Here is a 55,062-nt window from a genome sequence, read left to right on the forward strand (position 1 = left end):
AGGCTATCATTACTTTGGACCAAAAATAAAAATTATTGCTCCATGGAGAATTTGGAAATTAAAATCAAGAACTGATTTAATTAACTATGCGAAAAAACATGGGATACCAATACCAAAAGATAAAAAAGGTGCTCCACCTTTTTCAGTAGATGACAATTTATTTCATACATCAACTGAAGGGAAAGTATTGGAAAATCCAAAAAATTCTGCACCAGAATTTATTTACCAAAGAACAGTTTCTCCTGAGAGAGCTCCAAGCAAGCCTTCATTTATTACAATCAATTTTAAAAATGGTGATCCTTTTGCAATTAATGGAAAAAAAATGTCTCCTTCTAAACTATTAGAAAAGCTTAACAATGTTGCTGGAAAAAATGGAATAGGAAGAGTCGATTTAGTTGAAAATAGATTTATTGGAATAAAGTCTCGAGGTGTATACGAAACACCAGGCGGAACTTTATTAATTCATGCACATAGAGCAATCGAATCCGTAACATTAGATAAAGAAACAATGCATAAAAAAGATCAGATTATGCCAAGATATGCTGAACTTATCTATAATGGTTACTGGTATTCAAAAGAAAGATTTAAACTTCAAAAAATTGTTGATCTGAAAAAAAACAAAGTTAACGGCTCAGTAAAACTTAAGCTTTATAAAGGAAATATAATAATCGAATCTCGAAATACAAACAGTTCAGCCTACTCTATGAAAAAAGTTTCCTTTGAAGAAAATAAAACATTTAATAAATCTAATGTTGAAAGATTTATCAACTTTCATAAGAAAAAACTACGTACTTAATTAAATTTAGGTCAATTTAACATTTGTTAAAACTTCTTAAAACTGTATCGTTAAGTTATGGACTCATTAAAAAATTGGATGAAAGATGCCGCAAATATTTTATTTGATGATAGTAAAAATGATCTTCGAGCTCTTCCAAAAACAGTAAGATTACAAATTCTTTTAGTTCTAAGTTTTATATGGACTACAGTTTTTAGTTTATATGTATTTTCATATACTACTTTTGCTTTTGGTTGGGCTGGTCTTTATGTGGCTCATATTGGATTAATATTTGCAGTCTACATGACATTTAAACAATTCCATAAAGCAGAAGAAAGATCCAGCAGTGTATTTGAAACTAAGAATTTTGACCCATTTAAAATTATGGTAATTGTTTTTGTAATAGTATTTATTTTTGTTTTCTCAAAAGGTATTGAAGTTTTAACAAGTCCAAATCCAAGTTCTTATTCAATTCCGTATGATGGTCCATCAAAATCAGTATTTGAAAAATGGTTACCATTCAGTAAAGATAAATAATGGATAAGATAGCAAAAAACTTACAACTAGCTTTGATGGTTATTATCTTAATCAGTACAGTTATTGCTGTTGGAATTGAGATGAAAAACATGTTCTTAAATCAATCTGTAACATTAGCTGATCTACTATTAATGTTTCTTTATTTAGAGGTCTTGGCGATGGTTAGAGTTTTTTGGAACCAACAATCAATTAGTATCACCCTTCCACTACTTATTGCAATTACTGCTCTTGCGCGATTTATTATTTTACAAGGAAAAGAGATGGATCCAACAGCACTTGTTTATGAAGCGGTCGCAATTTTATTAATAGCTGGAGCTATTGTTGTCTTGAGATTAAGACATAGTGACAAATTGGGTCTCAAGAAAAAAAAAACAAAATAATATAAAATGATGTTTGAAACCTCGAGGGCCAAGGCCTTAAATCAATTAAATAATTTTATCAATAATGGTCTTTCAGAATACTCTAAATTAAGAAATTTTGATTTTGGTTCTGAAAAAAGAACTAATGTATCTTGCCTATCACCATACATAACTCATGGAATTATTAATGAAAAAGAAGTCATCCAGAAAGCTCTAAGCAAATTTTCTTTTTCAAAAAATGAAAAATTTATTCAAGAAGTTTTATGGAGAACTTATTGGAAAGGTTGGCTAGAACTAAGACCAAATGTTTGGACAGACTATCTTATTGAATTAAATCAAATAAAAAAAGAATTTCAAAATAATAAAAATTACCTCTCGGCAATTGAAGGGGAAACAGATATTGAATGCTTCAATGAGTGGGTTAGCGAGCTAAAAGAAAACAATTACTTGCACAATCATACAAGAATGTGGTTTGCTAGCATTTGGATTTTTACCTTAGAACTACCTTGGCAATTAGGTGCGGAATTTTTCATGCAAAATCTTTTTGATGGAGACGCTGCATCAAATACTCTAGGATGGCGATGGGTTGCAGGTGTTCAAACTCAAGGTAAACACTATCTTGCTAGTGAATGGAATATTAAAAAATTCACAAACAATAGATTTCAAAACATAAAATTAAATGAAAATGCCCCTCCTAAGAACTCAGAAAAATCTTATCAAATAATAAAACAAGATTTTACTAATCCACAAAATTTTGAAGAAAAAAATCTTTTAATGTTTGATAATAATCTCTCATTTGAAATCACAGACTTTAAAGAAAAAAACTTTAAGAAAATTTACTTAGTTTCTAACAAAAATGAAAATAGATCTATAAAACTCAGTGAAAAATTAGTGAAATTTAAATCTCAGTTAATAGAAGACCAAGGACAAAGATTAAAAAGTCAATCTATTGATTTTCAGTTAATTGATATAAGTGAAGTGACAGACATTGAAAATTGTTATGGTTTGTATCCTACAGTCGGTGAAAATTTAGACTACTTAAATTTAAATAATATAAATGTAAGTTTTTTATACAGAAGCCTTGATCAGTTAGCTTGGCAATATTGTAATAAAGGTTTTTTTAATTTTAAAAATTATATTCCCAAAATAGTTTCAACCTTGGGCTAAAACCATCGAACCATACCTATAATTCCAGCAGTAGCATAAAAAAATTGCAGTAAGAGAATTCCTTTGTGTCCACCTCTATAAGCCCAAATTCCAATTAAAATAGCTGACAAAAGCAACAAACAAAATCCAAAAAATTCTATTCCTATGTTTAAAGCCACAAATAAAGAATATAATATTGCTGTAATAACCCCTGCCCATTCAAAAATTTTATTATTCATAATTTTTATATATCTCTTTACGCTCACTTTTGTTCATACCCTTTGTTTTTTCTAAAAATTCATTTCTTAACTCTCTTGTTTTAAAAATGTAAAAACAAACTGTATCTTTGCTGTGGTAGATTGCTTTAAGTTCATCATCTATATCGTTGAGCTCATTAGGTATTTCGGTCTTTATGCAAATCATAGGAGTTTTTTAAAATTATTATATAGAATTGTAGAATAATTGTTCATGTCTTTCATATTATCTTTTGCTGATTGATCAAATTTTTCTAAAGCGTCACCACCAAGCTGATCCTCTAAAGCTTTCTTGTACTCAGGAACACATCCCCATTCATTGACAGTTGTATCTTTTATTTCTATATGAAATTGAATTCCGTAAGCGTGGTTTTGATATTTAAATATTTGATATTTAGTAATCGGTGAGGAAGCCAATAAAGTTATATCATTATTATTTTCCATTCCTTGAACCTCATAAGAATGCCATTGTAAACTTTTTATCTTATCAGGAAATTTTGAAAACAAATTATCGTTTTCTTTTTCTTTAGAAAAATCAATATCCATAATACCAATTTCTGCAGGATTTGATTTAACAACTTTACCACCCACTATCTCTCCTAATAATTGGCAACCCAAGCAAAAACCTAAATATGGTTTTTTCAAATCTACAACAAATTCTTTGATTTTTTTCTTTTCTTCAACTAACCATGGATAATCCTTTTCCATATAGGTATCCATTGGTCCTCCCATACAAAACATTCCATCAAATTTAGTAAGATCCTCTGGTATTTTTTCTCCTTCGTCTAACTCTATTGTGGTTAAATTAAATCCATCAGATAGCATTAAATCTTTAATGTAGCCTGGATCCTCTATTTTAATATGTTGTAGTACAATTATATTCACTATGGCTAATTTAGCTTAGAACACTTCTTGGAACAATATTTTACTCTATCCCAATTAAGTTTCCATTTTTTTCGCCAAGTAAATGGTCTTTTACATACAGGGCATATTTTTGTGGGTAAGTTTTGTTTTTTCAATTTAATATTCTTTAAAATTTTTATTCCAAAGATCTAAAGCTTCATCCCAATTTGGAATATGATCGCTTTCATAACCATATGTAGAGCCTGTTGCAATTGCTCTAAAGTTTCTCATTGCTTTTGAGTGCTCAGTTCCATTTAAATATTTAACCATCAGCTTTCTATCTTTCCAAGCTGTTAAAGTATGCTGGTATCCGTTAAATGGCTTCGTTTCACAAAATATGTTTCCCTCAGCTTTTTGTGCTGCCTTAAAAGATGGGATTGCTAACAACCAGAATCTTAATTTTGAAAAAAAATTTTTTGGCTTTAAACCAGTAATGGCAATATACATAAAGTTTAGTTTGTATTTTGTTTAATAAATTTATCAGCTTCTGATAAAATCATTTTTTTTCTCTCATCTTTCATTTTATCAAAAATTCTTACCATCATAGATAATCTTGGATTTTTTAAAAAAAATTTTCTATTTCTGTCAATAAATCTCCAATAAAGACCATCCATGGTGTTACACCAATCACCTTTCTTAAAGTCCATCATTTTCAAAAAATATGCAGATCCACAAATATATGGTTTAGTCGCGAAAATCCCTCCATCACTAAACAATCCCATTCCATATACATTGGGAACCATTACCCAATCTGATGAGTCTACAAACATCTCCATAAACCACTTATAAACAATTGTAGGCTTTATCTCACAAAGGTTCATAATATTGGATAAGATCATTAATCTTTCAATGTGATGTGACCAAGCATGATTAACTGCATTTTTAATCGCATAATCTAAAGGTGGAAGACCAGTAGTACCCTCATACCAAGAATTTTTCATTTTTCTATTTTGTTTGAAAAAATTTCCAGTTTCCATTTCTTGAGAATATGATTGATAAATTCCACGCATAAATTCTCGCCAACCAATCACCTGGCGAATGTAACCCTCTAAAGAATTCATTCTAATTTTATTTTTCTTATGAAAGTCTAAAACTTTTTGGACAACAAATTCAGGAGTTATTAAACCTAAATTTATGTAGGGACTTAATGCACTATGGAACAGGATATTATCTTTTTGATCAACCGCATCCTCATAATCACCAAAAAGATTAGATTTTTCTTTTATAAAAAAATTCAATAGTTTAACTACATCTTCGTATTCCGTTGCAAACCAAAAATTATTTGTACTACCTGGGTGATTTTTAAATTCTTTTTCAATAATAGGCTTTAATTTTTTTGTATGAATGGTTTCATTTATTTTTGGAAAATTAGGAATTGAAATATTTTTAGGTAATTTATTTCTATTATCTTCATCAAAGCTCCATTTACCTCCAACTGGATTACCATCAGAACCCATCAATATTCCAGATTTTTTTCTAACATCCTTGTAGAAAGTTGCCATAAAAGGTTTTTTAGATTTTGATAAATAATTTTTAAATTCATCTCTCGAATTTAAAAACATAGGGGTTTGAATAACATTCCAGTGAATTTTTTCTTTTTTAAAAAATTGTGAAATTTTTTTCTCAAAAAATTTATCCTCTACTTCAAAACTTGAAATTTCTTTTACTTTTTTTTGTGTGATTATTTTTTTTAATTTTTTTAAATAATCTTCATTAAATTCTTTATCCTCGATTTTATAATAATCTAATTTAAATTTATTTTTTCTTAATCCATCTGCATAAGAACGCATAGAAGATAAAAATAATAAAATTTTTTGTTTATGATGCTTTTCATATGTACATAAACCCTTATCTTCAGCCATAAAGAATAGGTGGTCTTTTTTGAAGCGGTCTAGGTATTTTGTTGGAAATAATTGATTACCAAGTATAAAAAATAACTTCATAGTTAAATATAACTAATAAAATTTTTTATGTCAGAAAAATATGTAATTTTTGGTGCGACAGGTTCTATTGGATCAAGTTTAGCGGAACAACTAAAAAACTCTGGAAACGATATTCATTTAGTTGGGAGAAATGAAAGTGAACTTAGTTCTATCTCTGAAAAACTTGGATGCTCACATACCGTTGCAGATGTTTTGGAGGAAGGATTTATTGAAAAAGTTAAATCAGATATTTCTGAAATTAAAGGCCTAGCTTATTGCGTCGGTTCAATTGATTTAAAACCATTAAGAATGGTTAATGAACAAGATTTTCAAAAATGCATGAAACTTAATCTTTATTCTGCTGTAGAAGCTATTAAAGGATATCAGGAAAGTTTAAAAAAAAATAAAGGTTCAATAGTTTTATTTTCAACTGTTGCTGCTCAAAGAGGTTTTACAAATCATGCAATCATAGCTTCAGCAAAAGCAGCTATTGAAGGATTGACGGTTTCTCTTGCAGCAGAATTTGCTCCAAACATACGAGTAAATTGTGTGGCACCAAGTTTAACAAAATCTAAAATAGCAGAACCAATGCTAAAAAATAATGCTATAGCTGAAGGTATTGCAAAAGCACATCCTCTTAAAAGATTGGGTGAAGGTAAAGACTCCGCTGCTCTTGCAAAATTTTTACTAACAGAAGAAAGTTCTTGGGTAACAGGCCAAATAATTGCGGTTGATGGTGGTAGGTCTAAACTTTCATAAAGTGATCAAATATTTTTTATCTATATTTTTCTTTTTTTTATTTTCATCAAAAAGTTTTTCTGAAAATTTTACTTTTAAAAAATTGGTAGATTTAAGCGACCCATGGGGATCGTCTTTTATAAGTGATAAAGAGCTTATTATCACTGAAAAAACTGGAAAAATAAAAATAGCAAATATTATTTCTGAAGAAGTTTATGAAGTTGAACATAACTTAAATTATTTTGTACACGGACAGGGAGGTTTATTAGATATTATTTACCAAAATAATCACTTATGGATTTCTTATTCAGAAAATCGCGGGGATTGGAAAACAAGTACCTCGATTGCAAAAGCTGAACTAAATAAAAAAAATTTAGATTTTAAAAATATATTTCAAGCTGAACCACCAATAGAATCTGGTTATCATTTCGGTTCAAGATTAGCTATAAAAGATAATTATCTTTTTGCATCTGCTGGAGAAAGAGGTGGAGGTATGATTGCTCAAGACCCAACAAACCATCCTGGAAGTATTATCAGAATTCATTTAGATGGTAGTATTCCAAAAGATAACCCTAAGTTTGAAGGAAAATCAAACTGGTTACCAGAAATTTATCAAATTGGTGTTCGTAATCCTCAAGGTCTAACCTATTCCTCTTTTGATGGAAAAATTTATGCAAGCAACCATGGTGCAAAAGGTGGTGATTGGTTTGGTGAAATAAAAAAAGGTGAAAATTATGGTTGGAAAATTTTAGGTTGGGGTGGAACAAATTATTCAGGCTCAAAGATTGGACCTAAATGGAAACTAGGTTTTACTAAGGCAATCCAATACTGGGTACCTTCAATAGCAGCAAGTGCTATAACTATTTATAAGGGAAAAGAATTTAGTGAATGGAATGGCGAAGCGTTAATTACTTCTTTAAAAGATAAATCAATGAGAAAATTAAACTTTCAAAATTTGTCTAATATTGAAGAAACAATTATTTTTAAAGATAAAATTGGAAGAATAAGAGACATACAAGTTCACCCTGTTAATGGAAAAATATATTTTCTTGCAGGAAACAGTTTATGGTTAATGGAGAAAAAAAAATAATATGAAAGAAAGACCTTATCATCATTTACCTGATGGTACTTTCAGGAATCCAAAAGGATCTCCAGTAATAATATCCAGATCAGGAAAATTTTCTTATAGAACTTTCAGTAAATTAAGAAAAAAAGTTGATTTATCTTATCCAAAAGAACATGTGATTGAAAAAGAAAAAGTGTTAGCTGATTTAGAAAAATATAAAGATAATGATTATATTGCTTGGATAGGTCACGCGACATACCTCATAAAATTAGGTAAAACCACTATTATAACAGACCCTGTATTTTCAAAAAATGCTGGACCACTTATCTTTGGTCCAAAAAGATTTACTAATCCCGCAATAAAATTAAATGAGATACCCCAAACAGATATATTTTTACTCACTCATAATCATTACGATCATCAGGACATGTCAACAATTAGAAATTTTCCTTTCAAGAGTGCAAAAGTATTAACACCTCTAAATCTTGGTAAATATTTTAAAGGATATAAAGATGTAAATGAAATGGATTGGTATGATCAAATAATTATAAATGAGGATTTGAAAATTTCTTTACTTCCTGCAGTTCATTGGTCAAAGAGAAGTTTAACAGACACTAATAAAACTTTGTGGGGCAATTTTTTAATAGAACATAAAAATAAAAAAATTTTATTTGCATGTGACACCGGATATGGGGAAATCTACAAAGAACTAGGTGAAAAATATGGTCCTATAGATCTGACAATGATTAATATTGGGGCTTATAATTTCAAACCAATGTTTGATAAAACTATTTATCATACTACACCTGAAGAAGCCTTGAATGTTGCACAGGACCTAAAAAGTAAAAAAGTATTAGGAATGCATTGGGGAACATTTGTTTTATCATTAGAGCCGATTATGGAACCCCCAATTAGATTTAAAGATAGTGCTGAAAAATATGGTTTTAGTAAAGAAGATGCTATTATTTTTAAAATTGGAGAAGTTAGTCCTCTAGATAAATTGTTATAGAGTTAAATACTTAATTGCAAAAAATATAGTCCCTATAGAAGCAATAGTAGAAACAAAAATTGCTTTTATTATATTTTCAGGACTTACATTGTAAGCAGCACATAAAACTATAGAAGTAACTCCACAAGGTGCAACACTCACAAAGAAAGCACCTGGTATTTCAGCTGGCAATCCTGCATTAAAAAACACTAATCCAATTAACAATAAAATTATTGGGGAAATAACTAATTTTAAAACTGAAATAGATACAGATAATTTGTTAATTACATTTTTAGTATAAAATGAAAGAATTATACCAATTGCAAACAATCCAACTGGTGAAACACATGCTGCAAGTTTAGACAAAGTATATTCAATCGGAGTTTGATCAATATTAAAATTTAATAATAAAAATAATAGACCTATAATTATTGAAAGAATAAATGGGTTTAAAAATAAATTTTTAATAAAATTAAATAAATTTATATTTTTTTTTGTAGATAGTTCGAGAAAAAAAGCAATTATAGATAATAAAATTATCCCATCCATTAATATTATACTTGCAACTTGAGTAATTACATTTTGTTGAAAATAAATTTCTGTTATTGGTAAGAGCAAAGTTACATGGTTTGATAATGCAACTGTTAAAGCCCAAATTATAGACTCTGGAATAGATCTTTTAAAATATTTTGAAGTTATTATGTAAGCGATAATTCCACATATCGATTGCATAATTAAATAAGAAAAAATTTGTTTGAAATCTACTTGTCCGATTTCATTTTGGGCTATTAGCTTAATTATCAATGCCGGGACTGCAATATAGAACAAGAAAAGATTTAAAATTTTAGCATGACTAAGGTCTAAGACTTTCAACTTACCAAACACAAATCCTAAAAAAGTAATAAATATAAATGGAGTTAGTCCTAAAAAAATTGCGAACATTTATTATTTAATGGTAATTCTATGCATTATTCTATTTCCTTTGAATGATGTTGCCTGATGAAGCATAGATCTATTATCCCATATAGCCAATTGATTTTTTTCCCAAGGCAATGAAAACTGAAACTTCTTCTTAATTTGATGATTAAATAAAAATTTTTTTAACTTTTCTTGATTTTTTATTTTTGAACTAAAACCAACAAAGTGCCCTGGGCTGCAATAAATGGAATAATTTGTACTGATTTTTCTAATTATTTTATGTGAAGATTTAAGTTCTTTTATATTTTTTCCTTTTTCTTTTACTCTTTCTTTGGTTGTAACCGAAATTGGACCCTCAGATGAATATTTGGCCTTAATGTTTTTAAATTTTCTTTTTATTGAATTTGGTAATTCTTTATAAGCAAGATATTGAGAACAAAATTCTGTATTAGCCTTTCCTTTTTTTGGTACAAGTTTTGAAAACAACATTGTAAATCTTGGTGGCTTTTTTGTATAAATTGAGTCGGTATGAAATTGTTCACCGAAACTTGGACCTTTATCTGTTGATTTTCTTTGCACTACTGTAATTTGAGGAAATTTCTTATTTAAACCTTTCAATCTTGGATAGTTGGCTAATTTTCCAAAATTTTTTGCAAACTTTATATAAAGTTTAGAAGTTAATTTTTGTTTTTTAAAATATAACATCCCATATTGGTTAAGTGCTTTTTTAATTTTAAAAATATCTTTATTTGTAATTTCTTTTAAATTTACAGTTATTTCCGCACCAATATTTTTTTTATTTGGTTTAATTTCCAACATTTTTTAAAAAAAAATTCTTTAGATGATTTATGGTTTGTTTAGGATTTTCCTCTGGAATGAAATGATCTGAATTAATTTCTGCTCCATAAACTTTTTTGTTTGTGTATTTTTGCCAAATCTTAACTGATTTAAATTGCGTTCCAACAACTCCCTTTTTTCCCCACAAAACTTGTATAGGAATGTTTAGTTTTTTTTTCCTATCCTTTTTATCATGCTCTAAATCTATAGTAGCTGCAGCCCTATAATCTTCACAGGTTGCATGAATTCTTTTTTTTTGTTTAAAGACTCTTAAATACTCACCCTCAACTCTTCCAACCGCGAGTTTAGATGATCTGTTAAAACGACTTTTTAACCATTTCTGAGGATCTGCCATGATCATTTTCTCCGGTAAAGGTGCTGGCTGTATTAAATAAAACCAATGAAAATATCCAGTTGCGAATTTCATATCTGTGTGCTCATACATGTCCAGAGTTGGACAAATATCTAAAACGCTCAAAGCTAAAATTTTATCTCTAAAATCTCTTGCCATTCTGTGTGCAACTCTTCCACCTCTATCATGACCTGCTACAAAAAATTTTCTGAAATTCAGTTTACTCATTAACTGAACCATATCTTTGGCCATTTCTCTTTTAGAATAATTTTTATGATTAATTCCACCAGGTAAAACAAAGCTATCTCCATATCCTCTAAGGTCTGCAACTATCACAGTAAAATATTTACTAAGCTCTGGAGCAGTTTTGTGCCACATCGCATGAGTTTGAGGGTATCCATGAAGTAGCAATAAGGGGGGACCGTTCCCTTTAAATCTGCAAAAAATTTTTCCTTTATTTACTTTTATGAATTGTTTTTTAAATCCACTAAACATGATTAAACTATTAATTGTTCAATAGTTTACTTTTTGCCTTTTCAAATTCTTCTTGAGTTAAAACTCCACTTTTATGCAGTTCATTTAATTTGCTAATTTCATTACTTAAGTCATTAGAATTTGTTTGGGAAACTTGAGTTTCGCTTTCGTCTTTTTCCTCTGATTTAACAGGTCTGTTATCAACTTTGGCCTTAAAACCTTTCATAATTGCAGAACCGCCTAGGTAAAAAACAAATCCTAGAATTGGAACTGCTAAAGCAAAAAAAATAATTTTTTCCATTAATTAATCCTCATCCTCATCTCTCCAACCTTTTTCATACATTAAATATCCAGCCAAGATAACAGAAAAAACTCCAGCAATCATTCCAAAATCAAATCCAACTTGTTTATTATATAAATACCAACCTAATTGGGTAGCCCCAATTGGAACTGCAGTTAATAAAATCATTATTATTGCAATTCTGTATTCGTATTTAGGTTTTTTCATTAAAATCAGCTTATCAAATACAACAGTAATTAAATCAGTTTAAATATCCTTGAGACAATTAAACTTAGATAAAAAGTCTTTATTTTTGTGATCTTTTAAAACACTCGATTGTGTTTTTTAATAAACAAGCGATAGTCATTGGTCCCACACCGCCTGGAACTGGCGTTAAGGCTTTTGCATTTTTTGAAACGTCTTCAAAATCAACATCTCCAACAATACCTTTGTCAGTTTTATTGATACCAACATCGATTACTATTGCATCTTTCTTTACCCAGTCTCCTTTTACAAGCTCGGGTATTCCAACTGCTGCAACAATTATATCAGCTTCTAAACATTCAGCTTTTAGATCTTTGGTTTTTGAATGAGTAATTGTTACAGTACAATTCTCTTTCAAAAGTAATTGCGTCATTGGTTTTCCATTTAAATTTGATCTACCAACTACTACAGCTTTTTTTCCACTTAAATTTGGTTCAATTTTTTTTATTAACAAGTAACAGCCAAGAGGTGTACAAGGTACTGAGCTTTCATAACCTGATGAAAGATTTCCTACATTCATTGGATGAAAACCATCTACATCTTTAGAAGGATCAATAGCCTCAATAACTTTTTGCTTATCTATATGTTTTGGTAATGGTAATTGAACTAAAATTCCTGAAACTGTTTCATCTTTATTTAGTTCTTCAATTTTTTCTAAAACAGTTTTTTCTTCAACACTATCAGGATATTTAATTACTTCTGATTTTAACCCTACTTCGTTTGCTGATTTTTCTTTATTACGAACATAAATTTGACTTGGAGTAAGATCTCCAATTAATATCACAGTTAAACCAGGAACTTTATTATGTTTAGATTTAAGTCCTGATACTTCTTGTTTTAATTCTTCTCTTAATTCAGCTGCAGCTTTTTTTCCGTCAATTAAAATCATTTTACTTTCTAAAATATAATTGGTGCAATGTAGAGTTTCATACACATTTCAATAAACCAAATCAATAGAAGAAGAATGATTGGTGAAATATCTAGTGATCCTAAATTAGGCAAAAAACGTCTAATTTTATTAAGAATTGGCTCAGTTAATTTGTAAGTAAGCTCCAAAATTGAGTAAACAAATCTGTTTTGAGTATTTAAAACATTAAATGCTATCAACCAGCTTATAACTACATTTGCTATTACAACATAAGAATACAGTTTTAAAATCTGTAAAACTAAATAAAAAATTGCTATCATTTTTTCTCAACATAAATTGACTGACTTGGGAAAGCAAAAGAGGCCTTATTTTTTTCTACAATCTGCTTAATTTCAATTGCCAATCTCTCTTTAACTTCTAGTGAATTACTCCAACTATTTGAATTCGTAAAACATCTTACCAATAAATCTATTGAACTATCAGAAAACTTCTCAATTCTAACTGCAACCCCAGTTGATTGATTAAAGTCTTCACTGTTGTTTATATAACTTTCAATTTCCTCTCTTATTTTTTTTAATTGATCAATCGTAGAATCGTACTGCAATGTAATTATCCATCTAATTCTCCAATTAGATGTTTCGCTAACATTAACCACAGCATTTTCTGCAAATTGAAAATTAGGAATAATCGCTAGAGATTTATCAAACTTTCTTATTGTTGTTGATCTAAAACCAATTTTTTCAACTGTGCCTTCAATAATCCCATCTACTGCAATCCAATCTCCAATTTTAAATCTTTTTTCAACTAATACCAAAATTCCAGAAATTAAATTTTTAAATAAATCTTGCGCTCCAAGCGCAACAGCAACCCCAAACAAACCAAGACCAGCAATAATTGGTCCTATCTTAATACCCCATAATTCTAGTACTGCAGCTAATCCTAAAATAAATATTAAAATCTTAAGTGATTTAATTATCCAACCAATAAGTTCTCTAGTTAAAAGTTTATCTAGTCCACTTAAGATATATGAAATAGGTTCTATAATTTGGTGAATAACCCAAAAAATTAATATCGTAATTAACGTTCTATTAATTGTATCAACTACTTCTCTACCCTCTGTTGAAAAAGTCATGTAGTAACTCGCAATAAAGAAACCTAAAACAATTGGTAAAAATCTAGCTGGACCAATTAATGACTGAACAAAAGTGTCATCTAATTTATTTGTTGTTCTTTTTGAGATAATTTCTAATTTTTTTATAATTAATTTACTAATTAGCCCCCTAAAGACTAAAAAAAGTAAGAATATCCCTATTCCAATTAAAATTTGAAAAATATCGACACCAAGTATTCCTTTATTCCAAACAGATAAAAATATTTCAGAAAAATTATTTATTAATTCCATACCTAAATTTTATATAACAAAAACTCTTCTTCTCCAGGATTAAAAAGAAATATCTTTTTCCATTTAATTTCATTCAATATTGACGAGGTTTTTTCACCTATACACATCAAGTTTGTATTCATCCAAAGGTTTTCTGTTTGATAGATTTTTATAAAATTTAAGAAACTAGAGGCACTGTTTTGAGAATAAACATAAACAATATCTGGCATATTCTGCTTTAATTCATTAACAAAATTTTCATCAAAAGTTTCGGTATGATTTACTTTATAATTTATAATACGTTTAACAGCATACCCTTCTTTTAATAATTGTTGGTCTAAATCAGTTGTTATGATCTCACCACTTATATAAAGAAGTGGAGTTTCTTTTAATTCATAATTTTGTAGAATTAGTTCTTTAAGATTTGAAACATTCCCTTCTGCAGAAATTGTATTTTGGAAGCCTAAATTTCTAGCTTTTTTTTCTGTAGCACTACCAACGCAAAAACAAATTAATTTTTTATTTAAATTTTCTGCATTTAAATTTTTTACAGCATTGGAACTTGTAAAAATTAAACCACCATAATCACGAGAGTTAATTACTTCATGTTGAACTTTTTGAATATTTATTAATGGTAGATGAGATACTTTATGATCTAAAGATTGAAACTTAACTATCATTTCTGAGCAATCTTCTATAGGTCTAGTTAACAAAATGTGCATTTTACTTTTTATACGAATTATTAGATTTAATTTTTAAAATGTTACCAACTTCTGTTCCAATTTCTTTAAACATATCAATATTACCAGATTTTTTTTCATAAAATATTTGAGAACCATCTAGTGAGAATAGTTCAGCTTCAACGGTAATTTTATCCCCCTCTATAATTGAATGAGCACCTATTGCAGTTTCGCAGTCACCTTCCAGTACCTTTAAAATGTTTCTTTCTATATGAGCTCTCATATAAGTATCTTTGTGATTTATTTTTTCCAAAACTTTTATAATTTCATCATCATCATCTCTACACTGTAAAGCAATAATACCTTGGCCTGCACTTGGAATAATTTGATCAGTCGAAAAAATTTCAGAAATTTCATTATCTAAATTTAAATATTTTATACCCGCATAAGACAAAACTATTGCATCATAAATACCTTCCCTTAGCTTTTTGATTCTAGTATCTACATTTCCTCTTATTAATTTACAGTTAACATCTGATCTTATTTTTTTAATTTGAAATTCCCTTCTATAAGATGAGGTTCCTACTATTGCATTTAATTTTAATTCTTTGATATTTTTCTTGTCATTAGTTATTAAAATTTCTCTTGGATCTGTCCTTTCTAAAAATGAATCTGTTCTAAGTTCTTTAGTTTCAATTGCAGGCATATCTTTCAATGCATGCACGGCTATATCAATTTTTTTTTCTTTCAGTTCTTTTTCAATCGTACTAGAAAATAAACCCTTACCACCGACCTCTGATAATCTTCGATCCTGAATTTGATCACCTTTTGTAGTTATTGTTTGAATGACAATCTGATCATCTGGTAAGTCTAAAGTTTCAATAATTTTATCTTTAGCTTTTTGCGCATAAAGCAAAGCCAATTTACTTCCTCTAGAACCTATTATAATTTTTCTATTCATTAAAAAATTTATTTCTTACTTGTATTGAGATTGTACAATTATTAAAAACTATTTGAATGAGTAAAAAACCCTTAATTCTTGGAATAGAGACTAGCTGTGATGAAACTGCAGCATCTATTATAACTGAAAATGACAAAGGAATTCCAACAGTTTTATCCAATATTGTTTCTAGTCAGGTTGATGTTCACAAAGAATTTGGGGGAGTAGTTCCTGAACTAGCTGCAAGATCACATATAGAAAAAATAGATTGGATTGTTGAAAAAGCAATTTCAGATAGTGGAAAAAAAATTGAAGAAATTGATGCTGTTGCTTCAACTGCTGGGCCAGGTTTAATTGTTTGTTTGTCGGTTGGTTTAAGTTTTGGAAAAGCTTTTGCAAGCGCAATTAATAAACCTTTTATAGCTGTTAACCATCTTGAGGGTCATGCATTAAGTCCTAAGTTAAATTCCCATTTAAATTATCCCTATCTATTATTATTAATTTCAGGAGGTCACTCACAATTTTTAAGTGTTCAAGGTCTTGGAAAATATAAAAGATTAGGAACAACTATTGATGACGCATTAGGTGAAGCATTTGATAAAACAGCTAAACTTTTAGGAATTGAATTTCCTGGTGGACCACAAATCGAAGTTTTGGCAAAAAGAGGAGATCCTGAAAAATATGATTTGCCAAAACCAATTTTTAATAAAGGTGGATGTAATTTATCTTTTGCAGGATTAAAAACTGCAATTTTAAAAATTTCAAAAACTATAAAAACAGATCAAGAAAAATTTGACTTAGCAGCCTCTTTTCAGAAAACTGTTGAAGAAATTCTTAATAAAAAAACGAAGATAGCATTTGAAGAATTTGAAAAAGAAAATAAATTTAAAGAAAAAGTTTTTGTAGTTGCTGGAGGAGTTGCTGCTAACAAAAAAATTAGATCTATGTTAATTAATTTATGTGAAGCTAATAATTATAAAAGTATATTTCCACCAATAGAACTTTGTGGAGATAATGCTGCAATGATTGCAATGGTAGGTCTAGAAAAATACAAATTAAATGAATTTAATACTTTGGATTATCCAGCTAAACCAAGATGGCCTTTAGATGAAAAAGCTGCATTTTTGAAAGGTGCAGGAGTGCAACTGTAATGAACTATTGGTTATTAAAATCTGAACCAGATGTTTGGTCAATTGATCAGCAAATTAAGGCTGGAAAAAAAGGAGCACCTTGGGATGGTGTTAGAAATTATCAAGCAGCAAACAATCTAAAAAGTATGAAGAAGGGTGATCACTGTTTTTTCTATCACTCTAATATTGGCAAAGAAGTGGTTGGGATAGTAAAAGTAATTAAAGAACACTATTTAGATAAAACTGATAAGACTGGAAGATTTGTTGCAGTAACAGTCCAATTTAAAAGTAAGTTCTCTAAACCAGTGACCCTTGAAAATATCAAAAAAAATAAGGATTTAAGGGATTTAGCGCTTATTAAACAAAGTAGACTTTCAGTAATGCCAATTGATGATAAAAGCTGGAAAATTATAAATAACATGAGTAAAATTTAAAAAAAAATAATCCATGCCAAAAAAAAAGAAAAAAGCTAAATCTAAAAAAAAAACTAAAGTAAGAAAGAAAACTGCAGTTAAGAAAAAAACTAAAGTTAAAAGAAAAAAATCAAAAAAAATTTTAAAACAAAATGAAAAACCTGCTCCTGAATTAGTTATAAAAACTAAACCTGAGTGGATCAAAAGTAGTTTGGCTAACAAAAGTAAATACGAGCAAAAATATTCTCAATCTATAAAAAATAACGACGAATTTTGGAAAAAAGAGGGAAAAAGAATTACTTGGATTAAATCTTATAAAAAAATTAAAGACGTTAAATACAGTTCTAAGGAAGTAAAAATTAAATGGTTTGAAGATGGAACACTAAATGCATCTGCAAACTGTATCGATAGACATCTAAAAGATAAAAAAGATAAAACAGCAATAATTTGGGTTGGTGATGATCCAAAAGATAGTCAAAAAATTACTTACAAACAGCTTCATCAAAAAGTTTCTAAAGCGGCAAATGGATTAAAAAAATTAGGCATTAAAAAGGGAGATCGGGTTACAATTTATCTCACAATGATACCAGAGCTTGCTATTTTAATGTTAGCATGTGTTAGAATTGGTGCAGTCCACTCAATTATTTTTGGAGGTTTTTCTGCAGACTCTATTTCTGGAAGAGTTAATGATTGTGAGTCAGAATATATAATTACAGCTGATGAAGGTGTTAGAGGTGGAAAAACTATTCCATTAAAAGAAACGACTGATGAAGCATTAGAGAGCTGTCCTAATGTAAAAAAATGTATCGTTGTTAAACGTACAGGAAATTCAATTAGTTGGAATTATGATAGAGATGTTTGGTATCATGATTTAATTAAAGATGTTCCTTCTCAGTGTGAGCCAGAAGAAATGAACGCAGAAGATCCTTTATTTATTTTATACACATCAGGTTCAACTGGAAAACCAAAAGGAGTTCTTCATACAACAGGTGGGTACATGGTGTATGCATCTATGACTCATCAATATATTTTTAATTACAAACCAAAAGATATTTATTGGTGTACTGCTGATATTGGTTGGGTAACAGGTCACAGTTATATTATCTATGGTCCCCTTTCTAACGGTGCAACAACTATAATGTTTGAAGGAATACCAAACTATCCTGATAGCTCTAGATGGTGGCAAATAGTCGATAAATACAAAGTAAATACTTTCTATACTGCACCGACTGCAATTAGAGCTTTAATGAGAGAAGGTGATAAGCCTGTCAAAAAAACATCTAGAAAATCTTTAAAGTTACTTGGAACTGTTGGTGAACCAATAAACCCGGAAGCTTGGATGTGGTATTACAAAACAGTTGGAAATTCTAAGTGCCCAATTGTAGATACATGGTGGCAGACAGAAACAGGAGGGATATTAATTGCTCCTCAAACAGGCGCTATTCCTCTAAAACCTGGCTCTGCAACAAAACCATTTTATGGAATAAAGCCTATGTTAGTTGATAAATCAGGCAAAGAGATAAAAGGACCTGGAGAAGGAAGACTTTGTATAGCACAATCATGGCCTGGACAAATGAGAACAGTATATGGGGATCATCAAAGATTTATAGATACTTATTTTTCTCAGTTTGAAGGTAAATATTTTACTGGTGACGGATGTCGAAGAGACAAGGATGGATATTATTGGATTACAGGTCGGGTAGATGATGTAATTATTGTATCAGGACACAACTTGGGTACTGCTGAAATTGAAAGTGCATTTGTGGCTCATCCAAAGGTAGCAGAGGCAGCAGTTGTAGGTTACCCACATGATATTAAAGGAAATGGTCTATATTGTTATGTAACATTAAATGCTGGTGAAAGAGAAACCGGTGAGCTCGAAAGAGATCTAAAACTTTGGGTTAGAAAACAAATTGGTCCTCTTGCTACACCTGACTTAATTCATTTCACTCCAGGACTTCCAAAAACAAGGTCTGGAAAAATTATGAGAAGAATTTTAAGAAAAATTGCTGCAAATGAACATGGTCAATTGGGAGATACAACTACATTAGCCGATCCTAGTGTTGTAGATAGTTTGGTTGAAAACAGAAAAAATATTTAGAACTGTATTCTGTCTTTAAATTCTTTTTTAATTACATCCCATTTTAAAATAACGGAATTTAAAACTATTTTTCGATCAAGAGTTTTTAATTCATCTGCTATTGGTGCCCATTTGTACATTGCTAAAGCACTTGGATTGAAAGGACGATCATTATAATACTTTTCCCAATCAATTTTAATTAGTCTTTCATCAAATTCTTTTTTCGATTCTTTGATGATATTTAAAGGCATGTTATTTGTTGTCTCATCATCTAAAATTTTTAAAAAAATTTCTTTAGCTTTGTCTAGTTCATTAAAACTAGAATGAACTTTTAAATATGAAAAAGTGAAGAAAGTTAAATCTTGAAGAGCAATAGAATAAATATTCCATTTGGCTTCATTGACAGACTTCATAAATTCATCATTATCAAAATGAAGAACATATCTTGTCCCCATTCTAGTTTTTAAATAACTATAAAGTGTAACTTGAGATACCCAGGCAGATTTTGTTTGAATAAACTCTTCTAACTCATCTAAAGTTTTAATTTTTGTTTTAGGAATAAAAGCTTTAAACAAAGAAAAAAAATAAACTTTGAAATCACTCAAAGATAAATCTTTCCAACTTAATTTTTTTTTACTCATAAAAAGTTAATTTTATTGAAAATAAATGAAAAAATTAACCTAATACGGCTAATTTTACACTTTTATTCTCTTTTATAATGGTTATGGTTTTATCAGTTATAACTAAAAAAGAGAGGTATACATGGCGAAAAACGCTCAACACTGGGAAAAGACCAGAGGTTTGCTATTTGTTACATTAGCAATCTGGGCTGTATTCTCAATGGGTATATTCCTTTTCGGAGCTGAAATGAACTCAGTTACTGGACCTTTTGGGTATCCATTAACTTATTGGTTCACATGTCAAGGTTCTCTTGCAATATTTGTAATCCTTATTTTCTGGTTTGCAGGTAGACAAGAAAAAATTGATGAAGAGTTCGGCTTCAGTGAAAAAGGAGACGACTAATGATTAAGGGTAATTTTATAGATAACTTGCCTAAAGTTTATGGAATCTACACAGGTGGATTTATAGGTTTCATAATCTTAATGGCGATTGGTGAGCAGATGGGTATGTCTGCAAAAGCAATAGGTATTTGCTTTGTAGGTTTTACCATTTTCATCTACGCAGCAATTGGTTGGCTATCTCGAACAGCCCAAGCAAGTAACTATTACGTAGCTGGAAGAACGGTTCCAACTGTGTTCAACGGAATGGCAACAGCAGCCGACTGGATGTCTGGTGCTTCATTCGTTGCGATGGCAGGTGGTATTTACTTCAAAGGTTATGGATACATGGCTTTGCTTGTAGGTTGGACAGGTGGTTATGTGTTAGTTGCAACTTTATTAGCACCATACTTAAGAAAATTTGGCTGTTACACAGTTCCAGATTTCGTAGGTACTAGATACGGTGGTAATACTGCAAGATTGATGGCAGTTATCGTTTTAACTGTTGCATCATTTACATATGTGACTGCACAAATTAACGCTACAGGTACTATTGCAGCTGTTGCTTTAGATATCCCATTCCAATACGCAGTATATGTTGGACTAGTTAGTATTTTACTATGTTCAATGCTTGGTGGTATGAGAGGGGTTACTTGGACACAGGTTGCACAATACATTGTACTAATTATAGCTTACCTACTTCCAGTATTCTGGATCAGTAATAATATTGGTGCGGGTTTCTTCCCACACTTTATGTTAGCTGATGAAGTTGCTAGAATTGGTGAGTTAGAGCAACAGTATGGGTTTGTTAAAAACTCTGCTGCTGATTTAGCTACAGTACCTAAAGGGTTAGCTGGTATTACTAAGGCTCACTCTGAAGTTAACGCAACACCTTGGGCTTTCATCTCATTAGCATTAGCAATGATGATGGGAACAGCTTCATTACCACACGTGATGATGAGGTTCTTTACTACTCCAAGTGTTAAAGCAGCTAGAAAATCAGTAGGTTGGTCAGTATTCTTTATCTTCCTACTATATTCTTCTGCACCTATGTTAGCGACACTATCTAAACTTGCTTTGATTGATCCAAACTTACCGACAGGTATTATTGGTAAATCAATTGCAGAAGTTCAAGCAATCGATTGGTATCAAAACTGGAACCAAGCAAATCTGATGTTTGTAAGCGACTTTAACGGAAATGGAACTGTTGAATTAAACGAGTTCTTCATGGGTGGTAAAGCCGTTGTATTAGCAACACCAGAAATTGCTGGATTACCATATGTAATCTCAGGTCTAGTTGCTGCTGGAGGTTTGGCAGCTGCTATGTCAACTGCAGATGGTTTGATTCTTGCAATTGCAAATGCAATCTCGCATGACGTTTACTACAAAATGGTAGACCCTAAAGCTGAGACTGCTAAGAGACTAGTTGTTGCAAGGGTATTACTTGTAGTAATTGGTTTTGCAGGAGCAACTATTGCAGCAATGGAGATCCAAGGTATCTTAGGTTCAGTAATCTGGGCTTTTGACTTTGCGATGTCTGGATTGTTCTGGCCACTTGTACTTGGTGTATGGTGGAAGAGAGCAAATAAAGAAGGTGCTATAGCTGGTATGGTCTTAGGATTAGTTTCTGGTTTCGCGTATCTAGTTTGGGTACGAAGTGGTGGAAGCGGATTCTTAGGAATTACTCAGTTAACATTTGGTATCTTCGGATCTACTGTTAGCTTAGTAGCTATGGTTGTTGTAAGTTTAATGACTTCAGCACCAAGCGCTGCAACACAAAAAATGGTTGATGATTCTAGGGTACCTTCGGGTGCATCTGTAATCGGCGGCCAAAAATAAATAATCTTTTTAAGGGGCGATTAATTTCGCCCCTTTTATTTCTTTTTAAGATCAAATATAAATTCCTTAATGTCTGCTAACTTTCATCCTTTAGTTTATATAATTGACTATATTCTTGGGATTATAATGTGGACTTTGGTTGGGAGAGTAGCAATGAATATCTTTCAAAGAGAAGATTCAAATTTTTTCTTTATGAAAGCATTTGTAAAATTTACCAATCCCTTATTAAGAATTTTTAAACCTGTTACTCCTTCTTTCATAATTCAACCATTGGTACCACTTTATGTAGCTTGGTTCTTTTTCATGATTAGATTTTATTTGATGCCTTGGATCTTGGGATATTCAGTTATGGGGATGTTGTCTTTTCCTCTTGAAAGTGAAATTTCTAGGCAGATTTATCAATTTTTTAATTCAATTAAATTTTAAAAATTGATACTAGTAAATCTAGATATCAATGAAAAATATACAAATATCACCTTCAATTTTATCAGCTGATTTTAGCCAATTAGGTAATGAAATAAAAAGACTTGAGGAAGGTGGGGCTGACATGATTCATGTAGATGTTATGGATGGACACTTTGTTCCAAACTTAACAATCGGCCCTCCAGTAATTAAAGCTCTCAGAAAACATTGTTCATTAAAATTCGATGTTCATTTAATGATTTCTCCAGTACATAAACACATAGAAGCTTATGCGGATGCGGGTGCAGATATAATTACTGTGCATCCAGAAGCAACTGATAATTTAGAAGATTCAATAAATAAAATAAAAGATCTAAAAAAAAATGTAGGAGTTTCTCTCAATCCTGAAACAAGTATAGATTTAATAAAAAATCTTTTAGATAAAATTGATTTAGTTTTAATAATGAGTGTAAATCCTGGGTTTGGTGGACAAAAATTCATGCCAGAAGTTTTAGAAAAAATTAAACAATTAAAAAAAATTAGAGAAATAGAAAAACTAAACTTTGATATTGAAATAGATGGTGGGATAAATTTCGAAAATTGCAAAATAGCAATTGAAGCTGGTGCCAATATTCTTGTATCTGGTACAACAGTTTTTAAAAGCAATGATGGAGATATTAAAAAAAATATTAATTTATTAAAAACAAAATAAGTTAATGCAATCTCAAAATTCTCTAAATCTTTCTAATGGAATATTTTTTAAATTAAAATCTTCATTTAAAAAATTATATAAAAATTCAAATTTTTACGAAAAAAGAATTTCAAAAACCTTTGATAACAATTTTGAATATAAACCAAGTCCTCATCTTTTATCTTCAATTATCAAGTATCAGAAAAAAAAATATAAAATTGAAGATTTTGCAACTGAAACTATCTGGAAAAACAATATTTCTGCTAAAGACTTTAAAAAACTTAACAATTTTTTTTGGTTTTTCAGTTTAGATTTAAAATCATCTAAAGAAACCACGCAATCAATTATTCTGAATTGGATTAATAAAAATGAAAAATTTAATGAAAATATTTGGGAATTCAATATTACTGCAAAAAGAATTATTGCTTGGCTTTCTAATCATCAGTTAACGTATGAAGATAGTAATGAAGAATATAGATTATATTTTAATCATATGGTTCAGAAACAAACCAACCATTTATTAAATGATATCAAAAATTTAGATGAAACAGAGGAAAAACTGATTGGTTGTGCTGCAATAATTTTAACAGGTTTGGCGTATAAAGATGAGAAAAATTATTTAGACAGTGGTTTAAATATATTAAAAAATTTAATCAAAAACTCTCTTGATAAAAAAGGTTTTCCCAAATCAAGAAATATTCAAAATTTAGTTTTTTATCTTAAATATCTAATCATTATTAGAGAATGGTTTAAAGAATCGCAAAATTCAATTCCAGAATATGTTGATGAAACTATATATTATTTAGGATCCAGTTATGCTTTTATATGGCAAAACATAAAACAAGATATCTTTTTTAATGGAAATTATTCATCTAATCATAATGAATTTGACCAATATCTAAAACGATTTGGATATACTTTTAAAAATCAAATTAATGAGTTAGCTGGATATATAATATTAAAAAATAAAAAATTTATCCTTGCAGCTGACGTTGGATCAAGTCCTGAAAAAATATATACCAAAAATTATCAGGCAGGCGCCTTATCTTTTGAAATTTTTTCTAACGATAAAAAATTAATTTCAAATTCTGGATATTATCCAGATCCAAAAAACAGACTGAATAAATTTTCCAAAAGCACTGCTTTACAAAGTACACTTGCAATTGAAGATTATTCTTCATCTGATTTTATTAAGGTTGATGATAATTTTTTGATACAAAAAGATTTAAAAATTGAAAATAAAAATATAGTTTTTGAGAAAAATTATTGGAAAATTTCAGCTAGTCATAATGGTTACTCCAAAAAGTTTAAATTAGATCATCATAGAGAAATAGAATTCTATCCTGAACAATTTAAATTTATTGGTCATGATAAAATAGTAAGAAAAGATCCTGATAAGCAAATTAAATTTGATATTAGATTTCATCTTCATCCCGACTCTAAAGTTATGAAAACACAAAATAATAAGTTTATATTAATACAATTAGAAGACGAAGGTTGGCAATTTAGTTGTGATAACTATGATATAAATATTGATAATGGTTTATATTTCGGTAATAAAAATTCATATCAAGAAAACCAAAATATATTTATCTCTGGCATGAGTAATGAAAGTGAACAAACAATTAAATGGGAAATAAGTAAAATATAATGAAAAAAATAAAGACAGCTCTTATTTCTGTATCAGATAAAAATAATTTAAAACCAGTTTTAGAAATTTTAAAAAAATATCAAATCAGAATAGTTAGTTCTGGTGGAACTTATAAAGAAATAAAAAAATTAAAATTTAATTGTTTAGAAGTATCTGATTTTACAGATTCTCCTGAAATTTTAGAAGGAAGAGTTAAAACCTTACACCCAAAAATACACGCAGGGATTTTAAATAAAAGAAATAATAAAAAACATTTAAATGACTTAAAGAAAAATAATTTTGAAAATATTGATCTAGTAATTGTAAATTTTTATCCTTTTGAAAAAACTTTAGAAACTACAAATAATCACAAAAAAATTATTGAAAATATAGACGTGGGAGGCCCCACTATGGTTAGGTCTGCTGCTAAAAATTATAATGATGTAACGGTGATTACTTCTGCAGATCAATATCAAGAATTAATAGATGAAATGAATAAATATAATGGAGCAACATCATTAGAATATAGAGAAAAACTATCAAGAATAGCTTTTACTGAAACTGCTTACTATGATTCTGTGATTTCAAATTATTTCAATAAAAAGGCAAATATACATTTACCAGATAGAAGAGTTTTTTCTGCAAATTTAATTGAAAAACTTAGGTATGGAGAAAATCCACATCAATTCAGTGGATATTATTCGAAAAATTTAAAAACTAATTTAAAACAACTTCAAGGAAAACAACTAAGTTATAACAATTATAACGATATATTTGCTGCCTTGACTATTTCAAAATCTTTACCAAAAAATAAAGGCACTGTAATTGTAAAACATGCAAACCCTTGTGGTGTATCAATAAATTCAAATTCTATAGATAGCTATAAATCTGCATTAGCATGTGACCCCATAAGTGCTTTTGGAGGAATTGTCTCTTGTAATTTTAAAATAAGGAAAAATCTTGCAGTTGAACTAAATAAGCTTTTTTTAGAAGTAATTATTGCTAATGGTTTTGATAGTGATGCCCTAAAAATACTTAAAACTAAAAAAAATTTACGTGTAATTGATGCAACAAATTATTCACTCAGTGAAATTACAAAATTCAATTCATCAAATGAAGCAATATTAGTTCAATCTGAAGACTTAAAAATATTCAAAAATAAAGATTTTAAAGTTGTATCTAAAAGAAAACCAAACCCTAAAATGCTTAGAAATCTAATTTTTGCATTCAATGTTTGTAGATATGTTAAATCAAACGCAATTGTTCTCGCAAAAGATGAGTCAATTGTTGGTATCGGATCAGGTCAACCAAGTAGATTAGATAGCTGTGAGATAGCAATTAATAAAATGAGAAAATTTAATTTATTTGGAGATAATTTGGTTGCAGCATCAGATGCTTTCTTTCCATTTGTGGATGGAATTGAAAAATTAGTTCAATCAGGAGTTCAAGCCGTAATTCAACCTTCTGGATCAATTAGAGATAAAGAAATAATTAAATTTGCAAACGAAACAGATATTATTCTAGTCTTTTCTAAGACAAGGCATTTCAGACATTAATAATTTTGTCTATCTTGGCAGCTAAAATAAAATCATTTTCTGAAAGGCCTTTGATGGCATGTGTGGTAATTTTAATTTCTGCATAACCCCAACCAAAACTTATATCTGGATGATGACCCTCATCCTCAGAAATTTTGCCAACTTCATTAACAAAATTTTGACTCTTTATAAAATTTTCAAATTTAAATTTTTTAAATAGAAAGAATATTTTATTTTTATCTTCTGTAATATCCCATCCATCTACTTTCTTCTGATATTTATGAATTTCAGATATATCAAAAGGAATAACTCCACCTTCACATGGTAAGCATTTTTTATTATAAAGATCTGTCATAAATATTTACTTTTGAAATTGTTTTATACGAAATTCCTTTTGATTTGTCATTTTATAATCAATATATTTTGATTGAGTAATTTGTAATTTTAGATCCTCAAAAGATTTATCTCCAATTAAACTTGCATAATATACCCACTTATCGATTATCAATAAGTCTGAAAAAGAAACACCTTTTAGTGAATTAAATAAAACAGTTTTTTTATGATGTTTATTTTTATCCTCTTCAAATTCAATTTTTTTCCATTTATCATCATATTTCATTAAATTACTCTCATTATTTGCAGTTTTAAATTTAGGAAACACACTATAAAATTCAGAACATCCTCTTCTAATTGTAGATTTATATTTCAAATGTTGATTAAGCATTGGGGAGAGATCTTTTAAAACTTTTTCAGCTTCGTCTATACTTGAACAATAAATTATCCCTTTATAAACACCTTTTATACCTGGTCTTAATTCAATTAAACACTTCCTTAAATTATTTTGGGGAAATTTAAAATTATCAAAAATTAAATATAATTTAACTAAATTCAATACATCAATTGGCTCTATTTGAACTTTGAAGCATCCAAAACAAAATTTTGGAATAATTTTTCTTTTGTTAAATATGTTATGATGTCTAAGACAATTTAAATCAGTGGTGTTTTGTCTATAAACCTGTGTTTCAATAAAATGTGATAAATTTAAATTTTTAATCTTATTTTTATGAAAGTAAGCAGATTTTAAGAAACTTGATAAATTATTTTTACTAATCAGTAATTCTTCAAAATTAATATTTTTATTTAAATTTATAAGTTCTTTGCTTATTTCTACAATTGGACTTTTAATTTTTGGTATACAAAATCTCAACGCCTGAATTAGATTGTATATTGAATTTGAATTATTTTCGTCAATATTTAGTGCAGAAATAAAATTTTCTATTGCCTCTTCATATCGACCTAGAGAAATATAAGCTGTTCCAAGGTTATTATAAGCATTAACATATTTGGGATTTATTCTTTTAAGTTTTATTAAGTATTCTATTGAATCTTTGTATTTACCCAATTTATTATAAATTAAACCTAAATTATTATAAGAATAAATAAATGATGGGTTTAAATATATTATTTTTTTATAATATTTTATTGCCTCATCATAATTTTTAGTCTCTTCATAAATAACTCCTAAATTATATTGTGCTTCTATTAAATTTGGTTCAATTCTAATTAATTTTTTGTAAAGTTTTTTTGCTTCATTAAAATTTTTTTGATTTTGATATTGGAGCGCTAAATTAAAAACCTGCTTAATATTTATTGTAAGTTTGTTTGTCATTTATGGAGCGGGCAAAGGGGGTCGAACCCTCGACCTTCTCGTTGGCAACGAGACGCTCTACCACTGAGCTATGCCCGCCTAGAAAATATTATAACTAAACACTTTTTTTAATTCAATCAATACTAATTTACATTTTCTATGTTATATTCAATTTGATTATGAAAAAAGACGATTTACCAATTAATATTCCAGTATTTCCATTAAGTAATTTTATTATTTTTCCCAAAACTACAGTTCCATTAAATATTTTTGAACCACGTTACATTGATATGGTTAACGATAGTATGAAATCAAATAAAATAATAGGAATGATACAGCCTCAATCATCTAGCTATCAAAAAGCTCAACCTGAGCTTCATAAAGTAGGTTGTATTGGTAAAATAACAAGTTTTAGAGAAACAGAAGATGGTAGATATTTAATTGAATTAAAAGGGGTAGCAAGATTTAAATCTATTAAAGAATTGGAGACTGTAACTAAATATAGAATTTTACACGTAGATTATGCTGATTATATTCAAGATTTAGATAATAAAAAAGAAGATCTTAAATTCTCTGATTTAGAGTTGATCTTCAAAGATCTGAAGTCTTTGTTTGAAAAAAAAGGTTTTATCATTAACTGGAAAGCACTAGAAAAACAAAGTTTAGATGAAACAATAAACGCCTTAGCTATGGCCTCACCCTTTTCTTTGGAAGAAAAACAAGTTTTATTGGAAGCTAAAAATTTAGATATTAGGAAAAATAAAATTTCCGAGATATTAAAAACATATACTCACGATATCTACGAAAATAACACTATTCAATAATTAATAATTCAAACCAGTATCTGCTATTTCTTTTAGGATATTATTTATAGAGTTTTTGCTTCCTAAATATTTTATAGAATTTAAAAAAAAATTATTTTTAGTCTTACTTTCTTTGTTAAAAAATTCATAAATAAAGTCAATTCCATTTGAAAAAATAAAATTTATATGTTTCATATTTTTTTGAAATTCGTGATTTATAGAACTATTTAATGGTAATCCAAGATCTATTTTATTTTTAATTAACTCTAATAATATTTTTATATCTCTAATAGTCATATTAAAGCCTTGTCCAGCTAAAGGGTGTACTTTGTGAGTTAATTCACCAAAAGCTAGAATATTTTCATGATAATAATTTCTTAAATTTGCAGACGATAATTCAAATGAAGAAATTTTTTTAATTTTTTTTATTTTATATTTTGGATTATGTAAGTTTATTAATTCAATTAAATTTTCTTTTTTAATTTTAGTAGTATTTTTTATAGAATAGACAATAGATGTTTCTTTATTAGAAATAGGTAGAAATGCCAAAGGTCCAATTTTTGTAAATACTTGCCTTGCAATTTTATTATCAATTTTATCATGTTCCAGTATTAAAGTATAAGCTAAACTTTTATATTTTTTGATAATTTTTTTACTAAAAAATTTTTTTGTAATTAAGTTTGAAAAATTTAAATTGATTAAAAGATTATATTTATTCTGAATATTTGTTAAATTTATTTTATTTTGTATCCTAAAAAGTTTATTTCTTTTTAGACTTTTTTCTAAAATATTGTAGAGATCAAAACTTCTTACCATTGAAAAAAGTTCATGATTTGTATTTTCGAACTCTAATAATTTTTCTTGATTTAATTTATCTGAAAGAATTTCAATTTTGTTTAATTTCCAGACAATTTGATCAATATTAACTATATTATTATTAAAATATTCAACGTTACTTTTTGTAATACCTATAGTCCTAGATTGATCGACTTTTTGTTTTTTTTTATCTCTTAAAATATCTACATGTATATTTTGATTAACTAAAGCTTTTGCTAAAGCTAAACTAGTTAGTCCACTTCCTATTATACAAATCCTCATAATATTTTTAATTTTAACAACAAAAATTAGATGATACAAAGTGGTATAATTGATTTGTATAAATGGACATTAAAAAAACAGCTAATTTATTGCTTAATTTTACTTTAAAGCGATTAGCAGAAATATCTGGTATAGTAATTTTCGCTGCTGGTATTTTCTTATTTATTGCACTTTTTTCATATTCGCCTGAGGACCCCAACTTTATTTTTCCCAAAGATACTAAGATTAAAAATTTATTAGGTTTTCAAGGAAGTTTTGTTTCTGATCTGTTTTTTCAATCTTTTGGATTCGTTGCTTATCTAATTTCTTTCACATACATAATTACTGGCATCAATATATTTCGATTAAAGGAGTTTTTTTTAATAATTGAAAATACTTTTATAGCAATTTTATATATTATAGTTGGAACATTATTTTTAAATCATTTTTATTCTGATGCTTTTACACTTTACATAAATGGAAATGGAGGTTTTGTTGGAGGCTATTTTGGACAAACTTTTTTAAACTCAATAATTCTTATAAATGAAACATTAACTTATTATGTTTTAATTATACTAATTGCTGCTTTATTTTTATTAAGTGTAAATTTTCACCCTATTAAATTTTATAATTCGTTAATAAAAATTATTAAGTTTTTTTCTAAAAAAGAAAATAAATCATATACAGATAAAAGTGAACTTATAAGTGAATATATTCCTCAAGAGGAAATTAAAAACTTAATACAAGAGGACTTGCCATTTATTAAAGCAGAGAATAAATCAAATGCAAAAAACAAGTTCCAATTACCAAAAATAGAATTATTAAAAGCTCCAACTAAGAAAGAACGAGAAAATTCAAATAAAAATGAAACAAATGACCCTAAATTTTTAGAAAAAATTCTAATGGACTTTGGAGTTAAAGGAGAAATTCAAAAAGTAAGTCATGGTCCAGTTGTAACACTCAATGAATTTGAACCGGCTGCTGGTGTAAAAGTTTCTAAAATTATAAATTTATCAGATGATATAGCTAGGAACACTAGTTCTGAATCTGCTAGAATTTCAACTATACCAGGTAGCAATACTGTAGGAATTGAACTACCAAATAATACAAGAGAAAACGTCTATCTCAGTGAAATTCTAAATAACCCAGATTTTAAAAAAAAAGAAACAAAATTACCAATAGCTCTTGGAAAAAATATTTCTGGTAAACCTATTGTAGGAGATCTATCTACTATGCCTCATTTACTCATTGCTGGTACTACAGGTTCAGGAAAATCTGTTTGCATTAATACAATTATTTTATCTCTTCTTTACCGACACACGCCTGAAAGATGTAAGTTTATATTAATTGATCCTAAAATGCTTGAGCTTTCAACATATGAGGGCATACCGCACTTACTTTGCCCTGTAATAACCGAAGCTAAAAAAGCTGCGTCAGTTCTTGGTTGGGTAGTAAAAGAAATGGAGAGTAGATACAGGTTAATGACAAAAGAAGGAGTTAGGAATATTGATGGTTACAATGCCAAGCATAAACTTCCTATGCCCTACATAGTAGTGGTGGTAGATGAAATGTCAGATTTAATGTTAGTGGCTGGAAAAGAGATAGAAAACTATATTCAAAAATTATCTCAAATGGCTAGAGCTGCTGGGATTCATATTATTATGGCTACACAAAGACCTAGTGTTGACGTAATAACAGGTACAATTAAAGCTAATTTTCCAACAAGAATATCTTTTCAAGTGACTTCAAAAATAGATAGTAGAACAATTCTGGGCGAACAAGGAGCAGAACAGTTATTAGGAAAGGGAGACATGCTTTATATGTCATCTGCTAACCGAATAGTAAGAATTCATGCTCCATTTGTCTCAGATAATGAAATAGAGAAAATAAACAATTTTTTAAGATCACAAGCTGAACCAGACTATATTGATGAAATCTTGAATTTTGCAGACGAGAGAGAGTTAGGATCAAATACAGATCAAGGAGATAAAGATGAATTATATCAACAAGCTGTTGAAATAATTAGATCTGAAGGAAAAGCCTCTACCTCGTTTTTACAAAGAAAACTTCAAATTGGGTACAATAGAGCTGCACGAATAATTGATATGATGGAAGCTGATGGAATTGTTAGCAAAGCAAATCATGTGGGTAAAAGAGACGTTCTTTGATGTTAAGATTGTTGCTATTGGTTTGTCTAATTAGTTTATCTAGTGAAGTAAATGCAAACAATAAAGGTCAAATAATTAATAAATTAAAAGATACTTTAAATTTAAATTTTGATTTTGAACAAAATATAAATGGAAAAATTGAATTCGGAAACTGTACAATTCAATATCCAAAAAAAATGTTTTGCGCGTATGATCAAAAAAACAAAGTTATAGTTTCAAATGGAAAATCTTTAGTTATAAAATCTACTTCTAGCTATTACAGGTATCCATTGAATAAAACATCATTAAATTTTATTTTAGATAAAAATTTTTTATTAAAAAAAATATCTGAATTAAATGAAGAAATTATTAATAATTCTCTGGTCAAGTTTACAATAAATGAAAATAATCAATCAATAGAGATTTTTTTTAATATAAATAATTATAATTTAATTGGCTGGCAAACTAAAGATATTTATCAAAATATTGCTGTCACACTTCTTTATTCGGTTAAATCAAATCAAAATGTTGACGAAAAAATATTTAAAACTCCTCTTCAAAATTAAATTTTAACAATTTCTGATTTAAATATTTTCATTCCTCTGGCTAGATAATTATTAAGTGCATTTTTATGATCCAAAGAACAAGTATGAAGCCAAACTCTCTCTACATTTTGTTGAAATGATTTTTTAATAGCATCTGATAATAAAAATGATCCCAATTTTTTATTTTGATATTCTTCTAATATTCCAAAATATGCTATTTCTACTTCTTTCTTTTCGAAATGAATAATTAATTCAAAGAAACCAACTAAATCTTTTTTATTTTTTAATACAAATGTTTTAACATTTTTATTGGATACGTATTTGATCCACTGCTCTTCTGTCCATATTAATCTATCAATCCATTTATGTTTTTTACCTATATTTTTATAAAAAAATTTATTTAACTGAAAATCAGTAGGTTCAATCAAGTTAACTTTGTAATCTTCTGAAGGTGGTTCACCATCTTTTAAATCATGCAGTGAGTTTATTTCTAGATAATTTCTTTTAACTTGTTCTGTCACTCGACCATTTTTCCAACACGTTCACCGCCAAATAAATGAAAATGCAAATGAGGGACCTCTTGACCACCATGTTCACTAATATTAGCTAGTGCCCTGTAACCTTGGCCTACTTCTGTTGAAATACCTAGCTTTTTTGCAACTATATTTATACCTTTCAAAAAACCTACCATCTCTTCTGATGATGCATTCACACTAAAATCATCAAGATCTATATATTTTCCTTTAGGAATTACTAGAGCATGAACTTTCTTTTGTGGGTTAATATCATGAAATGACAAGACATAATCATCTTCGTAAATTTTATTGCAAGGTATCTCTCCACGTAAAATTTTAGCAAAAATATTATTGTCATCGTAGTTCATTTTTTTCTTTTTTCTAATTCTTCCATTACTTCTTCAATTTTTAAATCATTAGCTTCCAAATACATTAGCAGATGATAAAAGACATCGGCTGCTTCATGAATTTTGTTTGTATTTTCTTCTATAGCTTCAATTAATTCATCAATTTCTTCCAAGACCTTAGCTTTACTCAAAGATTTGTCTGTAAGTAATTTATTTGTATAAGAACCTTCAACTGGATTAGTTTTTCTCTCTCTTGCAAGTTTTATTAAATTTTCTAATGTATTAAGCATATCAAATTCTAACAGGTATTCCTTTTGAATCCAGATATTCCTTTGCTTCTTTTACAGAGTATTTTCCATAATGAAATATTGATGCTGCTAATACTGCACTAGCATTTCCTAATTTAATTCCATCAACTAAATGATCTAAATTCCCTACTCCACCTGATGCAATTACGGGAATATTTACCTTGGATGAAATTTTAGACATAAGTTCAATATCGTAACCTACCTGGGTGCCATCTCTATCCATTGATGTTACTAATAGCTCACCTGCTCCACTACTTTCCATTTTAGATGCAAATTCTATCGCATCAATTCCGGTATTGTTTCTTCCACCGTGTGTGAAAATTTCCCATTTATCGATATTTTTTTTAGCATCAATAGCTACTACAATACATTGTGAACCAAATTTTTTTGAGCTTTCAACTACTACCTCTGGGTTTTGAACTGCTGCAGTATTAATAGAAACTTTATCTGCTCCACAATTAAGTAATTTATTTATATCATCAACACTTCTAACACCTCCCCCAACTGTTAATGGGACAAAGCATTTTTTTGAAGTTTTCTCTACGACATCATAGATTGTATCTCTATTTTCATTTGATGCAGTTATATCTAGGAAACAAATTTCATCTGCTCCTCCATCAGAGTAAATTTTAGCCTGTTCGACTGGATCACCTGCATCCTGCAGATCAACAAAGTTTATTCCTTTTACAACGCGTCCATTTTTAACATCTAAACAAGGTATTATTCTATTCTTAAGCATTTAATTCCTTAGCTAATTCATCCAATTTAATATCACCATCATAAATAGCTTTTCCAATTATAATGCCTTCAATATTTTTATTATTTAATTCCTTAGCTTTTTTAATATCATGTATTGATGAAACTCCACCTGATATGATTACTGGACAATTAGATGTATCAGCAACCTTAACTGTTTCTTCAAAATTAGGACTTTGCTTCATCCCATCTCTGTTAATATCGGTATAAATTAATCTGCTTGCGCCATAATCATTCACTTCTTTTAAGTAATCTAAAGTTAATTGATTTGAATTTTCTTTCCAACCAGATACAGATAAATAACCATCTTTAGCATCTAATCCTAAAGCAATTTTATTTGGAAATTTTTCACATGCTTCTTTTAAAAAAATTTTATCTTTTATAGCAGCGCTTCCTAAAATTACTTTTTCTACACCGGCATCAGTATATTTCTTAATACTTTCAAAATTTCTTACTCCACCTCCAATCTCAATTTTAAGATCAAATTTAGTAACTATATCTTGAATAATATCTAAATTAACTGTTTCACCAGTTAAAGCTCCATCTAAATCAACTATGTGTAAATTTTTAAAACCATGATCTTTATATTTTCTAGCCTGTTCAACTGGAGACATTTCATATTCAATTTTATTATCAAAGTCTCCTTTTACTAACCTCACACACTTTTTATCCTTGATATCTATCGCTGGGAATATTTTCATTATAAATTTATAAAATTATCAATTATTTTAAGCCCGATTTTATCACTTTTCTCAGGGTGAAACTGCGTTCCAAAAATATTTTCTTTTTCAACTGAACAAACGATATTTGAAGAATAATCTGTTGTTGCTGAAATTACATTTTTATCTTCTGGAACAAATTCATAACTATGAACAAAATACATGTGAGATTTATTTTCAATGTTTTTAAAAATTTTACTATTTTTCGTTATATTAATTTCGTTCCAGCCGATGTGCGGAAGTTTGTATTTTCCTTTTTGATTATTAATTTTTGATACCCTGCCTGAAATCCAACCAAGACCTTTTGTTTCTATTTCTTCATAACCAATGTCTGCAAACATTTGTAAACCAACACAAATTCCAAGTAATGGTTTTTTATTACTTATTGCAAATTCGTTTAATGTATCTACTAAACCATTAATATTATTAAGTGCATCAACACAACTCTTAAACGAACCCTGTCCTGGCAAAACAACTTTGTCAGAAGATTTAATCTTATTTATATCCGATGTTACTTTGATATTTACTTTATCTTTGGCAACTTCCTTAAATGAGTTTATTACCGAGCTTATATTGCCCGAATTATAATCAACAATAGTGACGTTCATTAAACTTATAATGAGCCTTTAGTTGATGGAATACTTTTTTTGCTTCTAGGATCCATCTCTAATGCCTCTCTTAATGATCTTGCTAATGCTTTATAGCAAGACTCAATGATGTGGTGACTGTTATCACCATAAATATTTTCGACGTGCATTGTAATACCTGCGGCCTGTGAAAATGCCTGGAACCATTCCTTAAACAATTCAGTGTCCATCTCACCAAGTTTCTCAACTTTTAATTTTACTTTCCAAATTAAATAAGGCCTGTTTGAAACATCTATTGCAACTCTAGTTAATGTTTCATCCATAGGAATAACTCTGTGTGCATATCTTTTGATACCTACAAATTTTTTTGCAGCTTTTTTTAAAGCTTCACCGATTGCAATTCCTGTATCTTCAGTTGTGTGGTGAAGATCAATATGAGTGTCGCCTTTTGCTTTTACTTTTAAATCTATCAAAGAATGCTTTGATAGTTGCTCAAGCATGTGATCTAAAAAACCTATTCCAGTATCAATTTGGTATTTACCTTTACCATCAATGTTTAATTCAACATTAATACTTGTTTCTTTTGTTTTTCGAGAAACTTTTCCTTTTCTAGCCATATAAATTAAATGGTATACATACTTAATCCAACTATATCAATATTAGTGTAAAGACTTGAAGTATCAAAAATAGTTACCATTTATTAGTTATGACAACAATTGTACTAGTTAGAAAAAATAATGAAGTTGTAGTTGCTGGTGACGGACAAGTAAGTATGGGAAATACTGTTGTTAAAAGCACAGCTTCAAAAGTTAGAAAAATTGAAAAAAGAGATGTAGTTGCTGGATTTGCAGGATCAACTGCTGATGCATTAACTCTATTTGAGAGATTAGAAGGAAAATTAGAAAAACATGCTGGTAATTTATCAAGGGCTGCCGTTGAATTAGCAAAAGATTGGCGAACTGATAAGTATTTAAGAAGATTAGAAGCATTAATGGCCGTAGGAGATAAAAATAATAGTTATATAATTTCTGGAACTGGAGATGTTCTGGAACCTGAAGGTGATGTAATAGGAATAGGCTCTGGTGGAAATTATGCTTTAGCTGCTGGAAAAGTTTTAATGGAAGGTAATTTGTCTGCAGAAGAAGTGGCTAAAAAAGCAATTAAAGTTGCGGCAGATATTTGTGTTTTTACAAATGAAAATGTTAAAATTGAAAAAATATAATGGATAACTCAAACGTAACACCTTTGCATCCTAAAGAAAAAACTCAAAAAGAAGAAGCATCTTTGGTAAGTGCTCTTTCACCAAGAGAGATCGTTTCAGAATTAGATCGTTTTGTTGTTGGACAAAATAAAGCAAAAAAAGCTGTTGCTGTTGCATTAAGGAATAGATGGAGAAGACAGGCTTTAAAAGGTGAAATGAAAAATGAAGTTTTGCCAAAAAATATTTTGATGATTGGGCCAACAGGAGTTGGAAAAACAGAAATTTCTAGAAGACTTTCAAAACTAGCAGAGGCTCCTTTCGTTAAAGTTGAAGCAACTAGATTTACAGAAGTCGGGTATGTTGGAAGAGATGTAGAGCAGATTGTTAGAGACTTAATTGAAATTGCAATTGCAATGGAAAAAGTAAAAAAAAGAAAAGAAGTTTATGCGCAAGCTCAAAAAGCAGCAGAAGAAAAAGTATTAGATGCTTTAGTGGGGAAAAAGGCAAGCCTTGCAACAAGAGAGAGTTTTAGAAAAAGACTAAGAAATGGTGACTTAGATGACAATGAAATAGAGATAGCTGTAAGCGATACAGGTTCTAACGGTGCATCTTTTGAAATCCCAGGAATGCCAGGTGCTAATGTTGGTATGATAAACATTGGAGAAATGATCGGTAAATCTATGGGAAACAAAGAAAAAAAGAAAAAAATGTCGGTTAAAGAATCGCATGAAATTTTAATTAATGATGAATCAGACAAACTAATTGAACAAGATAAAATTGTTAAAGCCGCTAAATTATCAACAGAAAATAATGGTATAGTGTTTTTAGATGAGATAGATAAAATTTCAGCAAGAACAGATCGTGTTGGTGGTGATGTTTCTAGAGAAGGGGTACAAAGAGATTTATTACCTCTTATCGAGGGAACAACTGTGAATACAAAACATGGTCCAATAAAAACTGATCATATTTTATTTATTGCTTCAGGTGCTTTTCAACTAGCGAAACCATCTGATCTGCTACCTGAGTTACAAGGAAGATTGCCTATAAGAGTTGAGCTAGAAGCTTTAACAAGCGAAGATTTTAAAAGAATCTTGAAAGAACCAGACTACAGTTTAATAAAACAGTATGTAGCTCTATTAAAAACAGAAAATGTAGAGCTTGAATTTTCTGATGATGGTATTGACACAATTGCAAATATTGCATCAGAAGTTAATGCAACAGTTGAGAATATTGGGGCAAGGAGGCTACATACAATTATTGAAAAAATATTGGATGATATTAGTTTCACAGCAACAGACAGAGCTGGAGAAAAAATCATTATAAATAAAGAATATATTAATAAAAACCTTGATAATTTAGTAAAAGATACTGATCTCTCTAAATTTATTTTATAAATTTATTCTTCTTTAAAAGAATATAAAATGCACCACTGCCACCGTCTTCTATTTTGGCATCTTGTATATCATTTATAACTTTCATTAAATTTTGATTATTATTAATAAATTCAGGTACAGAATATTTCAAAATACTTAGGTCTTTAGAAACATAAGGATCTTTTTCAACATCTGAATGAATACCCTTTCCAGTAACAATAATTAATTTACTTACTCCTTCTTCAAATGCTTTTAATATAAATTGTTCTATAGTATTATTTGCTTGTTCAAGTGTATATCCATGAAGATCTAAAGATCTGACTTTTAAATGATTTTTAATTTGAGGTTTAAAATCTTTGTCTACAATTTTTTCTTTACTTAAAACAAAAGTTTGCCAATCTTTTTTATCTTTGTCTGAAATATTATCGTTCAATTAAGTTAAAATATTAACCAACTGCCAATTTGGATTTACCGAAGTGGTGTCTCTAGAGAAAACCCATGTATCATAAATTTTTTTAATCTTTTCAGGATCTCCAGATACAATTTTTTTATCTTTATCTTTTATACAAGTGATTACTTCAGCTATAAAATCAACTGTTACATTTAAAATATTTCCAACCTTTTTGTGTTCTTTTATTTCTGCTTTATTTACACCAATAAATGTAATTTCTGCGAAGTGACCTCTTTTAGCTCTTTCTTTTAAAGCATCATCAAATTGATTAAATATATCTTTATTCAGCAAAGGTTTAGCGTTTGTAATTTTATTATCATTGTCACTAAAATCTGTAATTATTGTTTCATATGCAATTTTTGCACCTTTAAGAAATTCTTTTTGAGCCTCATCATCAAAATTTTCTTTTGGTTTTGCTGCTTGTTCAGCTTTAATATTTTTTAAAACCTCTTTGAATTGAGCCGGAGATTTACCTTCAAAGCCTGATCTTCGACCAAGTATACCTCTGAGTCTTAGAAATATAAATCCCGCTATCATTGCTAATAGAATTATATCTATATACTGGAAACTGTAATTCATGTAATGATAGTAATTACTCTATTGATTAATTTCAACCAGCAATTTAGACTAAAGACAAATGAACCCAATTCTTTTTTTAATTATTCTTATTCCTGCTATTGAAATTTATCTTTTTATTAAAATAGGTGGGCAAATTGGAGCATTAACAACCATTTTACTCATATTTTCTACAGCAATTCTTGGCATTTATTATGCCAAATATGAAGGATTAAATACTTTAAAATCTGGTTTTTCACAATTGAGCAGAAATGAAACACCAGCATATGAAGTTATTTCTGGTGCAGCGATTGCTTTTGCAGCCTTACTATTAATTATTCCAGGTTTTGCAACAGATTTTTTTGGGTTTTTATTGATATTTCCAATCAGCAGAAAATTTATTTTTAAGAATTTTTCAAAAAAATTTACTAAAAAAAAGTCAGAAAGAAATAATTTTATTGATGGGGATTTTGAAGATATAGAAGATGACGATGAAAACAGAAAAATATAAAATTTTGAGTAGATTTATAAAAGACTTGTCAAGTGAAACGCCAGATATTGAAACATATTTATTTGTAAAAGACAGAATAGCTAAATATCAACTGGGCATAGACATAAACTCAAAAGCAATAAAAAATAAAATGGTAGAAATAAATACTACTTTTAAGTTTGAGGATAGAGAAGAAAATAAAAAAAAATCATATTTTGAAATAATTTATACAACAATAGTCAAGATAGACGATGATGTACTAGATAAAAAAGAGTTAGAGAAAATAATTTTATGTGATGCGCAAATTGCAATTTACCCTCACATGGAAAAAGCACTGTTAGATCTTTTACACAATTCAGGTTTTCCTGGGGTAAAATTTGAAAAAAAAGTCGATTTCGAAAATTTGTATAATCAAAGATTTAATTAAAATAATTTTTTTTTAAATGTTCTTTCAAATACTTCTTGTGTTTTTCCACCTCATCAGCCGAAGGTAAAACTACTTTCTTAAAATATTCAGTTTTTGAATTACTATTTTCTTCTGCATCTAAATTTTGTTTAAAATTTAAAGTTGGTTCTTTTTGATCGATTAGATTAATATAAACTTTTGCCAGTAAATCACAGTCTATAAGTGCTGTATGATGGGTTCTTCGTGAGTTATCTATTCTGAATCTTTTACACAAAGCATCTAAATTAACTTGTGATCCAGGATATTTTTCTCTTGCTAAAGCTAATGTATCAATAATTTCGTTCTGAATTTTGTTTTTACCATATAAATTAAGCTCATTATTTAAATGTGCTATATCAAATTCTGCATTATGTATAATTAGTCTTTTATTTTTAATAAAATTCAAAAAATCATCAACTATTTCATTAAATTTTTTTTGTTTTGATAAAAATTCATCAGAATATCCATGAACTTCAAATGCTTTTTCTGAAACTTTTCTCTCTGGATTAAGATAACAATGAAATTTATTATTTGTTGGAGTTAAGTTTTCTAACTCAATACAACCAATTTCAACTATTCTATGACCATCTTTAACAGATATTCCTGTTGTTTCTGTATCTAATACTATTTCTTTCATTTATATAATTAAGTTTAAAATTTCTTTAATTTGCATTTTTATGGCGTTTTTTTTAAAAGTATTTTTAATAATAAAATGCGATTTTTTTTTTTTATATTTTGAATCTAATTGAATTTTTTCAAACATCCTTACAAGTTTATTATTAAAATTTAATCTTTTTTTTAACCTTTTATCTATATCTTTTTTTTTTGATTCAACAAAAACCAGTATATCATTTTTATGAAAAATTTTATTCTCAATAAGCAAGGGAATGTCTAAAACAACAAATTTTTTAGTCTTATTTTTTTTTAAGAAAAGATTTAATCTTTTTCTAATTTCTTTATGAACAATTTTTATTATTTCTTTAAGATTGTTTGGCTTCGTTAATATTGCTTTTGTAATTTCGTTCTTATCTATAGGAAAAGTATAAATATATTTTGGTAATTTTTTTTTTAATTTGTAATAAATTTTTCTGTCCTGTTTATATAATTTTGATACTTCATAATCAGCATTAAAAACTGGATATCCAAAATTATTTGCTACAAATGTTTTTCCGGAACCAATCCTGCCCACCACACCTATTCTAATCATCGTTTAATAAATTAAGAATTTGATTATTTACACTTGGCTCTATATTGTGCCATAACTTAAATGCTTCAAAAGCCTGATAAACAAACATAAATTTACCATTTTCTGTTTGATTTCCCAATTTTTTCCCATTTTTTAGAAAATTAGTTTCTGCAGGATTATAAATCACATCATAAAACAACTTTCCATGACCAATATTTGAAGTCTCTATATCTATAGTCTCATTATTTAAACCTAAGCTGGTTGCATTAATGATTATATCAAATTCAGGAATTTCTCCCCAATTTACAATATTTATTTTATTGAATTGCAATTTTAAGTTTTCAGCTTTTTTGTAAGTTCTATTGCTCAAAATTATTTGGGATACTTCCATTTTATTTAAAGCGAAAATTATTGACGGAACTACTCCGCCTGCGCCCAAAATTAATATTTTTTTATTTTTAGCGTTATAATTTAATTTGTTTATGGCTTTCTGGAAACCAACAATATCTGTATTGTGACCAACTAACTCTCCATTATTAAAACAAATTGTATTTACCGACTGCGTTTGTTCTGCTTCTGGACTTAATTTGTTTAAGAAAGGAATTACAGTTTTTTTGAATGGAACAGTTACATTACAACCATTTATTTCTTGATTTCTAATTTTATTAATAAAATTTTTAACTTCATTTTCTTCAAGTTTAATTTTTTCATAAACTGCATTAATATTATTTTGTTTAAACCAATGGTTATGCAGTTTTGGGGATAAAGAGTGATTGATTGGGTTTCCAATTACAAAATATTTCTTCATTTTTGTAAATTTAGATATTCCTTGATTTTTTTTATAGGTAAGCCCATTATTGTATCCTCATCTCCTTCTATACTGCTAAATAAATTTCTACCTTCACCCTCGATTTGATATACATTGTAAGCGTAAAGATTTTCATCTGATATTTTAGATAGATATTCTTTCAATTCTAAATCTGACAAATTTTTCATTATGAGAGTCGCTTTATCAGTGTAGTTCCAAATCATTGAACCATTTTTAGAAATACAAACAGAACTTATCAAATAATGAAGTTTTCCATTAAGTTTTTTTAATATTCTCATTGCTTCTTCTCTATTCTCTGGTTTGGAAATTAATTCTCCATCTAAATCAATTACACTATCTGCACCAAGTACTACTTTATCTAGTATTTTGGCGCTAATTTTATTTGCTTTTAATTCTGCTAAGTTTTTTGAAATTATTTCTGGACTAGCATTTTCTCTAAGTAAAGATAGCTTTACAACATCTTCATCAACGTTTGAAGGCTCTACAATACTTTCTATATTATTTTTATCTAAAATGTCTTTTCTGACTTTGCTTTTTGACGCTAGAATAATTTTACTTTTCATTGTTTAAGTATATTTCGTGTATTTTTATTATAGATGCAGCAGTTTCTTCTACAGATTTTCTTGTTACATCTATTAAGGGCCATTTGTATTTTTGAAATGTTTTTTTTGCTTGAAGAACTTCTTTTTTTATACTCTCAAGATTGGTATAATCTATTGTTTCTGTTTCTTTTAATGAATTCATTCTATTTTTTCTTAAATCTGCAAGCCTTTCCGGTTCTGTGCTTAATCCAACTACACAAGTTATATGGGGATTTTTCTTAAGTTTTTCAGGCAAAGAATTTTCATTTACCAAAGGAATATTTGATGTCTTAAAGCCTTTGTTTGCAAGATAAATCGAGGTTGGTGTTTTACTTGTTCTACTAACTCCAACAAGAATAATATCAGACTTTTCAACTTCATTTATCAAATTACCGTCATCATGGTTCATAGTAAATTGAATCGCTTCAATTCTATCGTAATATTCATCATTTAAAACATGTTGTCCACTTGGTTCATGAGAGGCTTTTTGATTTAAAATTTTAGAAAAATTTAAAATTAAATTACCAAGTACTCCAAAACAAGGTATCTTTTTTTTTTCACTTTCGTTGGCCAAATATTTAGCAAGGTTATTATCTACAATAGTATATAAAATTATTGAATTTTCATTTCTTTTTGCATCTTCTAAAATTTTTAAAATTTGGTTTTCTGTTCTTGTAAAAGAATAAGAATGAATTTTGTATTCTATATTTAAAAATTGTGCTTTAAGAGCTAAAAATATTCTATCTAAAGTTTCTCCTGTAGAGTCGGAAATTAAATAAATTTGATATGTATTGCTCATGAATAAGTTGTTAATAAATTTGTATTATTTTAATTAAATTTTACAATTTTAAATTTCCCTAGTAGCACCTGTAAAACCTTATTTTTATTAACAATAATAATAAATAAGCTAAAACAATCCACAAAGTTAAAATAATTAGAAAAAGCTTCATTTTAAACAATTTTAATCGACAAACATGTTAGTAAATTGTGAATATAATGTTTATAAAAAATAATCACCTTTATTCACAAGATATATTAATACTACAATAATTAATAAGACTTTTATATGAAACCTTTAAACAAAGTAATTACCAACAAAGACACTTCATTTAATCCTTTATGGATAATGAGACAAGCAGGTCGATATTTACCCGAGTTTAGAGAAATCAGAAAAAAAAATCCTGACTTTATTAATTTATGTTTAAATGACCACTTATCAGCTGAAATAACTCTACAACCACTGAAAAGATTTGATATTGACGCTGCAATAATTTTTTCTGATATTTTAATGTTACCTTATGGTTTAGGTCAAAAAGTAAAATTTGAGAAAAATTTTGGTCCTAAATTAGATAGTCTAGATTTAAATGAAATGGCAAATTTAGATGAAATAGATTTTGTTCAAAAAATATACCCTGTTTATAAAGCAATAAAAAAAGTAAGTTCTAATCCAATCGCAAAAGATAAAAATACTATTGGATTTGTAGGTGCACCTTGGACTCTTCTGGTCTATATGATTAATTTAAAATCTCCAAAGAAAGAATTAAATGAAAATTTTTTTAAAGATGACTTTTTAATCAATAGAATTTTATTAATCATAGAAAAATTTTTAAAAGTACATATTAAAAACCAAATAGATAACGGTGCAAATATTATCCAAATTTTTGATAGTTGGGCTGGTTTATTAGAGGAAAAAGATTTACCAAATTACATCTACACACCTACTTTCAATTTAGTAGAATATGTAAAATCTTTAAATGTACCGGTAATATGTTTTCCAAGAGAGATTAAAAATTATAAAGAATTTTGTGAGATAGTTAAACCTGATGCAATAAGTATTGATTATAATGTTGATCCTAAAAAAATACTTAAAGATATTAAAATTCCTATTCAAGGAGGCTTAGATCCCAAAGTTCTTTTAACAGACTATGAAAATTTGAAAAAAGAAACTTTCAAATATTTAGAAATTTTTAAAGATCATCCTTATATATTTAATCTAGGACATGGTATTCTTCCTGAAACCAATCCAGAGATGGTTGCTAACTTAATTAAAATAGTAAAAAATAATTAAAATATGGATAAAAATCATCCACCAATAAAATATGGTAAAACAGGAGTCCTTATAATTAATTTAGGTACCCCAGATTCAACAAATTGGCTTGATATTAGAAAGTATTTAAAGGAATTTCTGTCAGACAGAAGAGTGATTGAAGTAAATCCTATAGTTTGGCAAATAATTTTAAATTTATTTATCCTAACTTTTAGACCTTCTAAGACTGCCAAGGCTTATAAAGAAATTTGGATGAAAAACGAAAATATGTCTCCCCTTCTATATTATACAAAAAAACAAAGCGAAAAAATCTCTCAGTTATTACAAAAAGAAAATGTCGTTTTGGATTTTGCGATGAGGTATGGAAATCCAAGTATTAAAAAAAAGATACATAAATTGCATGAAATGGGATGTGAAAATTTAGTTATCCTTCCTCTTTATCCACAATACGCGGCAGCAACAACAGCCACAGTTTGTGATGAAGTTTATAGAACATTGATGAAAATGAGATGGCAACCCTCTCTAAAAATAATTCCACATTATGAATCTAATTCTCTTTATATTGATGCATTAGTTAATTCGATAAATAAAAAAATTAATGAAATTAATTGGAAACCAGATTTAATTATCGCTTCATACCATGGGATACCAAAAAAATATTTTGATAAAGGTGATCCGTATCACTGCTATTGTCACAAAACAACAAGACTTATTTCTGAAAAGTTCACTTCCATTAAAATTCAAACTACTTTTCAGTCAAGATTTGGTCCACAAGAATGGCTTCAACCATATACTGACAAAACTTTAGAAAATTTACCTAAAGAAGGAATTAAAAATATTCTTACAATTTGTCCAGGTTTCTCATCCGACTGTGTAGAAACTTTAGAGGAAATATTAATTCAAGGTAAAGAAAGTTTTGTAAATGCTGGAGGGTTAAATTTTGATATGGTCCCATGTTTAAATGATAATGATGATCATATATTTTTGTTAAAGTCTTTAATTGAAAACAATCTCTAATTAATGAATACATATTTACTATTTAAATCTTTACATTTAATAGCAGTCGTTTCCTGGATGGCCGGTCTTTTATATCTACCAAGAATTTTTGTTTATCATGTTGAGAATAAAGAAAAAAAAGAAGCTACTGATATATTTGAAGTGATGGAGAGAAAATTATTTTTTTATATTATGCGCCCCGCAATGATATTTACTTGGGTATTTGGATTGACTTTGATTTATTTAAATGGAATAGAAATTTTTGCACAGCTGTGGTTTCAGATAAAGATAGTTCTGATAGTTTTGCTATCAGCCTATAATGACTTTTTAGGTAAATGTCTTGCTAGTTTAAAAAATTCTACAAATACAAAATCTGCTAAATTTTTTAGAATTATTAATGAAATACCAACCATAATTTTAATTATTGTTGTATTTTTAGCCATTTTTAAACCAATCTAGGGTTGAAATAATAAAAACAGGATATATATTCATTATATTGATAATTCCTTATCAACAAACCAATCATGAACATTCAAGAACTAAAACTTAAATCATCTGAACAGCTTATTACACAGGCAGAAGAACTTGGCATTGAAAATGCTAGTACCTTAAGAAAACAGGAAATTCTTTTTGCTATTTTAAAAAAAGTTGCAGAAAAAGAGGAGATTACCGGTGTTGGTGTTTTGCAGTTACTGCAAGACGGTTTTGGTTTTCTTAGAGCGATGGAGTCTAATTATCTTCCAGGACCGGATGATATATATGTAAGTCCAAGCCAAATTAGAAAATTCGGTTTGAGAACAGGAGATACTGTTGAAGGACCAGTAAGAGCCCCTAAGGAAGGTGAAAGATATTTTGCATTGTTACAAGTTAGTAAAATAAATTTTGAAGAACCAGAAAAAGCAAGACATAAAATTGCGTTTGATAATTTAACACCGTTGTACCCAGACAAACAATTGGTAATGGAAATTGAAAAAACTAAGGTGGAAAAAAAACCAGACCTTACACCAAGATTAATTGATCTAGTTAGTCCAATTGGCAAAGGTCAAAGATCTATAATTATCTCACCACCCAAAGCTGGTAAAACTATGATTTTACAAAGTATTGCAAACTCAATAGCTAAAAATTATCCAGAGTGTTATTTGATAGTATTACTGATAGATGAACGTCCGGAGGAAGTTACAGATATGCAAAGGACTGTAAAAGGTGAAGTAATTAGTTCTACCTTTGATGAACCAGCACAACGGCACGTAGCTGTTGCTGAAATGGTCATAGAAAAAGCGAAAAGATTAACTGAACATAAAAAAGATGTTGTTATTTTGCTAGACTCTATAACAAGATTAGGAAGAGCTTATAACGCTGTAATTCCAAGTTCAGGAAAAGTCCTGACGGGAGGTGTGGATGCAAATGCGCTCCAGAGACCAAAAAGATTTTTTGGTGCAGCGAGAAATATAGAGGAAGGTGGATCGTTGACTATTATTTCTACGGCTTTGATTGATACTGGAAGCAGAATGGACGAAGTGATATTTGAAGAATTTAAAGGAACAGGTAATAGCGAAACTGTTTTAGATAGGAAAATTGCAGACAAGAGAATCTATCCTGCAATTGATATAACAAAGTCTGGAACAAGGAGAGAAGAGCTTTTATTTGATAAAAATGATCTCCAGAAAATGAATGTGCTAAGAAGAATAATTGCTCCAATGGGAACAATGGATGCAATAGAGTTTATAAATTCAAAATTAAAAGATACTAAAAATAACGCTGAGTTTTTCAACTCAATGAATAAACCAGCATAATTACAAATAGTTTAATTCCTGCATTTCAATTTTAAAATACTTTTCAATTTCTTTTGTAACCTCAGAATCTAAGAAGTTTTTCCAATTATTTTTTGGGCCTAAATAAAAAAAATTTTGATTTTTTGATTTAGGAGTTTCTATGAACCCTTTTTCAATCTCTTGTTTTTTCAAATTCTCAAAATCACAATCATTTAGTGCTTTGTCTATTTGATAACTTTTAAATTTATTTTTAGTATTTTTTTCAAGATAATTAATAATTTTTATAAATTCATTTTTTTTATAAAGCAAATCTTCGTATTTTATCAGTAGATAATTTTTGTCGAAATTTTTCCATGATTTATAATGATTAGACCAAGATGAAATTAAGGTGGGTACATCAAATTCATTTTCTATTTTTTTTGTACCTATAAATTTTCTCTCATTTTTCATGAATTCCAATGTCTCTTTATAGTTATTTTTATTAAAATGGTTTTTTAATGAAGTAATTATATTTCTAGGATCTCTAACTATGTGAATTACACCATGAGTATTATTTTTATCTGTAAAAGCTGTTTTCTTTGTCCTCCAGTTTGCACTATGAGTTTTTAAAAATTTTATTTTTTTATCTAAATTAATAAAGTTTTGAGCATTTATGCTGTTTTCTAGAATTTCTTCTATATTTGAGAGATCAGTTGAAATGTTATTAAAGTGTCTTTTGTTAGGAAATTGTTCAATTTTTATATTATTTATATTTATTTCCTCTTTGTCTGAAAACAATAAAGAATTTAAAAATATTCTGACCCAAGTATTTCCACTTTTTGGATATGATGCTAGCCAAACAATCATTTGATTATTTTTTTCTTTTTAAATTTTAATAATTTTATATCTTAAAAATGATGAATTTAACCATTGAAATCGAAAAAATTATAAATCATTTGAATAAAAAAGAATTTAACAAAGTTATTAAAGCTACAGAAAAGTTAATTTCTAAAAAGATAAAAAATACCGAGATTTATAATTTGTGTGGATTGGCATACCAAAATTTAAGTTTGTATGAAAAATCTATCAATTATTTTAAGAAATCTATAGATATAGAAAAAAATAATTATTTTGCCCTAAACAATTTAGCTTTTTCTCTTAAAGCTACTCAAAAAATTGAACTTTCGGATAATGCTTATGAAAATTGTTTAAAGATTAAACCAAATTATTTAACAGGTATTCTGAATTATGCTTCTTTGAAAGAAGAAAAAAACGAAATTCAGGAATCTATACGACTATATTTATCTGCTTTAGAATTAAATGCTAAGTCAGAAGAAATATATATACTTTCGAAATTAAGTAGACTTTATCTTTCAGTAGGTAATTCACAAAAAGCAAAAAATTATGCACTTAAAATATTAGAAAAAAATCCAGAAGATACATCAGCCTTTAGTTTATTATCAGATTTGACAGAGTTTATTGATGAAAAGAAAATGATTCTAGATATGGAAAATATTTATTTAAATAAAAATTTAAATGATGAAGATATTATCAATTTATCTTTTTCTCTTGGTAAAGTATATGACAAATTAAAGAAATTTAACGAAGCCTTTTTATATTTTTCAAAAGGGAATGAATTAAAAAGAAAATATGTTAATTATAATCATAAAGACATTGAAATTTTAATCAAAAGTATTAAGAAAATTTTCCAAAATCTTGAGATTTATAAAATTAAAAAAAATATTTCTAAAAAAAAAATAGTTTTCATATGTGGTATGCCAAGATCAGGTACTACATTAATAGAACAAATTATATCATCTCACAGAGATGTAGTTGCTACAGGTGAATACAATTCTTTAAGTTTTTTTATAAAAAATAATTATTTAAATAAATTTAAGCTAAATGGAAAAAAATTATATAAAGATATTTTCTCTAAAGAAAATAAAATACAAAAGTATTATTTGGATATTCTAGATCAAAATAAATTTTTCTCGAATATTTTTACAGATAAATCAATTCAAAATTTTTTATGGATTGGTTTTATTAAAATTTTTTTTCCAAATTCAAAAATAATATTAACTGAAAGAAATTCTCGTGATATTTGTTTATCTATATTTAAAATCAATTTTAAAAATGGTTTTATGAATTTTGCATATAACCAGAATGAAATTGCAGAATTTTATAATAATTATTTAGATTTAATTAATTTTTGGAAAAATATATTTAAAGAAGAAATTTATAATGTTAGTTATGAAGCGTTAATAAGAAATCCTGATGATGAAATCAAAAGTCTTATTAATTTTTGTGATTTGCCATGGGATGTTAATTGTTTAAATCATCATAAAAACAAATCATCTATTTCTACCGCTAGTATCGATCAAGCTAGAAAACCTATTTATCAAACATCTGAAAATAAAAGTAATTACTATTCAAATCATTTAAATAAAATGTATAGTTTGTTAAAAAACTAAATGTTTTTTATTATTTCAAAGTTATATTAAATTCATGACAATTTATGCTTTATCAACTGGGCCAGGCATATCCGGTATATCGGTAATTAGAATTTCGGGTCCAGATACTAGCAAAATATTAAAATTGTTAACTAAAAAGAGTCTGCCTAACCCCAGAATAGCAACATTAAGAAAAATCAACAAAATTAACACTTCTGAGTTGATCGATGAAGGTATAATACTATGGTTTCCTGGACCTGAGAGCTACACAGGTGAAGATATGGCTGAAATTCAAGTTCACGGTAGTAAAGCCGTGGTAGATGCCCTTCACTCTTCTATTTCTCAAATTGAAAATTGTAGATTAGCAGAGCCAGGCGAATTTACTAAACTTGCATTCCAAAATGGAAAAATAAACTTATTAGAAGCAGAAAGTATAGCTGATCTAATTTCATCTGAAACAGAAATTCAAAGACAACAAGCAATCAAAATTATGAACGGCAAGTCTGCAGACCAATTTAATTTTTTAAGAGAAAAACTTTTAAAAATTTTGGCTCATGTTGAAGCTAAAATTGATTTTCCGGATGAAGATTTGCCCGACAATATTTTGGATGAAATCAAAAATGATTCAAATGATGTTATTCAAAAAATTGAAAAGATTTTAAACGATCAAAAAGTTGGAGAAAGAATTAGAGAAGGTTTTAAGATTGCAATTCTTGGTCCTACTAATGCAGGGAAATCTAGTTTAATAAATCATTTATCAAATCGAGATGTTGCAATTGTTTCTGAAATAGCTGGTACTACAAGAGATGTAATAGAAACTCATCTTAATATAGATGGTTATCCCGTAATAATATCTGACACCGCAGGAATACGAGAATCTAAAGATGAGATAGAAAAAAAAGGTATTAAATTATCTTTAAATAGAGCCGAAGAAGCAGATTTAAAGCTTGTAGTGGTGGATGCAAAAAGCCTTGATTTTAATGATGTTTTGAAGGGTTTATTAGATGAAAATGCAATTTTAGTTATAAACAAGTCTGATCTTTTAGAAAAAGAAATTGATCCAGAAATTAAAAATATAAATCATGTTTTAATCTCAATTAAAGATAATAAAAATATTGATGAACTAATTTCAAAAATAAAAAATAATTTAAAAAATAAATTTATAACTAGTGATGATATTTTAATTACTAGAGAAAGACACAGACAACATTTGGAACAGTGTTTAGATCATTTGAATAACTTTAATCAAAAAAAAGAAATAGAAGATTTTGATAAAGCAGCAGAAGATTTAAGATTAGCTACTAGACATTTGGGTATGATCGTTGGAAAAGTCGATGTAGAAGAGATATTAGGTAGTATTTTCAACGATTTTTGTATAGGAAAGTAGATAAGTTATCATTTACGTCTCATTTAATAAAATTTAAGTCTCATTTTTTTGAAAAAAGTCTCAATAAGTCTCTATAATGTCTATCATTATTGGTATATGTTCCAGTTATGGAAAAAATAAGTAGTAAAAAAATAGTAAATATTAGAAAAAATAAAGGTTATTCATCAAAAAGCATTTTTTACAGTAATTTTTGTACATTTTTAAAAGAAAAAGAGAATTTTCAAGAAAATCAGCTTCCAACAAAAAAAACCATTGAAAGAATTGAGTTTAACAATGAGATATCGAAAAAATATTTAGAATTAATATGTAAATTTTTAGCTATCAAGCCCGAGGAGATACAACAAGGAGAGAAAGAGGTTTATGAAGGCGGTTTTACTGAAGAAGACATAGAAAGATTTAAACAAATTGATACGGGCCTAAAGCGTGTTCGATTGATAACTGAAAACGATCTTAGAAGTTTGTCTTCTTTTAAAAAAAATATTTTTTTAACTAAACCAGTTCAAATAAGTTTGCTTGATACACGTCATGAAGAAATTTGGAAATGTTTATCTGAAATTTTAAAATCATCTAGTCCTTACAATATAATGAAAAATCATGGAAGCGATCCTTCTTATGAAATTACAAGAACAAATTTATTTACTAAGCTACATAATTTAATTGATAGTACTCCTTGTAAATTATACGCAACATCATTTAATTACTGTACTTTCTGGCCCTTCCCTTCTTTTACGTATGATATTTATATGGAACAAAAAGATGAAGAAGATGGAAAAATATGTATGTCAGATATTTATATTCCCCAGTCAAGTAGTGATAAATCTTTTAACGGTACCTGGCATATTTTACCAGTTGAAATGCATTATCAAGTTTTCATTCTTTGTGACATGGAAGTTGAGTCTATTCGCTTTGATGATGATGCGGGAAAAACAATATTAGATCAAGCTGTCGGAAGAATGGATGTGTCTGAAGAGAATATGTCAGAGGATGCCTATGAAGATCATATACATAACGGACCACTTTTTGGAAGAAGACTCTATGGAACTTATGAGCATGTTCTGGAGGAGATTAATAATACTTATATGTTCACAAATTATATTGACTCAACTAATATAGAAGTAATTTTTAAACCCAAAACCCTTTTTCAACCAAAACCATTTAATATCAACGATTATAGAGATGATGAATTAGACTTCATTGACAGGGTTTTAAAAAATAAAAATTTTCATCAATACTTTGCACCAAATAAATTAGAAAACTTTCAAAACATTAATAATAAAAATTATCATACGAGGCTAGATTTTTTAGAGAGGTCTAATTTAAAAAAAAAGTTTTTTGATGGCGTTTCGTCCTTATACACAAACAAATCTTGGGCACGAATTGATACAGATGAAAAACTACTAGAGGGTATTTTAGATGGTTCAGCTAATGAAATTAGTGAGCATATTGATATTAGGATGGATGATGCTCGTATGGATGCTTACGAAGATGAAAAAAATTATGATGAAGATGAATAATTAAAATTTAAAAATTCCGGTTGGGACCCTGAGGCTCCAACCAGAATAGATTGTATCCAGATATTTTTTATATCACAATCTTTTAACAATCAAGTCCTCAGGAGAAATAAGGAATAACCATGAATAATGGTAACAGGAGAGGTGTATCTAAAATGGAGCACACCCAAAGTAATGACAAAAAAGGAAAAGTAATAGTGAGAAGATCCATTGTAGCAGATGAACAATACGTAATGAACGATGCTGCATGGAGATCACGGATGCTCAGTGATTTTTTAAATGAAGTAGGAAATACATTGTATGAGCTGAAAGGAGATGACGGTGCTGATTATCCATTAAAAGTTCATGAACCAATTGTAGAACCTTTTGAAAATCATGAGAGCTTGTACGATCAAGTTTTCATTAAATTTACTGCATCGATACCAGGTCGAAAGGAGGTAAATTAATGAGTGAAAAATTGCAATTGTTACAAAATGATAATGTTCTAAATTTTAGTGATATTAAAAAACAATCTGGTTTTGTTTCTAGGCAGCCTTCTGCTACACCAAGAGATGGTGTAATTTATTTAAGCTCAAGCACATACCATACACTTAAACTCGAGGATTATTCTCATTGTAAAATATCAACTGTTGGTGAGCTTAAAGAGTGTGAAAGGCTGTATTTTAGATTAAATAATGAACCAACTAGTTCAGACAATTATTTAATTCTTAAAGGGAAACAGACTCAAAGAGCAGGTGCAGTTATATCTGGAACATCTAGTATAGCTACGATTATTCCAAGATATGCTTCATTGCTTAAAAAGCCAATAAATCAAAGGAAAATAGACCTTAAAAAATGTGAAAAATCAGGGTTTTGGTACATGAGACTTATTCCCGACTATGAATATAAAGTTCATGATCTTGACAATCCACCAAAGGAGAAAGTGATTTATAAAATTATTTATAACGGCCATATTCAAAACATTGGTGAAACAAATAATCTACCAAGACGATTGAAAGAAAAAAAAAATCAAGGTGTTCCAATGGATGAAGTTTACTATTCTTTAATGAACACTTGCTCTGATGATGAAAGAAAAAATTGGGAATCTTTTCATATTAAAAAATATGTAAAGGAACATGGTGGTTTACCCCCACACAATTACCAATTAGGAAGAAACATAACTCAATAATCAGTAATTTGGGGGTTTAAAAGCCCCCTAATTTAATCCAAAAAACGTTGATAATACTAGCTTATTTACAAAAAATTAAGCCTATCTTGTAAATTATGTAATCACATATAAATTTGGATCATGAAAAATGATTTGTCATTTGATGTAGTTGTAATTGGTGGTGGTCATGCAGGATGCGAGGCAGCTGCAGCTTCTGCTCGTCTAGGTGTAAACACTGCTCTATTCACTCATAAAATAGAAACGATTGGTGAGATGTCATGTAACCCTGCAATTGGTGGTTTGGGTAAAGGTCATTTAGTTCGAGAAATAGATGCACTTGATGGTGTTATGGGAGATGTTGCAGATAAATCAGGCATACAATTTAGATTATTAAATAGAAGCAGAGGTCCAGCTGTACGTGGACCAAGAACTCAATCAGATAGAGCTCTTTACCGTAAATTTATGCAAGAAAAACTTATAAACTACTGTAATTTAAGCATTTTTTCAGATCCTGTAATAAAGTTTATTTTTAATAATAACACCATAAGTGGTTTTGAAACTAAAGAAGGTAAAAAGGTATTATGCAACAAGTTAATACTAACAACAGGAACTTTTTTAAACGGTTTGATACATATAGGTGATGAAAGAACACCAGCAGGTAGGTATGATGAAAAACCTTCAACAGGTTTAAGTGAACAATTAGCAAAATATGATTTTAAAATTGGAAGATTAAAAACTGGAACACCTCCCAGGTTAGATGCAAGAACGATTAATTTTGAAAACCTTGAAGAACAATTTGCAGATGATGAT

At 28.5% G+C, this 55,062-nt stretch carries 68 protein-coding genes and 1 tRNA gene (2 of these 69 cut by a window edge); 33 read left to right on the top strand and 36 right to left on the bottom strand.

Annotation, left to right across the window (positions count from 1 at the left end; all coding sequences use genetic code 11):
- The 4 genes in view from ACTTA4_RS00900 to ACTTA4_RS00915 are tightly spaced (at most 57 nt apart) and all read left to right on the top strand, a layout consistent with a single transcriptional unit that may run on beyond the window.
- On the top strand, nt 1-796 hold the 3' portion of the coding sequence (locus ACTTA4_RS00900; protein WP_440633128.1) for an argininosuccinate synthase. Its footprint begins 392 nt before the window's first position; the window shows 796 of its 1,188 coding nt (coding positions 393-1,188); its start codon lies beyond the left edge, outside the window; it ends in the stop codon at nt 794-796.
- 57 nt (nt 797-853) lie between these two features.
- A complete protein-coding gene (locus ACTTA4_RS00905; protein ID WP_440633129.1) occupies nt 854-1,312 on the top strand; it encodes a hypothetical protein in 459 nt (152 codons plus the stop codon).
- A complete protein-coding gene (locus ACTTA4_RS00910; RefSeq protein WP_440633130.1) occupies nt 1,312-1,692 on the top strand; it encodes a phosphate-starvation-inducible PsiE family protein in 381 nt (126 codons plus the stop codon). The genes ACTTA4_RS00905 and ACTTA4_RS00910 overlap by 1 nt, the downstream gene beginning before the upstream one ends.
- Nucleotides 1,693-1,698: 6 nt before the next feature.
- Complete coding sequence (locus ACTTA4_RS00915) at nt 1,699-2,838, top strand: FAD-binding domain-containing protein (protein WP_440633131.1); 1,140 nt, start codon at nt 1,699-1,701, stop codon at nt 2,836-2,838.
- Here the strand turns inward: ACTTA4_RS00915 and ACTTA4_RS00920 are convergent.
- From ACTTA4_RS00920 to ACTTA4_RS00945, 6 genes are read right to left on the bottom strand one after another with little or no spacing between them, the layout of a single operon-like run.
- Nucleotides 2,835-3,056, bottom strand: a complete 222-nt coding sequence (locus ACTTA4_RS00920; RefSeq protein ID WP_023854586.1) for a hypothetical protein — start codon at nt 3,054-3,056, stop codon at nt 2,835-2,837. The two genes, ACTTA4_RS00915 and ACTTA4_RS00920, sit on opposite strands and share 4 nt — an antisense overlap.
- Nucleotides 3,049-3,240, bottom strand: a complete 192-nt coding sequence (locus ACTTA4_RS00925; RefSeq protein WP_440633132.1) for a hypothetical protein — start codon at nt 3,238-3,240, stop codon at nt 3,049-3,051. Before ACTTA4_RS00925 ends, ACTTA4_RS00920 begins: the two co-directional genes overlap by 8 nt.
- The gene (locus ACTTA4_RS00930) at nt 3,237-3,956 is read right to left on the bottom strand and encodes a type 1 glutamine amidotransferase (RefSeq protein ID WP_440633133.1); all 720 of its coding nucleotides are present in this window, start codon (nt 3,954-3,956) and stop codon (nt 3,237-3,239) included. The genes ACTTA4_RS00925 and ACTTA4_RS00930 overlap by 4 nt, the downstream gene beginning before the upstream one ends.
- A gap of 5 nt (nt 3,957-3,961) precedes the next feature.
- Nucleotides 3,962-4,090, bottom strand: a complete 129-nt coding sequence (locus tag ACTTA4_RS00935) for a DUF2256 domain-containing protein (protein WP_440633134.1) — start codon at nt 4,088-4,090, stop codon at nt 3,962-3,964.
- 1 nt (nt 4,091) lies between these two features.
- On the bottom strand, nt 4,092-4,421 hold the full coding sequence (locus ACTTA4_RS00940; RefSeq protein ID WP_440633135.1) for a hypothetical protein: 330 nt from the start codon (nt 4,419-4,421) through the stop codon (nt 4,092-4,094).
- Nucleotides 4,422-4,426: 5 nt separating this feature from the next.
- Nucleotides 4,427-5,917 carry a cryptochrome/photolyase family protein gene (locus tag ACTTA4_RS00945; protein ID WP_440633136.1) on the bottom strand — a complete coding sequence of 497 codons (1,491 nt, stop codon included), beginning with the start codon at nt 5,915-5,917 and terminating at the stop codon, nt 4,427-4,429.
- Nucleotides 5,918-5,944: 27 nt separating this feature from the next.
- Between ACTTA4_RS00945 and ACTTA4_RS00950 the strand changes: the two genes are divergently transcribed.
- From ACTTA4_RS00950 to ACTTA4_RS00960, 3 genes are read left to right on the top strand one after another with little or no spacing between them, the layout of a single operon-like run.
- A complete protein-coding gene (locus ACTTA4_RS00950) occupies nt 5,945-6,655 on the top strand; it encodes an SDR family NAD(P)-dependent oxidoreductase (RefSeq protein WP_440633137.1) in 711 nt (236 codons plus the stop codon).
- On the top strand, nt 6,630-7,724 hold the full coding sequence (locus tag ACTTA4_RS00955) for a PQQ-dependent sugar dehydrogenase (RefSeq protein WP_440633138.1): 1,095 nt from the start codon (nt 6,630-6,632) through the stop codon (nt 7,722-7,724). The genes ACTTA4_RS00950 and ACTTA4_RS00955 overlap by 26 nt, the downstream gene beginning before the upstream one ends.
- A 1-nt stretch (nt 7,725) precedes the next feature.
- Nucleotides 7,726-8,709 (top strand): MBL fold metallo-hydrolase, encoded by a 984-nt coding sequence (locus tag ACTTA4_RS00960; protein WP_440633139.1) that lies wholly within the window; start codon nt 7,726-7,728, stop codon nt 8,707-8,709.
- Here ACTTA4_RS00960 and ACTTA4_RS00965 read toward each other — a convergent pair.
- The 10 genes from ACTTA4_RS00965 to hemC all read right to left on the bottom strand — a co-directional run bounded on the left by ACTTA4_RS00965 (nt 8,704) and on the right by hemC (nt 15,703).
- Complete coding sequence (locus tag ACTTA4_RS00965; RefSeq protein WP_440633140.1) at nt 8,704-9,630, bottom strand: AEC family transporter; 927 nt, start codon at nt 9,628-9,630, stop codon at nt 8,704-8,706. The genes ACTTA4_RS00960 and ACTTA4_RS00965 overlap by 6 nt on opposite strands.
- A 3-nt stretch (nt 9,631-9,633) precedes the next feature.
- Entirely contained in the window at nt 9,634-10,425 is a 792-nt protein-coding gene (locus ACTTA4_RS00970) for a TauD/TfdA dioxygenase family protein (RefSeq protein WP_440633141.1), read from the bottom strand.
- Complete coding sequence (locus ACTTA4_RS00975) at nt 10,412-11,290, bottom strand: alpha/beta fold hydrolase (RefSeq protein ID WP_440633142.1); 879 nt, start codon at nt 11,288-11,290, stop codon at nt 10,412-10,414. The genes ACTTA4_RS00970 and ACTTA4_RS00975 overlap by 14 nt, the downstream gene beginning before the upstream one ends.
- 10 nt (nt 11,291-11,300) lie before the next feature.
- Complete coding sequence (locus ACTTA4_RS00980) at nt 11,301-11,570, bottom strand: SHOCT domain-containing protein (RefSeq protein WP_440633143.1); 270 nt, start codon at nt 11,568-11,570, stop codon at nt 11,301-11,303.
- Nucleotides 11,571-11,573: 3 nt separating this feature from the next.
- Nucleotides 11,574-11,777 carry a hypothetical protein gene (locus tag ACTTA4_RS00985; protein WP_262589965.1) on the bottom strand — a complete coding sequence of 68 codons (204 nt, stop codon included), beginning with the start codon at nt 11,775-11,777 and terminating at the stop codon, nt 11,574-11,576.
- 79 nt (nt 11,778-11,856) lie between these two features.
- Nucleotides 11,857-12,702: a bifunctional 5,10-methylenetetrahydrofolate dehydrogenase/5,10-methenyltetrahydrofolate cyclohydrolase gene (locus ACTTA4_RS00990; RefSeq protein ID WP_440633144.1), complete on the bottom strand. Its 846-nt coding sequence runs from the start codon at nt 12,700-12,702 to the stop codon at nt 11,857-11,859.
- A gap of 8 nt (nt 12,703-12,710) precedes the next feature.
- A complete protein-coding gene (locus tag ACTTA4_RS00995; protein ID WP_262589968.1) occupies nt 12,711-13,001 on the bottom strand; it encodes a YggT family protein in 291 nt (96 codons plus the stop codon).
- Nucleotides 12,998-14,083: a mechanosensitive ion channel family protein gene (locus tag ACTTA4_RS01000; protein WP_262589969.1), complete on the bottom strand. Its 1,086-nt coding sequence runs from the start codon at nt 14,081-14,083 to the stop codon at nt 12,998-13,000. The genes ACTTA4_RS00995 and ACTTA4_RS01000 overlap by 4 nt, the downstream gene beginning before the upstream one ends.
- A 2-nt stretch (nt 14,084-14,085) precedes the next feature.
- Entirely contained in the window at nt 14,086-14,784 is a 699-nt protein-coding gene (locus ACTTA4_RS01005; protein WP_440633145.1) for a uroporphyrinogen-III synthase, read from the bottom strand.
- Nucleotide 14,785: 1 nt separating this feature from the next.
- On the bottom strand, nt 14,786-15,703 hold the full coding sequence (gene hemC / locus ACTTA4_RS01010) for a hydroxymethylbilane synthase (protein ID WP_440633146.1): 918 nt from the start codon (nt 15,701-15,703) through the stop codon (nt 14,786-14,788).
- A gap of 56 nt (nt 15,704-15,759) precedes the next feature.
- Here hemC and tsaD point away from each other — a divergent pair, with 56 nt between their 5' ends.
- From tsaD to acs, 3 genes are read left to right on the top strand one after another with little or no spacing between them, the layout of a single operon-like run.
- Nucleotides 15,760-16,833 (top strand): tRNA (adenosine(37)-N6)-threonylcarbamoyltransferase complex transferase subunit TsaD, encoded by a 1,074-nt coding sequence (tsaD, locus tag ACTTA4_RS01015; RefSeq protein WP_440633147.1) that lies wholly within the window; start codon nt 15,760-15,762, stop codon nt 16,831-16,833.
- Nucleotides 16,833-17,246 (top strand): EVE domain-containing protein, encoded by a 414-nt coding sequence (locus ACTTA4_RS01020; protein WP_440633148.1) that lies wholly within the window; start codon nt 16,833-16,835, stop codon nt 17,244-17,246. Before tsaD ends, ACTTA4_RS01020 begins: the two co-directional genes overlap by 1 nt.
- A 13-nt stretch (nt 17,247-17,259) precedes the next feature.
- On the top strand, nt 17,260-19,326 hold the full coding sequence (gene acs / locus ACTTA4_RS01025) for an acetate--CoA ligase (protein WP_440633149.1): 2,067 nt from the start codon (nt 17,260-17,262) through the stop codon (nt 19,324-19,326).
- Here the strand turns inward: acs and ACTTA4_RS01030 are convergent.
- Nucleotides 19,323-19,946, bottom strand: a complete 624-nt coding sequence (locus ACTTA4_RS01030) for an esterase (RefSeq protein ID WP_440633150.1) — start codon at nt 19,944-19,946, stop codon at nt 19,323-19,325. The genes acs and ACTTA4_RS01030 overlap by 4 nt on opposite strands.
- Nucleotides 19,947-20,067: 121 nt before the next feature.
- Here ACTTA4_RS01030 and ACTTA4_RS01035 point away from each other — a divergent pair, with 121 nt between their 5' ends.
- From ACTTA4_RS01035 to purH, 6 genes are all read left to right on the top strand, one after another.
- Nucleotides 20,068-20,328 (top strand): DUF4212 domain-containing protein, encoded by a 261-nt coding sequence (locus ACTTA4_RS01035; RefSeq protein ID WP_440633151.1) that lies wholly within the window; start codon nt 20,068-20,070, stop codon nt 20,326-20,328.
- Nucleotides 20,328-22,142, top strand: a complete 1,815-nt coding sequence (locus tag ACTTA4_RS01040) for a sodium:solute symporter family protein (RefSeq protein ID WP_440633152.1) — start codon at nt 20,328-20,330, stop codon at nt 22,140-22,142. Before ACTTA4_RS01035 ends, ACTTA4_RS01040 begins: the two co-directional genes overlap by 1 nt.
- Before the next feature lie 69 nt (nt 22,143-22,211).
- A complete protein-coding gene (locus ACTTA4_RS01045) occupies nt 22,212-22,568 on the top strand; it encodes a hypothetical protein (protein WP_440619143.1) in 357 nt (118 codons plus the stop codon).
- Nucleotides 22,569-22,596: 28 nt separating this feature from the next.
- Nucleotides 22,597-23,256: a ribulose-phosphate 3-epimerase gene (rpe, locus tag ACTTA4_RS01050; RefSeq protein WP_440633153.1), complete on the top strand. Its 660-nt coding sequence runs from the start codon at nt 22,597-22,599 to the stop codon at nt 23,254-23,256.
- Nucleotides 23,257-23,260: 4 nt separating this feature from the next.
- Nucleotides 23,261-24,886 (top strand): heparinase II/III domain-containing protein, encoded by a 1,626-nt coding sequence (locus tag ACTTA4_RS01055; RefSeq protein WP_440633154.1) that lies wholly within the window; start codon nt 23,261-23,263, stop codon nt 24,884-24,886.
- Nucleotides 24,886-26,421: a bifunctional phosphoribosylaminoimidazolecarboxamide formyltransferase/IMP cyclohydrolase gene (gene purH, locus ACTTA4_RS01060; protein ID WP_440633155.1), complete on the top strand. Its 1,536-nt coding sequence runs from the start codon at nt 24,886-24,888 to the stop codon at nt 26,419-26,421. Before ACTTA4_RS01055 ends, purH begins: the two co-directional genes overlap by 1 nt.
- Here the strand turns inward: purH and ACTTA4_RS01065 are convergent.
- The 3 genes from ACTTA4_RS01065 to ACTTA4_RS01075 form a co-directional block, all read right to left on the bottom strand.
- Nucleotides 26,411-26,755 carry a 4a-hydroxytetrahydrobiopterin dehydratase gene (locus ACTTA4_RS01065; protein ID WP_440633156.1) on the bottom strand — a complete coding sequence of 115 codons (345 nt, stop codon included), beginning with the start codon at nt 26,753-26,755 and terminating at the stop codon, nt 26,411-26,413. The genes purH and ACTTA4_RS01065 overlap by 11 nt on opposite strands.
- 6 nt (nt 26,756-26,761) lie before the next feature.
- A complete protein-coding gene (locus ACTTA4_RS01070; RefSeq protein WP_440633157.1) occupies nt 26,762-28,069 on the bottom strand; it encodes a tetratricopeptide repeat protein in 1,308 nt (435 codons plus the stop codon).
- Nucleotides 28,070-28,072: 3 nt separating this feature from the next.
- A tRNA-Gly gene (locus ACTTA4_RS01075) sits at nt 28,073-28,147 on the bottom strand.
- 80 nt (nt 28,148-28,227) lie between these two features.
- On the opposite strand from ACTTA4_RS01075, the gene ACTTA4_RS01080 reads away from it, so the two are divergent.
- Nucleotides 28,228-28,872, top strand: coding sequence for an LON peptidase substrate-binding domain-containing protein (locus tag ACTTA4_RS01080; protein ID WP_440633158.1), 645 nt, complete (start codon nt 28,228-28,230; stop codon nt 28,870-28,872).
- Here the strand turns inward: ACTTA4_RS01080 and ACTTA4_RS01085 are convergent, their stop codons facing one another.
- Complete coding sequence (locus tag ACTTA4_RS01085; RefSeq protein WP_440633159.1) at nt 28,873-29,949, bottom strand: ubiquinone biosynthesis protein UbiB; 1,077 nt, start codon at nt 29,947-29,949, stop codon at nt 28,873-28,875.
- Nucleotides 29,950-30,011: 62 nt separating this feature from the next.
- Between ACTTA4_RS01085 and ACTTA4_RS01090 the strand changes: the two genes are divergently transcribed.
- Both ACTTA4_RS01090 and ACTTA4_RS01095 read left to right on the top strand, forming a co-directional pair.
- Entirely contained in the window at nt 30,012-32,096 is a 2,085-nt protein-coding gene (locus ACTTA4_RS01090) for a DNA translocase FtsK (RefSeq protein WP_440633160.1), read from the top strand.
- Nucleotides 32,096-32,641, top strand: coding sequence for an outer-membrane lipoprotein carrier protein LolA (locus ACTTA4_RS01095; protein WP_440633161.1), 546 nt, complete (start codon nt 32,096-32,098; stop codon nt 32,639-32,641). Before ACTTA4_RS01090 ends, ACTTA4_RS01095 begins: the two co-directional genes overlap by 1 nt.
- Here the strand turns inward: ACTTA4_RS01095 and ACTTA4_RS01100 are convergent.
- The 7 genes from ACTTA4_RS01100 to hisB are packed head-to-tail and all read right to left on the bottom strand — an operon-like array spanning nt 32,638 to nt 36,469.
- Complete coding sequence (locus ACTTA4_RS01100) at nt 32,638-33,141, bottom strand: GNAT family N-acetyltransferase (protein WP_440633162.1); 504 nt, start codon at nt 33,139-33,141, stop codon at nt 32,638-32,640. The genes ACTTA4_RS01095 and ACTTA4_RS01100 overlap by 4 nt on opposite strands.
- Nucleotides 33,138-33,503 carry a histidine triad nucleotide-binding protein gene (locus ACTTA4_RS01105; protein WP_440633163.1) on the bottom strand — a complete coding sequence of 122 codons (366 nt, stop codon included), beginning with the start codon at nt 33,501-33,503 and terminating at the stop codon, nt 33,138-33,140. Before ACTTA4_RS01105 ends, ACTTA4_RS01100 begins: the two co-directional genes overlap by 4 nt.
- Nucleotides 33,500-33,772, bottom strand: coding sequence for a phosphoribosyl-ATP diphosphatase (gene hisE / locus ACTTA4_RS01110; protein ID WP_440633164.1), 273 nt, complete (start codon nt 33,770-33,772; stop codon nt 33,500-33,502). Before hisE ends, ACTTA4_RS01105 begins: the two co-directional genes overlap by 4 nt.
- Nucleotide 33,773: 1 nt before the next feature.
- A complete protein-coding gene (gene hisF, locus ACTTA4_RS01115; protein WP_440633165.1) occupies nt 33,774-34,529 on the bottom strand; it encodes an imidazole glycerol phosphate synthase subunit HisF in 756 nt (251 codons plus the stop codon).
- On the bottom strand, nt 34,522-35,247 hold the full coding sequence (gene hisA / locus ACTTA4_RS01120; protein WP_440633166.1) for a 1-(5-phosphoribosyl)-5-[(5-phosphoribosylamino)methylideneamino]imidazole-4-carboxamide isomerase: 726 nt from the start codon (nt 35,245-35,247) through the stop codon (nt 34,522-34,524). Before hisA ends, hisF begins: the two co-directional genes overlap by 8 nt.
- The gene (hisH, locus tag ACTTA4_RS01125; RefSeq protein WP_440633167.1) at nt 35,247-35,873 is read right to left on the bottom strand and encodes an imidazole glycerol phosphate synthase subunit HisH; all 627 of its coding nucleotides are present in this window, start codon (nt 35,871-35,873) and stop codon (nt 35,247-35,249) included. The genes hisA and hisH overlap by 1 nt, the downstream gene beginning before the upstream one ends.
- A gap of 5 nt (nt 35,874-35,878) precedes the next feature.
- Nucleotides 35,879-36,469, bottom strand: a complete 591-nt coding sequence (gene hisB, locus ACTTA4_RS01130; protein ID WP_440633168.1) for an imidazoleglycerol-phosphate dehydratase HisB — start codon at nt 36,467-36,469, stop codon at nt 35,879-35,881.
- Between the two features lie 89 nt (nt 36,470-36,558).
- Here hisB and hslV point away from each other — a divergent pair, with 89 nt between their 5' ends.
- On the top strand, nt 36,559-37,074 hold the full coding sequence (hslV, locus tag ACTTA4_RS01135) for an ATP-dependent protease subunit HslV (protein WP_440633169.1): 516 nt from the start codon (nt 36,559-36,561) through the stop codon (nt 37,072-37,074).
- Entirely contained in the window at nt 37,074-38,447 is a 1,374-nt protein-coding gene (hslU, locus tag ACTTA4_RS01140) for an ATP-dependent protease ATPase subunit HslU (RefSeq protein WP_440633170.1), read from the top strand. Before hslV ends, hslU begins: the two co-directional genes overlap by 1 nt.
- On the opposite strand, the gene ACTTA4_RS01145 is transcribed toward hslU, so the two are convergent.
- Both ACTTA4_RS01145 and ACTTA4_RS01150 read right to left on the bottom strand, forming a co-directional pair.
- A complete protein-coding gene (locus ACTTA4_RS01145; protein ID WP_440633171.1) occupies nt 38,437-38,859 on the bottom strand; it encodes a Smr/MutS family protein in 423 nt (140 codons plus the stop codon). The genes hslU and ACTTA4_RS01145 overlap by 11 nt on opposite strands.
- A complete protein-coding gene (locus tag ACTTA4_RS01150; protein WP_440633172.1) occupies nt 38,860-39,414 on the bottom strand; it encodes a Tim44/TimA family putative adaptor protein in 555 nt (184 codons plus the stop codon). It abuts the gene before it with no gap.
- 100 nt (nt 39,415-39,514) lie between these two features.
- On the opposite strand from ACTTA4_RS01150, the gene ACTTA4_RS01155 reads away from it, so the two are divergent.
- Nucleotides 39,515-39,943 (top strand): FxsA family protein, encoded by a 429-nt coding sequence (locus tag ACTTA4_RS01155; protein ID WP_440633173.1) that lies wholly within the window; start codon nt 39,515-39,517, stop codon nt 39,941-39,943.
- Nucleotides 39,924-40,349: a protein-export chaperone SecB gene (locus ACTTA4_RS01160; protein ID WP_440633174.1), complete on the top strand. Its 426-nt coding sequence runs from the start codon at nt 39,924-39,926 to the stop codon at nt 40,347-40,349. The genes ACTTA4_RS01155 and ACTTA4_RS01160 overlap by 20 nt, the downstream gene beginning before the upstream one ends.
- On the opposite strand, the gene dnaQ is transcribed toward ACTTA4_RS01160, so the two are convergent.
- From dnaQ to ACTTA4_RS01185, 5 genes are read right to left on the bottom strand one after another with little or no spacing between them, the layout of a single operon-like run.
- Nucleotides 40,342-41,004: a DNA polymerase III subunit epsilon gene (gene dnaQ, locus ACTTA4_RS01165; RefSeq protein ID WP_440633175.1), complete on the bottom strand. Its 663-nt coding sequence runs from the start codon at nt 41,002-41,004 to the stop codon at nt 40,342-40,344. The two genes, ACTTA4_RS01160 and dnaQ, sit on opposite strands and share 8 nt — an antisense overlap.
- Nucleotides 41,005-41,574 carry a dephospho-CoA kinase gene (coaE, locus tag ACTTA4_RS01170; RefSeq protein WP_440633176.1) on the bottom strand — a complete coding sequence of 190 codons (570 nt, stop codon included), beginning with the start codon at nt 41,572-41,574 and terminating at the stop codon, nt 41,005-41,007.
- The gene (gene aroE / locus ACTTA4_RS01175) at nt 41,567-42,361 is read right to left on the bottom strand and encodes a shikimate dehydrogenase (protein ID WP_440633177.1); all 795 of its coding nucleotides are present in this window, start codon (nt 42,359-42,361) and stop codon (nt 41,567-41,569) included. The genes coaE and aroE overlap by 8 nt, the downstream gene beginning before the upstream one ends.
- Nucleotides 42,358-42,945, bottom strand: coding sequence for a Maf family protein (locus tag ACTTA4_RS01180; RefSeq protein ID WP_440633178.1), 588 nt, complete (start codon nt 42,943-42,945; stop codon nt 42,358-42,360). Before ACTTA4_RS01180 ends, aroE begins: the two co-directional genes overlap by 4 nt.
- The gene (locus ACTTA4_RS01185) at nt 42,935-43,762 is read right to left on the bottom strand and encodes a pyruvate, water dikinase regulatory protein (protein WP_440633179.1); all 828 of its coding nucleotides are present in this window, start codon (nt 43,760-43,762) and stop codon (nt 42,935-42,937) included. Before ACTTA4_RS01185 ends, ACTTA4_RS01180 begins: the two co-directional genes overlap by 11 nt.
- Nucleotides 43,763-44,029: 267 nt before the next feature.
- Here ACTTA4_RS01185 and hemE point away from each other — a divergent pair, with 267 nt between their 5' ends.
- From hemE to rho, 4 genes are all read left to right on the top strand, one after another.
- Nucleotides 44,030-45,031 carry a uroporphyrinogen decarboxylase gene (gene hemE / locus ACTTA4_RS01190; RefSeq protein ID WP_440633180.1) on the top strand — a complete coding sequence of 334 codons (1,002 nt, stop codon included), beginning with the start codon at nt 44,030-44,032 and terminating at the stop codon, nt 45,029-45,031.
- A gap of 3 nt (nt 45,032-45,034) precedes the next feature.
- On the top strand, nt 45,035-46,027 hold the full coding sequence (gene hemH / locus ACTTA4_RS01195) for a ferrochelatase (RefSeq protein ID WP_440633181.1): 993 nt from the start codon (nt 45,035-45,037) through the stop codon (nt 46,025-46,027).
- A 3-nt stretch (nt 46,028-46,030) separates the two neighbouring features.
- Entirely contained in the window at nt 46,031-46,465 is a 435-nt protein-coding gene (hemJ, locus tag ACTTA4_RS01200; protein WP_440633182.1) for a protoporphyrinogen oxidase HemJ, read from the top strand.
- A gap of 65 nt (nt 46,466-46,530) precedes the next feature.
- The gene (rho, locus tag ACTTA4_RS01205) at nt 46,531-47,799 is read left to right on the top strand and encodes a transcription termination factor Rho (protein WP_440633183.1); all 1,269 of its coding nucleotides are present in this window, start codon (nt 46,531-46,533) and stop codon (nt 47,797-47,799) included.
- On the opposite strand, the gene ACTTA4_RS01210 is transcribed toward rho, so the two are convergent.
- Entirely contained in the window at nt 47,800-48,624 is an 825-nt protein-coding gene (locus ACTTA4_RS01210) for a sulfotransferase domain-containing protein (RefSeq protein WP_440633184.1), read from the bottom strand.
- A 47-nt stretch (nt 48,625-48,671) separates the two neighbouring features.
- Here ACTTA4_RS01210 and ACTTA4_RS01215 point away from each other — a divergent pair, with 47 nt between their 5' ends.
- The 6 genes from ACTTA4_RS01215 to mnmG form a co-directional block, all read left to right on the top strand.
- Complete coding sequence (locus tag ACTTA4_RS01215; protein WP_440633185.1) at nt 48,672-50,228, top strand: sulfotransferase; 1,557 nt, start codon at nt 48,672-48,674, stop codon at nt 50,226-50,228.
- A 34-nt stretch (nt 50,229-50,262) separates the two neighbouring features.
- Entirely contained in the window at nt 50,263-51,594 is a 1,332-nt protein-coding gene (gene mnmE / locus ACTTA4_RS01220; protein WP_440633186.1) for a tRNA uridine-5-carboxymethylaminomethyl(34) synthesis GTPase MnmE, read from the top strand.
- Between the two features lie 107 nt (nt 51,595-51,701).
- On the top strand, nt 51,702-53,108 hold the full coding sequence (locus tag ACTTA4_RS01225) for a hypothetical protein (RefSeq protein WP_440633187.1): 1,407 nt from the start codon (nt 51,702-51,704) through the stop codon (nt 53,106-53,108).
- A 119-nt stretch (nt 53,109-53,227) separates the two neighbouring features.
- Nucleotides 53,228-53,551, top strand: coding sequence for a hypothetical protein (locus ACTTA4_RS01230; protein WP_440633188.1), 324 nt, complete (start codon nt 53,228-53,230; stop codon nt 53,549-53,551).
- Nucleotides 53,551-54,273 carry a hypothetical protein gene (locus tag ACTTA4_RS01235; RefSeq protein WP_440633189.1) on the top strand — a complete coding sequence of 241 codons (723 nt, stop codon included), beginning with the start codon at nt 53,551-53,553 and terminating at the stop codon, nt 54,271-54,273. The genes ACTTA4_RS01230 and ACTTA4_RS01235 overlap by 1 nt, the downstream gene beginning before the upstream one ends.
- A gap of 120 nt (nt 54,274-54,393) precedes the next feature.
- On the top strand, nt 54,394-55,062 hold the beginning of the coding sequence (gene mnmG, locus ACTTA4_RS01240) for a tRNA uridine-5-carboxymethylaminomethyl(34) synthesis enzyme MnmG (RefSeq protein WP_440633190.1). Its footprint extends 1,203 nt past the window's final position; 669 of the gene's 1,872 nt are visible here — the first part of the coding sequence; the start codon lies at nt 54,394-54,396; its stop codon lies beyond the right edge, outside the window.

Source organism: Candidatus Pelagibacter sp. HIMB1485, assembly GCF_052048055.1.
Taxonomy (GTDB): domain Bacteria; phylum Pseudomonadota; class Alphaproteobacteria; order Pelagibacterales; family Pelagibacteraceae; genus Pelagibacter.

What these genes read in the sequence shown, in the direction of transcription:
- ACTTA4_RS01090 (WP_440633160.1), top strand. Translation starts at nt 30,012, where the DNA reads ATGGACATTAAAAAAACAGCTAATTTATTGCTTAATTTTACTTTAAAG.
- ACTTA4_RS00920 (WP_023854586.1), bottom strand. Translation starts at nt 3,056, where the DNA reads ATGAATAATAAAATTTTTGAATGGGCAGGGGTTATTACAGCAATATTA.
- coaE (WP_440633176.1), bottom strand. Translation starts at nt 41,574, where the DNA reads ATGATTAGAATAGGTGTGGTGGGCAGGATTGGTTCCGGAAAAACATTT.
- rho (WP_440633183.1), top strand. Translation starts at nt 46,531, where the DNA reads ATGAACATTCAAGAACTAAAACTTAAATCATCTGAACAGCTTATTACA.
- hslV (WP_440633169.1), top strand. Translation starts at nt 36,559, where the DNA reads ATGACAACAATTGTACTAGTTAGAAAAAATAATGAAGTTGTAGTTGCT.
- ACTTA4_RS01000 (WP_262589969.1), bottom strand. Translation starts at nt 14,083, where the DNA reads ATGGAATTAATAAATAATTTTTCTGAAATATTTTTATCTGTTTGGAAT.
- hemJ (WP_440633182.1), top strand. Translation starts at nt 46,031, where the DNA reads ATGAATACATATTTACTATTTAAATCTTTACATTTAATAGCAGTCGTT.
- hslU (WP_440633170.1), top strand. Translation starts at nt 37,074, where the DNA reads ATGGATAACTCAAACGTAACACCTTTGCATCCTAAAGAAAAAACTCAA.
- dnaQ (WP_440633175.1), bottom strand. Translation starts at nt 41,004, where the DNA reads ATGAAAGAAATAGTATTAGATACAGAAACAACAGGAATATCTGTTAAA.
- ACTTA4_RS00965 (WP_440633140.1), bottom strand. Translation starts at nt 9,630, where the DNA reads ATGTTCGCAATTTTTTTAGGACTAACTCCATTTATATTTATTACTTTT.
- ACTTA4_RS01105 (WP_440633163.1), bottom strand. Translation starts at nt 33,503, where the DNA reads ATGAACTACGATGACAATAATATTTTTGCTAAAATTTTACGTGGAGAG.
- ACTTA4_RS01005 (WP_440633145.1), bottom strand. Translation starts at nt 14,784, where the DNA reads ATGCACATTTTGTTAACTAGACCTATAGAAGATTGCTCAGAAATGATA.
- ACTTA4_RS01020 (WP_440633148.1), top strand. Translation starts at nt 16,833, where the DNA reads ATGAACTATTGGTTATTAAAATCTGAACCAGATGTTTGGTCAATTGAT.
- hisE (WP_440633164.1), bottom strand. Translation starts at nt 33,772, where the DNA reads ATGCTTAATACATTAGAAAATTTAATAAAACTTGCAAGAGAGAGAAAA.
- ACTTA4_RS00995 (WP_262589968.1), bottom strand. Translation starts at nt 13,001, where the DNA reads ATGATAGCAATTTTTTATTTAGTTTTACAGATTTTAAAACTGTATTCT.
- acs (WP_440633149.1), top strand. Translation starts at nt 17,260, where the DNA reads ATGCCAAAAAAAAAGAAAAAAGCTAAATCTAAAAAAAAAACTAAAGTA.
- ACTTA4_RS01185 (WP_440633179.1), bottom strand. Translation starts at nt 43,762, where the DNA reads ATGAGCAATACATATCAAATTTATTTAATTTCCGACTCTACAGGAGAA.
- hemE (WP_440633180.1), top strand. Translation starts at nt 44,030, where the DNA reads ATGAAACCTTTAAACAAAGTAATTACCAACAAAGACACTTCATTTAAT.
- ACTTA4_RS01095 (WP_440633161.1), top strand. Translation starts at nt 32,096, where the DNA reads ATGTTAAGATTGTTGCTATTGGTTTGTCTAATTAGTTTATCTAGTGAA.
- rpe (WP_440633153.1), top strand. Translation starts at nt 22,597, where the DNA reads ATGAAAAATATACAAATATCACCTTCAATTTTATCAGCTGATTTTAGC.
- ACTTA4_RS00905 (WP_440633129.1), top strand. Translation starts at nt 854, where the DNA reads ATGGACTCATTAAAAAATTGGATGAAAGATGCCGCAAATATTTTATTT.
- hisB (WP_440633168.1), bottom strand. Translation starts at nt 36,469, where the DNA reads ATGGCTAGAAAAGGAAAAGTTTCTCGAAAAACAAAAGAAACAAGTATT.
- purH (WP_440633155.1), top strand. Translation starts at nt 24,886, where the DNA reads ATGAAAAAAATAAAGACAGCTCTTATTTCTGTATCAGATAAAAATAAT.
- ACTTA4_RS01085 (WP_440633159.1), bottom strand. Translation starts at nt 29,949, where the DNA reads ATGAGGATTTGTATAATAGGAAGTGGACTAACTAGTTTAGCTTTAGCA.
- tsaD (WP_440633147.1), top strand. Translation starts at nt 15,760, where the DNA reads ATGAGTAAAAAACCCTTAATTCTTGGAATAGAGACTAGCTGTGATGAA.
- ACTTA4_RS01070 (WP_440633157.1), bottom strand. Translation starts at nt 28,069, where the DNA reads ATGACAAACAAACTTACAATAAATATTAAGCAGGTTTTTAATTTAGCG.
- ACTTA4_RS00960 (WP_440633139.1), top strand. Translation starts at nt 7,726, where the DNA reads ATGAAAGAAAGACCTTATCATCATTTACCTGATGGTACTTTCAGGAAT.
- ACTTA4_RS01155 (WP_440633173.1), top strand. Translation starts at nt 39,515, where the DNA reads ATGAACCCAATTCTTTTTTTAATTATTCTTATTCCTGCTATTGAAATT.
- ACTTA4_RS01230 (WP_440633188.1), top strand. Translation starts at nt 53,228, where the DNA reads ATGAATAATGGTAACAGGAGAGGTGTATCTAAAATGGAGCACACCCAA.
- ACTTA4_RS00955 (WP_440633138.1), top strand. Translation starts at nt 6,630, where the DNA reads ATGGTGGTAGGTCTAAACTTTCATAAAGTGATCAAATATTTTTTATCT.
- ACTTA4_RS00980 (WP_440633143.1), bottom strand. Translation starts at nt 11,570, where the DNA reads ATGGAAAAAATTATTTTTTTTGCTTTAGCAGTTCCAATTCTAGGATTT.
- ACTTA4_RS00915 (WP_440633131.1), top strand. Translation starts at nt 1,699, where the DNA reads ATGATGTTTGAAACCTCGAGGGCCAAGGCCTTAAATCAATTAAATAAT.
- ACTTA4_RS01030 (WP_440633150.1), bottom strand. Translation starts at nt 19,946, where the DNA reads ATGAGTAAAAAAAAATTAAGTTGGAAAGATTTATCTTTGAGTGATTTC.
- ACTTA4_RS01160 (WP_440633174.1), top strand. Translation starts at nt 39,924, where the DNA reads ATGAAAACAGAAAAATATAAAATTTTGAGTAGATTTATAAAAGACTTG.
- hemH (WP_440633181.1), top strand. Translation starts at nt 45,035, where the DNA reads ATGGATAAAAATCATCCACCAATAAAATATGGTAAAACAGGAGTCCTT.
- ACTTA4_RS00985 (WP_262589965.1), bottom strand. Translation starts at nt 11,777, where the DNA reads ATGAAAAAACCTAAATACGAATACAGAATTGCAATAATAATGATTTTA.
- hisH (WP_440633167.1), bottom strand. Translation starts at nt 35,873, where the DNA reads ATGAACGTCACTATTGTTGATTATAATTCGGGCAATATAAGCTCGGTA.
- ACTTA4_RS00990 (WP_440633144.1), bottom strand. Translation starts at nt 12,702, where the DNA reads ATGATTTTAATTGACGGAAAAAAAGCTGCAGCTGAATTAAGAGAAGAA.
- ACTTA4_RS01065 (WP_440633156.1), bottom strand. Translation starts at nt 26,755, where the DNA reads ATGACAGATCTTTATAATAAAAAATGCTTACCATGTGAAGGTGGAGTT.
- ACTTA4_RS01180 (WP_440633178.1), bottom strand. Translation starts at nt 42,945, where the DNA reads ATGAAAAGTAAAATTATTCTAGCGTCAAAAAGCAAAGTCAGAAAAGAC.
- ACTTA4_RS01035 (WP_440633151.1), top strand. Translation starts at nt 20,068, where the DNA reads ATGGCGAAAAACGCTCAACACTGGGAAAAGACCAGAGGTTTGCTATTT.
- hisA (WP_440633166.1), bottom strand. Translation starts at nt 35,247, where the DNA reads ATGAAAATATTCCCAGCGATAGATATCAAGGATAAAAAGTGTGTGAGG.
- ACTTA4_RS01150 (WP_440633172.1), bottom strand. Translation starts at nt 39,414, where the DNA reads ATGATAGCGGGATTTATATTTCTAAGACTCAGAGGTATACTTGGTCGA.
- ACTTA4_RS01080 (WP_440633158.1), top strand. Translation starts at nt 28,228, where the DNA reads ATGAAAAAAGACGATTTACCAATTAATATTCCAGTATTTCCATTAAGT.
- ACTTA4_RS01210 (WP_440633184.1), bottom strand. Translation starts at nt 48,624, where the DNA reads ATGATTGTTTGGCTAGCATCATATCCAAAAAGTGGAAATACTTGGGTC.
- hisF (WP_440633165.1), bottom strand. Translation starts at nt 34,529, where the DNA reads ATGCTTAAGAATAGAATAATACCTTGTTTAGATGTTAAAAATGGACGC.
- ACTTA4_RS00950 (WP_440633137.1), top strand. Translation starts at nt 5,945, where the DNA reads ATGTCAGAAAAATATGTAATTTTTGGTGCGACAGGTTCTATTGGATCA.
- aroE (WP_440633177.1), bottom strand. Translation starts at nt 42,361, where the DNA reads ATGAAGAAATATTTTGTAATTGGAAACCCAATCAATCACTCTTTATCC.
- ACTTA4_RS00910 (WP_440633130.1), top strand. Translation starts at nt 1,312, where the DNA reads ATGGATAAGATAGCAAAAAACTTACAACTAGCTTTGATGGTTATTATC.
- ACTTA4_RS01215 (WP_440633185.1), top strand. Translation starts at nt 48,672, where the DNA reads ATGATGAATTTAACCATTGAAATCGAAAAAATTATAAATCATTTGAAT.
- ACTTA4_RS01225 (WP_440633187.1), top strand. Translation starts at nt 51,702, where the DNA reads ATGGAAAAAATAAGTAGTAAAAAAATAGTAAATATTAGAAAAAATAAA.
- ACTTA4_RS00945 (WP_440633136.1), bottom strand. Translation starts at nt 5,917, where the DNA reads ATGAAGTTATTTTTTATACTTGGTAATCAATTATTTCCAACAAAATAC.
- hemC (WP_440633146.1), bottom strand. Translation starts at nt 15,703, where the DNA reads ATGAATAGAAAAATTATAATAGGTTCTAGAGGAAGTAAATTGGCTTTG.
- ACTTA4_RS01235 (WP_440633189.1), top strand. Translation starts at nt 53,551, where the DNA reads ATGAGTGAAAAATTGCAATTGTTACAAAATGATAATGTTCTAAATTTT.
- mnmE (WP_440633186.1), top strand. Translation starts at nt 50,263, where the DNA reads ATGACAATTTATGCTTTATCAACTGGGCCAGGCATATCCGGTATATCG.
- ACTTA4_RS01040 (WP_440633152.1), top strand. Translation starts at nt 20,328, where the DNA reads ATGATTAAGGGTAATTTTATAGATAACTTGCCTAAAGTTTATGGAATC.
- ACTTA4_RS01045 (WP_440619143.1), top strand. Translation starts at nt 22,212, where the DNA reads ATGTCTGCTAACTTTCATCCTTTAGTTTATATAATTGACTATATTCTT.
- ACTTA4_RS00970 (WP_440633141.1), bottom strand. Translation starts at nt 10,425, where the DNA reads ATGTTGGAAATTAAACCAAATAAAAAAAATATTGGTGCGGAAATAACT.
- ACTTA4_RS01055 (WP_440633154.1), top strand. Translation starts at nt 23,261, where the DNA reads ATGCAATCTCAAAATTCTCTAAATCTTTCTAATGGAATATTTTTTAAA.
- ACTTA4_RS00975 (WP_440633142.1), bottom strand. Translation starts at nt 11,290, where the DNA reads ATGTTTAGTGGATTTAAAAAACAATTCATAAAAGTAAATAAAGGAAAA.
- ACTTA4_RS00925 (WP_440633132.1), bottom strand. Translation starts at nt 3,240, where the DNA reads ATGATTTGCATAAAGACCGAAATACCTAATGAGCTCAACGATATAGAT.
- ACTTA4_RS00940 (WP_440633135.1), bottom strand. Translation starts at nt 4,421, where the DNA reads ATGTATATTGCCATTACTGGTTTAAAGCCAAAAAATTTTTTTTCAAAA.